This is a genomic window from Bacteroides sp. RTP31139st1_H2_RTP31139_211217 (assembly GCF_040227615.1).
GTDB classification, from domain to species: domain Bacteria; phylum Bacteroidota; class Bacteroidia; order Bacteroidales; family Bacteroidaceae; genus Bacteroides; species Bacteroides uniformis.
This window is the reverse complement of record NZ_JBCNZM010000015.1, coordinates 1-54,040: the sequence shown is the minus strand read 5'-3', so window position 1 is coordinate 54,040 and position 54,040 is coordinate 1. Positions and strand designations below refer to the sequence as shown.

Sequence of the window (54,040 nt, the reverse complement as noted above, 5' to 3'; positions counted from 1 at the left end):
GGCAAGCCGTGAAAATCGTGAGATTCCGTTCGATGGCGGCAAGGTGGTCTACAACTTCGAAGAAGACCGCCTGCAAATCCTCTTCGACAAAATACCCGATACCGATATGCGTACGACCTTGAAGCGTAACGCTTTCAAGTGGGCGCCACGCAACCAGGCATGGCAGCGCCAGCTCACCCGCAATGCCGAATATGCCGCCGGTCAGGTGTTGAAAATAACCATTTAATCCAGTGCCCATGAGATACATCATCGATTCACGTTATTTCGACGGGACATGCCTCACGTCGATGTCGGATGACATGCACAGCGACTACGGCGGCGAGACGCTGGAAGCACTGCGCGAAAGGGAGAAGAACCCGTACCTGGTCGCTGTATCACCGGTACGCATGACACTGCTTGTGAAGCGTTATACCCGGGCACTTTGCAAGCCCTTCCATGAAATTACGGAGGAACGTTATTACGAACTGCTGGAATGCCTGCCTCCGGCCCGCATGCAGAGCGACTGGTTCTTTGTCGGGGAACCGTATTACCGAAACCTGTACGCGCTCTGTTTCGAGTCGGACGGCAGGTATTTCCGGGCGGAACGTCCCGTACGTCTTTCCAATGTGGAAATCTACCGCCAGATTCGGGAACACATGGAGAAAGTAAACCTGCATCCCGCCATCGTCAAGAAGGCTTCCTTTGTCAAATATGTCAATTGGTACAAAAAGACGGTCACCTACATACCGTACTATTTCGAGTATGGAGGTAAAATATATTTCCTGAAGAACCTCGCCACTCGGACGGGATCCGAATTTGGCGACCGCCGGGAACGGAACGAGATGGCGGCATTGCTGAGGAACCTGCGCGGAAACCGCTACGAATACTGTACTTTCTACTCCCAAAAGAAGGACATCTTCGAGTTTTTTGACTGGCTACGGAAGAACAAATACACGCTGGAAATCCAGGGCGACTTGTTCGACTTTGCGGATGACCGCTCCCACGTGGACTTTCACGGCAATGTATGCGAGTATTCGGCTGTGTTCCATTACCGCATCTATTCACGCAAGCTTTTTGGCCATATCATTAACCAGCTACGCACCGTGAAACGGTATCACGCGTGGCATAAAAGGAGGGAAATACGATGAAAATCTCAAATGAACCTACCCCATACCTCCTGCTCAAGGCAGGAACTGACAGTGCATGGGATTGCTGCGACTTTGCAATCGTGTACCTGTCAAAAGAGTGGAGACAGACACAGTCCGGCAGGCTGGAAGCCGTCAAGCCATTCAAGGATGACATCAGTTTCCAGTCTTTGAACTTTTATGACATATCGGTTGGTTTTTACCAGCCGGACGAGGACGGGATACTGGGCAGCGAGGACTTGCCGGAAGACAATAACTGGTGCTTCGTGGAACTGACCGAAACGGAACTGGAAAGGTTGGTTCCGCCGGACAATGTGCTGGTCAGCCATATCTTGGCGGTATTTGCAAACGGGGAAGCCAGATACCGGGCGTACGGCAAACATACCGACGAGCGATTCTGGACTGAAAAATTCCCTTTGCAACAGATTTTGGATATACTGGCGAGTCATGAATCTTAAAATTTCAAAGCAACTATGACAGAAATCATCAAAACGGACGGAACACGCCAACCCGTGCAGCCAGCCAATGGCTCAGACTTCACGCTGGAGGAGATGCAGGCGATTGTCGGCGGCTACATCGAACTGGTGGAACTGGACGGGAACACGACAATGGTCGTCAACGAGGAAGGCAAATTTATCCCTCTGTCCCTCAATCTTGAAGCGAGCAGGATATTCCGTGCTCATCACCCGGCGTCGAAAGACTTCATCGTTGGGGACGTACTTGTGTGCAATAACAATCAAATCAGATAAAATTATGGATAAAGAGAAAGCAAAAGCGCTCAGCAAGACCCTCGCATGCTACAAAGAATTACAAGAGAATAACAGTGTAAACCTGATCGAGTTCCATACCGCTGACGGGCAGAAACACGGTATCGGCAACCCGGAAGCCATCAAGCTGTTGCTTTCGGTGGCCGTCATCGAACTGGAACGCCAGCTCCGGACCGCACAGTTCGGTGATATTCCGGAAAGCCTGGAGAACAGCCGCGAGTACAAGGCGGCCAAACAGCTGGAATACGCCATGAACGATTTGGGATTCAAGTCCGAACGTTTCGCCCAGGCTCTTCCTTATTTCCACAAGACACTGGAACAGACATTCTTCAGAACGGTAAAGGCTTCCATTACCGCTATGGCAGGGCGTGATTCACGCTGCATTGACGACCGCAACCGTGCTTCATACGAGATGTGTCAAATGCTGGCCTCCATGCTGGAAGATACCCGTCTGCCCTTTATCTAAATGCCATGTTCATAGACGAGAGGACACAAAACCGCCTCCATGCCGTGCCGGGAGAGAGTATCTCCCACGGCACGATGCGCACGCAGGACCTGATTCCGGCGTTCTTGGACGTTATCCGTGACACACCGGAGTACGTGCAGGTGATGAATGCCATCCCCGCCCATGCCATGGAGGACAAAGAAGCAGACTGGTGGAACAGCGATGACGCGGCGGGATTGCTGGAATCGCTGTTCGACACGCTCGATAGTTACTCACCGGAGGGGTACTATTTCGGTGCTCATCTCGGTGACGGGTCCGATTACGGATTTTGGAAAATGGACAAGTGAATGTCGGAACATGGTACGGATTACAAAAGACAAGCGGCATGACATTCTCAAAGACGGGATTCGTATCGGGCAAATCTATCTTGCCCGTGCCGAAAGCAGGAAATTAAGATACTGGGCAATCTCTTGCATGAGTGGAATCGGCTTCAACACTTTCAATGAAGCCCGCAGTTATGCCAAGGATTTCCTTTAATAAAAGAATCGCATGAAAAATTGGATACAACAGATGCTTTTGTGGCGTAAAAAGACGGACAAGGGCAGAATGACACTCGGAAAGGTGCAGAAAGAGTATCGCGAGAATGACGTATGCATGGGAGAACTCCTTGATGCCCTTCCCGCCGACGGCCTTTCCATAGAGGAAGCTTTCGAGCTGGCTATCACCGCCAAGAAGTGGGCGGACGGAGACCGTTTCTACCGGAGTATCAACGATGGAGAACCGGAAGAATTGTAAGGTAAATAACAATAAACAATAATGACAAATGAGCAGATATGATTTTATAAGATTCGGCGGCTTTGTCAACTGGGCGGACGAGGACACGGACACGTTCCGGAAAATGAAAGTCTGCCTGCCGGTAAAGGAGCCTGTCGAAGATGACACGAAAATAGGACTGATTTCCACGGACGAGGACAATCCGGAAGAAATCGCGGTTTCCTATTCCGTCAGGGCAGCCGAACTCATCCCTTGGACGGACTCATTCCAGGAAGGATACTGGAAAGCCCTGATAGTGGCAGAGGCAAACGGAGCAGGCACGGACGTATTGCTGCCCATGCTCAAAGATGCCGGACTATGCCTGATGGAATGTGTCTTCCTGATGCTCCGGAGCGATGCCTGCAAACTGTTTCCGGTCCTGTGCCGGCTGTTCCCGGAAGTGGAGGAAATGTTTGAGATTATCACATGGAATGACAGGGAATATTTTGTCAGGGAACTGACGCTGTTCCGTGGAACGGGCGGGGAATACAAAACCCTGGTCTCTGTAACGGGTCTGCAAGACGTGCTGGTCGGCAAAGACGGCGCACCCATATCGGACGAGGCGGAGGCCGTGGACCGGAAAATCTGCTATTACTTCACGGACGAGGAGTTCCTGCTGCCGGAAGAGCGGCTTGTGGCCCTTGCGGAGGATGCGTGAGAAATCATAATGTATGTACAAAGACCAGAAAATGAATAAAAGAATGAACAAACAGCAAACCACTCCCGTTACCGACACTTTTAAGGGGATGCTACTTATGTCAATGGGTGTCCCTGTAGGAAACATCCGTCCCTACCGTTTGAAGTCGGCACCTTCCTGCCTCGGCGGTTTCGAGCGCATGAGCGTAGCGGCAGCACGAGCCTCGGGAATGGATATCCCGGAGACGGAGAAAGAGAACGATGAAGTTTACATATGCCGCTTGGGACCCGCCGTCTTCCATAAATGGATGCCTGTCTGGATGTTCGAAACCGCTTTCGAACCGGTTCCCGAGCAGAGACGCGGTGACCGCATCCGAACACTTACGGAAGAGATGAACAACCATCACGTGGCGGAGAAAGCCCTGAATGAAAAATGTTACGCCCTGTCCGTGAAGCTGCTTTCCGAGTGTGGCGGCAGCCTTGATGACAACGGTGAACAATCCTCGACCTATCTCCATGTTGTGGACCGTGACCCCGTGGAACTGGTCATCACGAACGCGTCGCTCCGGAAAGACGGGAAAATCTTCATCATGGGTTACAGTTACTACACGGGCGAGGAGTACGAGCAGGAATGTGACGTAGAATCCGGCATGGACATACTGAATTTTATCCTTTCCCAAAAAAGTTTTGAGTGCCATGAATGAAGACAAGATATTGCAAATGTTCTTCGACATAGGCCGGTGGACGAAGGCCATTGAGAAAGGCGTGCTGAAAGACATTAGGAAAGACCAACTTATTCGGCTGACCGACGAGCATACCCGTATGGCGATGGCCTATGCCATGCGCCGGGGAAAGTACGAGATTTCCCCTCCCCACACGGCGCAGATACCCAAGGACAACGGTGAGTTCCGCACAGTGTACGTAAACGAGCCGATGGACCGCGTAGTACTGGGTATCGCCAACGACCTGCTCTTCGAGTTGATGCCGGAGATGCTGCACTCTTCGTGCAAGTCCTACCAGACCGGTATAGGGTGCGGCAAGGTAGTTACGGAAGTCAGCCACCGGATGACAGAAACCGGCAATAGCGGCTGTCTGGGCTGGAAGTCCGACCTTTCCAAATACTTCGACAGTGTTCCGATACGGTTCATCGACGAGGCGTTCGACAAGGTGGAGGCCAAACACGGCCAGTCTGCCCTGATAGACGTACTTAGGAAATATTACCACTCGGACCTCTATTTCGATGAAGATAACCGGTTGCAAAGCAAGTATCAATCCTTGAAACAGGGTTGTGCTGTGGCTAGCTGGCTGGCGGATGTACTGCTCTACGACCTAGACAGGGAACTGTCACAAATGAACGGCTACTACGTCCGGTATTCCGACGATATGCTTTTTATCGGCAAGGATTATGAAAAAGCGATGGACACACTCCAAAAACGCCTGGAAGATAAATCCATGAAGCTAAATCCCAAGAAAGTGGAATACCTGGCAGCCGATGTCTGGTTCAAGTTCTTAGGATTCAGTATCAAGGGCGGCATGGTCTCGCTCTCGTCATCACGCATCAAGACCTTCCAGCACGAGATCGAGCGGCGGACAATCCGCTGCCGGGACACGACACTGGCAAAAGCCGTGGACGCCGTGAACCGTTACCTGTACAAGGGCGAGTTCAGCTGGGCGATACAGGTATTGCCGGTCTGTAATGTGAAGAGTGACCTCAACGAGCTGAACAAGTTCGTGATGGACTGCTTTAGAGCCGTTCAGACGGGCAGGTGCAAGATCGGCGGTCTGGGATATGTCCGAACCAAACCGGATGGCTGCATCGTCCGGGGACGGGGACGCAACGTGAAGGCCAACCGCGATAAAACAGACCGGGACATACCGGGTTACCTGACTGTCGGCTGCATGCGTAACGCCCTTCTGACCAGCCGGGCGGTGTACAACACGCTGGTGGCATCGCTATAAGTTACGCCGGGCACACGGCAGAACGGGTGGACGGGCAGGCTATTCAACGTTACAGGCTTATAACCAGAATCCATATCGAGATTAACCGGTCTAACACCCGGTTAATCCCATCTCGATTCTGGCTGCGCCTGTAATGTATCGGGAAATTAAAGTCATGTGCCGTCTGTCCCGTACCCGTTACCGGAGCACACCGGGAAAGTTCAAGGAATAGGTTTGGGCATCCCGCGTACCAACGTCTTCTTTCCGAGTCTGAAGGCGGCTGACCGTCGCCTTCGGACTCCGCAGAAGACCCATACGCGGGATACATCGGAAGCATAAAGCCATGTGCCGGTATTATGAGAACTTTCAGTCTTTTCCAGCACGGGAACGTGCGGTTCGGGGGAATGGATTCAGCCTGCTGTCCCCGATAAGCCCGTCTCGCGCCGTCGTATCCCTAACGTTATACGACGGCGCCATTCCGGCTTCCGCCACAGCAGACATCGGACCTGTAAAGGAACGTGCCGGCATTCCGGGAACCGCAAAAAGAACAGCACAGGGCAAAGGGGGCAAGGCCGGGATTTCAACAGAGCCGCAATTCACACGGCTGGAGCCTGTGTTATCTCCTGCTAACACGACAGATGACACAGGTTCCAGCTGTACTCGCGGCCCGTATCAGGTTTTTAAAGGGATGTGCCGTCCGGATGAGTCCCCTGAACAGAAGGTAGCGCGACCGCATATGCACGAGGGACCCAAATTCAAGATACAGTATTCAAGCTTGGTCCTGAGCCAGGCAACTACCTGGTTCAGGACCGAAGTCCTACTGTATTTATCAGGACTATAAAGATACGCGCCAGGGGTTTGAGTGCCATTAATTGTAAACAGGTGAGAAAATGGAAGATATTTACCGAGAAACCGTCACCGCCATAGAGAACGGCGCAAATTTCCGGATTGATTTCCAGTCCAGAAGTTTAAAAGTAAACGGGAGACACATGATACGGAACGGCAGGTATGATGGCGCTCCGTGGTTGCCGGAGTACGGCTGCGGGGATTTTTTCACGGATGTGGAGGAGCTGTACCGCCGCTATAAACATTCGATACCATCGGAGCGCAGCCAGAGCAAGTCCCGCCGGTATTTCATGGCATTGCCCGAAAGTGACCTCGAGGACGGGGACATGCTGTACGGGCAACACCGGGATACCGCGCAATTCGAGCTGGAATTCTATATCCTCTGCCGGATTATAGGCGGGTTCACATGGAATCCCGAAACGATGGGCAAATGGTTCTGGCAAAGCGAAAAAGACAAGGACCTGGTGATACTCAGAAAATGGGTGGAACCCGGAAGTAATCAATTATTAACAAATTCACAATGAGTAGAAAGAAACAAGAAACAAAAGTCCTGTGCCCCGGATGCGGCACGGAATTCGCCATCGCGGACAAGGAATTTGCCGCCACGGGCACCGTTATCGGCAAGAATTCGGATTTGGGCACCGTCTATCCGGTGGTGGCCGGCCATAATTCTCCTGCCGGACTTCCCAAAGGGGCGCGGGAGCGTATCGAGGCACTCCGCGGTGCCGGTGTGGACGTGAGCTGCCTGTTCGCCATGCAGGGAGCCGAGGGCGGCGAGTATATCGCCTCCAACAAAGACGGGAAACTTACCATCCTGGATGACAACGACCCGATATTCGGCAGCATCATGGCACAGGGTACCGTTCCCAACAACCGACTCTTCCGCCGGTGGGTCATGGCACAAATGTTCCATATGATGTCATACACGCATTACCGTGAAAAAGAGCCGGCAGGGGTGACCGAGATGATTCACCGGAAAGGCTATGATTACCAGTGGAAAATGCTCTTGAACGAGCTGCACGCCCAGATGAAGATGGAACACAAGGACATCACGGGTTTTGCCGAGAGAAACCGCTGGTTCAACCGTGATGTGGTTTTGGCCATCGCGAGCGACTATGTCAACGCGCTGAAAAAACACGTGGGCAACCTGGAAACAAGAAAATGCAAGGGAGTTCCCTACAAGCGTATACACGGCCGTAATATTTTCGTGGAGGACCTGCAATCCAAACTGTACTACCCGCTTTCCATCGCGATAACCCACATCAGGCACGCGTTGGACGCCACACAGCTTTACAACGCGGTCAGACAGTTCAATGACCGTCGTATCCGGCTGCCATGGGGCACTCCTCAAAGCAAGGCATGGATGGATGCCTATAAGGGAGCCGGGGCGTTCTTTACCATGCAGAACCTGATTCGTTTCCACGGTTGCACGGCTGTCAATGACCGGGGTCGGCGTCTGGACAAGTACCAGTCACTGACGTTCCTGTCAGCCAAGGCGGAAGAGTATAAAAACGGAGAAGGCTGGCGGTTGCTGGCAGTCCTGAAAAAAATGCTGGCGGACAACAATATCAACATCAAAAAGAAGATGGCGGCATGGCGTAAGAAATAGGCCGTCATCACCATCCGCCCGGTAGGCGGCGCGGTGTGGCGGGTCAGAATAAATTAGTACTCCCTCCATTGAAATGATGCTCATCCCTGTTAACACAAGATGAGCATCTTTCAATGGAGGCATTACATCGAAAACGTAAAGAGATGCCCCTGTTTGACGACCACACCGCTATTCTAATCAAAACGACATAATCCTTTATACGATGAGCAAGAAACAACTACGACGCAGGGCCTACCTGCTGTACCGGTTACGAAAACAGGGTATCCGATGCCTGACACGTTGCCGGACCATCTTCTACCTTTACGGGGAGGATCCTAAATCAGTACCGCAGATTTGCAGCCTGATAAGCGAATTCCATTTCCATGTCCAGTTTGAAATACCCGCCTGACATGAAACCGGGAGACATTGCAACGCTGAAAGTGCCCTACAAGGGCTATCGCCGTATAGAACTGTTGGAACGGCTCCAATACACCTGGCTGGTACGCATCTGCGAGAGCAGGAAGGAGATCGAGGTCTATGAAGACGAGTTCGAAACGGATTAAAGGCACGGAACAATGAAAGGAGAACAACAGGAAGAACGCGTACCGAACTTCATCGGCAATGCCGTCATTATCCTCACGGCCAGCCATCTGGGCTGCGAGGTGGAGATGCTCGCCACCGCACAGGAGGTGTGGCGGACGAAACGCCTGCCCGAGGCGGTACTGCTGGGCATGTACGAAAAGGCCGCACGCGATGCCGTGTCGGCTGTCCGGAAGAGAGGTCTGGCGGAACAGGCTGACCGTCTCGGAGAGATATTTTACAGGACGGGGGAATTTCCCCCGCCGGAAGAAGACAATACATAAAAAGGAGTAACAAATGAAAACAAGGACTTTTCAGGAAATATATGATTTCTGCCGTACGGACGATACCTACCGGAGCTATTTCGAGGCATCGGACGAGTCCCGCATTACCGGAGCAAGGGCAAGAAAGTACTATTACGGCGACATCCGCCGAGGCCAGTGCCGCGTGGGGACATTCATCTACCGCCAGTCGATGCGGCAGCTTGAAAGGTTCCTCGGGGGCGCAAGGCAGGACCACTACATCCATGTTGACCCGCCGGCCTGCCGGGGAGTGAGCCTCAAGGACGATATGTTCCCCGGCCAGACCGCCTATATCGTGGTACATGTCAGGAGGCAGGGTGTGCAGATTGAAATCGAACACCCGTTGCATGGTGGATGGGTGCATTTCACGGCACGCTCCCACCGTCCCTTCACCAGGGAGGGAATCATAGCCGAGGCGAAGTCCTACATTGACAGCCACATCCTGCTGGCACCGGGAAGATACCGGGACTTGCAGCTGGAAAATATGGTTTCCAAGGAACAGTTCCCCGCATGGTACAGGCTGTATAAAATGAGGCTGCACGACCGGGCGGAAGCCGAACATCGGGACATGGTGGACAGATACAGGCACAGGAACGACCTTACCTACGGGGAAGCCCGTGACATGCTCGCGGCTTCGGGTATATTCTTCGACCTGAACTGCGACGAGTTCGAGCGGGACGAGATTACGGAACAATTTGTAAGACTTTGTAACAAGACATAATACCCAGGCAAATGAATCTATATAATCAAATCAAATATAACGGGTACCGCATCAACATCTATTATGATGATGACGCCCGAAGCCCGCGTGAAGCATATGACAATCTCGGTACGCTTTATACGGCACATCGTCGCTACCGCCCGGAGAAGGAGTTTGATGACCACTTCGATATCGACAAGGTTTTTGAAGGGCATATCGGAAATTTCCGGGAATCGTTCCTGAAGGAATATATCGCCCTGCCGGTCTACCTCTACGACCATGGCGGCATTACAATATCCACCTCGCCGTTCAGCTGCCCGTGGGATTCCGGATTTTTCGGAATCATCGCGGTACCGTTGGACAAGGTGCGCCGGGAATACGGGTGGAAGAACATCACCGCGAAACGCAGGAAGCGGATCGAGGGATACCTGCAAGACGAAATCAGTACCCTTGACAACTACTATACCGGGGAAGTTTTCGGGTATCGCATCATGCCGGAAAGTGACGATGACAATGAACTGGACAGTTGTTGGGGATTCTATGGTACGGAATGTATGAAAGAACTGGAAGCCGAATGCAGGCATATTATCGACGGGCAGAACAAAGCGGTAGCATAAAATAGAAAAATACGCATAATAACTGGAAATACAATGAAGACATCATACGGACTTGAATTTGACACGGTAACAGAAATCAATCCTGAATGGAGCGGCTATGACAAGACGATAGCAGGATGTCACCTGGCCAATGCCAGGGTGGTCATCGTGGATACGGAATACGGGCAACCGATAGACAATGAGCATGACCTTGAAGAAATCTACCGGATTCTCGAAAAGAAAAAGACAGGCCATACTAAAAATGAACGACATGGAAGAAAAACGAGATAACAAGGAAATCAGGGTACGCCTGCACCATATCGACCGTGGAAACTGCACGGAAGTGTGGGAGGTGCAGACAGAGAAGGGTAAGCCCAAACGCTATCTGGGACGTGACGACGGTTATGGACCGAAGGAGTGGTACACGCTCTGCGATGCTCCCTACGGCTATTGCGAACGCGACTGCCATGTGAGGGAGGACCTCACCCTCATTGTCTGCGACAAAGATTGGAACGAGGTGTTGCGAGACGGAACGGACAGGGAACGCTTTCCTGAAAGTTTCCCTTCACTGGATGAAGCCTGCAACGAGGCATGGAGCAAGGTCGTGAAAGTGCTTCCGCATGTCACGCACAAAGGTTTCGGGCAGTGGATCACCAAACAGTCATTCCTCCCGCTCAGCCAGACCGAAGAATTGAATTGGCGGGATAGCTACTATGAGGAAGAAGCGAGTGAGATACTCTCACGTTTTACATGGATCGGTGAAGAGTATGCCATATTCAAGGTTACCCAGAGGCACACCAAGTGCGACGCCCAATGGTACGAGTATTACGCGGGGAAGACAAACCGGCAGGAACACGAGTGGTATACCCGTTTCTTCGGTTACGAGTACCATGACCGGCATATCAGCGACGTACTCCGGACACTCGGAAGGCGGTGCGACGACATCATCCGTACTGCGGTGGAAACCCGCACGGACCACTATTACGGGCGTACGGTTTCCTGTTTCATGGACGAGTTCATCGGTTACGACCTGTCCCATGAACAGGTCCGTGACGCCAAGGAATGCAGATTGCGCAAGGCACGGGAAGACTACGACGAAGCGAACGCCTACTATTACAAACTGAAAGAGAATGAGGAAAGCATCCGTGGTATCGAATTGATGCTGCACTGCATAAGACAACAAATCCGAAAAATGAAAAGATAATGGCCAGAAACTACATGTAGCCAGAGTTTGGCAAATCGAATACAAATATCCGGGTATGTATGGCGGGGGCGGTCAGGATATCTTTTATGATATCCTGACAATGTTCGAAGTTGATAACTCCGCAGAAGACGCCTATACCGATGACTTCGAAATAGCCCGTTCGGGTCTGCAGCAGCTAAGAAAACATATCTCAGAACAGGATGAAACCTTCCGGCAGAATGCCGAAGAATTTTATTCCTGCCTGGCAAAGGCCGGGATGGACCGGGAAAAGTTTATCGAAGTACTTGATTGTCTAATCAACGGCAGTGACCAAAGCGATGCCTATGTGCATGTCTCATGGTTTTAATGATATGCCATGAAGGCGTTTCGAGCAAACCTGCCGTAACATCAAACCTGTATGAAACCTAAAGATAACGGGCTGGCCAACCTTCATGACCGGAAACGTGAGGAACGCGGTTTCTGCTGCATGCAACTGATCATATTCCTTACAGACAATGGAGTGAAGAGCTGGGATGAATGGCACCGGGCGCATACCGACGCGGCCCGGGGCGAATGCAGATACCGCAAGCGGTGCCCGGTTTATGGACGTAGCAAACATTTAATGAACAATAAATAATATGGTACTTAATATTGTAAAAAACGACCTGCCTGCCTCATGCATTGCAGAATATGTAAGATGCGTGTTTGACAATGCCAAAGTAAACATCAAAGATGAAAATGCAGTATCCGTCGACATCGAAGTGACCGGAAAGAACGAGCTGCACTCTTTGGAAGGATTAAAAGAGTTGGAATACTATTTTAAAGATTATGACATAAGAATATGGTGACCGCCATGCAACGGGCGGCAAACCGGAAATTGTTCAACTACAGATAAAAAACAAGCAACATGGAACAGGAAAAACCTACAAAGCCGGAAACAGACAGAACCTTTCCGGAAGACGATGACACACTTTACCGTGAAATGACAGTGCACATGCCCCGCTGCTATTTTCCGACTTCGCTAGGCGAGAACAGTATCCTCAAATTTGCCGGAGAGGAATTCCGCCGCGTCAAGAATATTGTCTGCCGGCGCTACAACTTTAACGAGGACAAATATATCCGGGAGAACGCCGGCGTATCCCCTTTCGACTCTGTTCGAGGCAACTTCGAGCAGGAAGTGTACAGACGTCTCCGTAAGGATTATGCGCACCTCAGTATCATCTCCATCAGAAGATCACTTATGGAGAAAATCCGCGACGCCGTGAAGAAGGAGAACAACATCATCGGCACGTTCTACCGCAACTGCGGCGTACATTACCGGGAGGCGGAATCAGCGGAGTATGAAACCTCCCCGATAGTGGTGGTCCACAATTCCGCTTTTTACGGATACGGCGGTTATGAAAGTGCGACCGTTTATGAACTTTTCATCGACGGGAACGGCAAACTGCTCTGCACGCTCAACGGCGAAGCCGGCGAGGATTTCGATGAGCCCATCGGACAGGTACAGACCGAGGGATTGCTTGAGATTGCCCACTGGCTGGAAGAACACGGGTTCATCTCCGCTGATGTCAATGACGACGAGATTGTCGTATGCGAGGGGTGCGGTTCAGACAATATACAGACCCAGGCATGGGTGGATCCGAATGCCCGTACATTCATCGGTACCACGGGTATAGACCGCTATGATAACTGGTGCGACGAATGCGAGGACCATCAGCCATTCTGTACTTTAAAAGAGTTCAAAGAACGCATGGAGGAATGGTGGAACTCGTTGGACGCAAATCAAATGGAACAGATCACGGGTTGCCGTCAGGACAAGTGTCCGGCCGGAGACAACCATCAGGGGTTTGCCGAAACCTGCAATGAATGGTGGGAAAACAAGGGCTATGACGAGAAACGTAAAATCTGGAAAGAACATAATGACTGCTGATTATGATTTACAATCTTCTTAAACGCATACAGAACCTGTTGGCTTCCAAGCCGTCCGGGACAAAGGAGGAACAGGAAATCCTGAGTCTGGTCAGCCAGGCGCTTCCTGCAATGCTCAATGGGCATGATACGGAAACACTTGCCGCCAATGAGCTGCTGGTACGGATATGCCCCGACACCAAACGGCCGGTCCTCGTATGCCATAACGGCAACGGGCAGTGCCTGTGCCTGCACAATGGGACGACGGAAGAGGATGCCGTCGACGTGGACTTATGGCTGCGTTCCAACGGTAGAGAGTGTAACGGCTACAACAAGTTGCAGGAGGCTGTCGTGGACCTTGCCTACAATGCCGGGGCGGACAACCTGTGGGAGGACAGGGACTCCCGTGCCGTCAATGCCGAGATCGTCCAGTGGGCGGAAGAATTCGAGACTGAGCATGCGGGCACTGATTGGGATGCGGAGGACTACTTCCTTGCCATCGACAGGTTTTACAAGGAAAAGACAAAACAAATGAATCCGGTTACAATACCGGCGAACTGAAAAAATGGCAACCGAATGGACAAGGAAATTGCAGAAGAAATCATCCGGGAAAACCGTTATCCGTCCGGATATGACATACAAGACTATCTGTTTGACAATGAGGATACTGTGCTTTCTCTGGAGGACGGAACGGAGCTGCTTGATGACTTCGACCTCTGGAAAGAACGTTCCGACCTCGAACTTGAAAAAATCATGGACCGGAACTACTGGTCCTCGACTGGTGGATATTAGATTAAAAACAGGAATATAATTATGGTAAGAGAACTTTATCAACGGCTCAGGGAATATTTCAACAACTTACCCGAACCGACAGAAGAGGAAAGACAATTTATCCGGGAGCTGAACGCCGGGTATTTCCCTATCACGTCCGTCCACCGCGATGACCTGGAAGGACAAGGTTTCGATGTGGAAAAGATCAGCGATGACGACATGCAGAATCTGGCGGAAAAGATGGCCGACGATTACTGCGAACAGTTGTTCTGGCCCAGCATGGAAATCATTGCCGGAGAAATCCTGAGTTTCCCGAAAGTAAAAACAAAAGACATTATCTGTCCGAAATGCAATTCGGAAAATATCCGTTATGATATTCACGAAAGTCGGTTCCACTGCGGCGAGTGTTCCCTGGCATGGGATGACAAGTTATATGCACTCGTGGAATTTCCCGAGGAAAGTGCTCCTTTCGAGGAAGAAGGAACCGGTTATCCGGCATGGGGAAGCGGGGAGAACGGAGCGCTTTACGTGCCCGAGGAAGACTATATACGCCATACCGGCAAATCTCCCGAACGGGACAAGTGTTACCGTGCCGTGTGTTGGCCGGACTCCCAGAAATACATGGGAACGAAAGGTTGTGAACCCATACAGGATGAAAACGGGATACGGGATTTCGGCACATCGGCATACTGGGTGCCGCTGCTTCTGACGGAAGAAGCGGCAGAGCGACGAATGGACAAGAAAAAGGTACCGGTATGCCCCGAATGTGGGGGCACAGATATTGACATTCTGAGTGACGAGGGCGTGGCCGTATGCAATGACTGCTGCCTTGAATGGCCTTACGCGGAGGATTGAGAATGGAAACGGTAGATGTTTATACGGAACGAGGCGACCTGGTCACCTGTTCCGATTGCGGCAAGGTGATGCTCCTGCCGTATGGAGCGGATAAATGTCCCGCCTGCAAGAAAGAAGGTTGCCTGGTATGGACGGACGAAAGCTTGCGGGAAGCCGACATCGACTCCCTGCTCGAGAGGCACTGTAACCTGCACCAGAAGAGCGAACTGCAACCGGAGGAGTATCTTTCACTTTCCATACTGGTGACCGAGTATATTCCATATCTGGCCGATAAACCGCAGACAGCGCGTGAAACCCTGTTCCTACTCCTTGAAACCGGCTCTCTTTTCGAGAAATACTGGCGGGATACAAGATGCTTCCAATCCGAAAATATCTACACGCCCGCCATCAAGACACTGCTTGACAAACTGGACGTGAAACTGCGAGAGGGCGACACGATTCCGGTAGAATACCAGGATTGCCGCTCCCTGGAGGACTTCTTCAGGGTCGTTGCCGGCGAGCGTCCGGCAAAGGAAGAGGTATCGTTTTCTTCAGATAAGGAGGGAAACTATTATTTCAACGGACGCAAGGTCAAGGTGGAAAATTCTGACGAGTACGCCTACCGCCTGCTGAAAACCAAAATACAGACGAGCTACCGGCGTCCGGTAGATTTTTACTTCCGCTTCCTTGCCCGTTTCGGACCATACGGAACTTATGGCAACGTGTATTACCCGAGTATCACGGACCTGATATGCAGGCGTTACCTGCCTGAAACCGCAAAATGAATTCCGGAAAGGCGATGGACAACGGTTCACCGCCTTTCTTATTGTATAACTTTTTTAATATCAATCATTATGGCAACAGCATTAGCAACAACGGCCGCCCCCGTGCAGTTCGATTTCCAGAACAACAACGTCGAGGTGATGACGCTCGACACGCTCCGGCGCACACACAAGGAAAATGACATCTATGGCAACCCGCTCAAGGGAATCTACCATTACGAGGTGATAGAGCGCATGGCGGACATCTGCCAGAAACACAACCTGAATTACGAGGTGGAGGAAATCTTCGCCGCCCAGAACAAGAACAAGGCACAGCCCGGCGTGGTCGTCCTGCCCCAGGTGGAACAAAAGTACGGGGCGATGGCCGTCGAGGCGCATATCCTGCGCCGCGTTTATACGACCATCCGCATTAAGGAATGGGAAACGGACGAGCTGACCACGACGCTTGTCATCGCCTTCCATCAGGACGGCATCCAGGCGGCCATCGGCCCGTGCGTCAGGGTGTGCCACAACCAGTGCATCCTCTCCCCCGAACGCAGTGTGTCGAACTACGGGAAAGACAAAGTCACCACCGAAGAGCTTTTCGGTCGTGTAGACGAGTGGCTCTCGAACTTCGAGGTACAGATGAACGAGGACAGGGAACGCATCCGCCGCCTGAAAGCGAAAGTAATTACCCCGGTGGAGATGTACGCCTACATCGGATTGCTGACAGCATTGCGCGTATCGCATGACAGTTCCGACAAGCGTCTTTCGTCCAAGGTGGAGACCTATCCCCTGAACCAGTCCCAGATTTCCATCTTCACCGAGGACCTGCTCAAACTCACCGAAGAGAAGAAGACGCTCACGGCGTGGGATATCTATAACGTGGCAACCGAAATCTACAAGCCCGGACGTACGGACATTCCGGCCATGATTCCCCAGAACGGGGCGCTGGCCGAGCTGATGCTCTCGGAAGGGTTGCCGGAATCTTAAAAGGCTGCCACGTGACAAGAATCAAGGGACAACTGACGACAGCCGACTACCTGCCCATAGCGGAATATAACAGGCTGGTCCGCGGGCTTGAGAAGGACGGCGAGTACCTGTGGGAGACCTACTGCTGGCTGTCGTTCTGCACGGCATGCAGGGCCTCCGACGTGAGGACCCTGCGCTGGAAAGACATCTTAGGAAAAAGCACCATGACCCGCATCGAGCAGAAAACAAAGAAAAACCGCCTGATCAAGTTCAACAGGGACGTGCAGGAGAAGAACCGTTTCCTGTACGAGATGCTCGGACAACCCGCCCCCGAACAGTACATCTTTCTCAGCCCGCGTACCGGGAAACCTTACTCGCTGGAATACATCAACAGGCTGCTCAAGGTATTCAAGGTAAGGTACAGGCTGCCGATCAGGGCATTCTCCACACATACCTTCCGCAAGACTTTCGGGCGCTATGTCTACGAGCTGATGGGACGCTCGGCCGAGGGCCTGATCCTGCTCAACCAGATATTCCGCCATTCCAACCTGGAAACCACCCGGCGCTACATCGGGCTGGCGCAGGAGGACATCGACAAAGTGTTCGATTCCATACGTCTATGAGAATATTTTCAACGATGCCCGGAACCCGAGCGGGAGGTTCCGGGCTATGCTTTATATAACATATCAAAATCAGAACTGTAAATGGACACACCGATATATATCGACACATACTTCCGCGTCGAGTCCGGCTATGACGGCGGTCGCATGCCGGAAGAGAAAGCCGGACGCTTCTTCGACGAGGTAAAGCGCCTTTTCACGGAAACAGGGTTCAGCATCAAGGAAAACAAATACAAAGACGGTTGTCCCGAGGTGTATCTCGGAAAGACATGCCTGTACTGTCATCCCCAATCGTTATCGGGCCCTGTTCTTAAAGAGCACATGGAGCTTATCGAGAAGATTCTGGCACAAGGAACGACCTTCCGGTACCTACGTACTGACACTTACGGCGAGATTCTCGACCTGACGGAGGAGGAAGAACTCGCGTATTACCACAAGACTCATGACATGACTATCGGGGGTGTCTTTCTCGACGCCTTCCGCACCAAGCGCCGGAACCTGTACAAGAGCCGGGAGCAGGTGCTGGAAATACTCGTCGAAAAGCTGCGTGTCAAGACACTCCGTGGGAAGTCCGTTTATTCGAACACCTCCCCGGCATACCGTTATATCAGGGAAATGTACGGGAAAATGGTGTCTGAAGGACGGCTCGTCGAGGGATGCAAGCAAACCGCTTCCGGGAAACTGCCGCTCTGCCGCACGGCAACCGGCAGGGAACTGAAAATGAAAAGACGGGAAGACGACAGGACGGAATGACACGCGGTTCCGTACCGGACATGGCCGGATACCAGTCCGAAGACTTCTGTAAATCATAATTTTCAAGCCGGACTGTCAATCGAAAGAAGGACGACCCGGCTATACTTCAACAACAAGAGATAGCACTATTATGAGCATACAAATCGGAAAACTGTTGCCGGACGGCAGTGTCCGGCACATCAAGGCGCTCCATGAGACGCTTTCAAAAGACCTTGTGAGGAAACTCCGGGTGTTCTATCCCAATGACAGACGGGTAGATGCCCTGCTGTCGCTGGGCGACATACAAAAACTGGGACCGTCACCCTATGGAAAATGGACAGGAACCGGCGATACCGTCCACTGTTTTTCAAAGATCCGTGACGGACGGGAAACACCGCGGCAATCCGCATCACGCATCGCGGACAACGCAGACATTTTCGGCCGCATGGAGGACACGTGCCTCCTGTTCGATAACGGCAGATGGCATGTCATGGACAAGGGAGAATACTGTGAACAGCCGCTCTTCGTCGAAGATACGCCCTCCCATGACAGCATGAAACCGATCACGGTATATGTGAACAACCATGTCCGACTCGAAAAGATAAATACACCGCAGCACTGGCAGGGACTTGAGGAACTCGCCGAACGGGAATCCAGGATACTCTATGTCTACCGGGGGTGCCGCCTTGTGAGAATCGTCCGTTCGTCCAACCTTAAAAAGAAACTGTATGCGGCACAATAACATCGTATCGGCCATAGAATGGCTGCCGGAACACCTGTTCACGGAAGAGATCGTGGAAGCAGCCGTCGAAAGCAAGGAAATAGAGGTGCTGAGCCATATTCCGGGACGTTTCCTCACACCCGGACGTATAGAACGAATCATCGCGGGCAGCACGGAGAGCTGGCACAGCTTCGAGCTGCGCAATATTCCGGAGGCGTACCGTTCGGGAGCAGTCTGTGACTACGCCATGCGCAAAAAACCGAAGAATATCACGGCCGTTCCCGAAGCAATGGTTACCCGAGAAATGGCAGAAGCGGTCATCCGAAACGGACGCGGGGATTTCGACATTCTCGCCTTCATACCTGAACGCCTTTGGGATGCGCAACTGGCATACCTGGCCTTGCGCAGCTATATTTACGACCCGTATTACACGGACAGCAGGACAGACGCCGTCATGAAAACGGGGCTTATCCTCGGATATGTCCCCGTTGAGGTAAAGACTCAAGAGTTCTATTACGGGATGCTCGACGGGATGAAAATATTGAGCACGGTTACCGATGCCGTCGTGCCGTCCCGTTTCAAGACTGCGGCATACTACCGCAAGATGGCGGAACATGACCTCTCGCTTGTTCCCGCCCGGTTCTATTCCTATGAGATTCTCCATGCGGCTGTCTGTTCGACCGAAGGAAAAAACTTCATCACAGACCCCCAGTTTTTCAAGCCGTTGTCGGTATATCTGGACGACATGCTGGCGGACCGGCTGATGGAGAAACACCCTTACATGTTCGGGGAGTTGCCGAAGCGGTTCAAGACACCGGAAAGACTGGTCATTGCCATCGATAACAGCAAACGGGAGACGAACTGCTATATCGACGAGGAAACTGAACAATCCCTGCTCACGGTGGAAGTGTGCAAGGCATTCATCCGAAGAAACGGCAACTGTCCCGAATTTCCTGAAAATGTATGGACGCGGGAATTTGTCGACTACTGCATGGAGCACGGGACGAGTTTCCGCTGGTTCCGCCAGATGCCCAAAAAGTTCCAGAGCTCCGCGAACACGCAGGCGGCGTATGATTACGGTCATTACCATATCTGTGACTTTGCCAAACGGTTCATCACTCCGCAAATGGCGAAGGAGTGCTACCAGGAGCGCAGTTATGCACATGCCATCCCCGGACATTTCCTCACGGAGTTCTGCCGACAGACCGGACTGCCCGAGAAGTTCTACGGCGGGGAAACCACGATGCTGTCGCTGAAAAACAGCCGTGACGACTATACTTACTGCAAAGTCGGCAATACCTGTCTGGCCTTTTACCTGAAAGAACAATACGAGCCGTCCTCGGCACATCTGATGATGACGCGGTCGGATTCAAAATACTGCACGCCGGAGAAGGTGTTCGACGTGCCTGTCGGAACCTTCCACCGCACGTGGCTGGAAAAGATCGTGGCGGAAAACGACCCCCGCTTTGTCAAACCCCGTGTGGACAAAGCGTTGAAAGCCGTACAGGCGGTCTGCTATTACGGTGTCGAGAAGTTGAAGGACCTGAACCGTACGGAAATCTTCCGCAACACCTTCATGGGTGAGACCATCGGTTACTGCGCCCGCCGCAGGGACCTGACCTACCACAGCGACAACTGCGGGACCCTTATCGAGGGCTTGAAGTTCAAGATCCGGGGAATGGCTGTCCCCGTAACCTTGGCGGAAGACATGACTCCTTATACGGCCGACATGCTGCACCGGAAGTTCGGCTTCTGCTATATCGGAATGACGGCATTCGCCACGGACTACGGCCTGGACATGGAGAAGGCATACACCTTTGCACAGATGCGCCAGATCGTAAGGGAGAAAGGGCACAAGCCGTCATTGAGAAACTACAAACGTGAACTGAAACAAATAAACATCATACAATGAAAAAATACCGGATAGCTATCGAAGAGACGCTCCGTAAGGTCGTGGAGATCGAGGCAGAAACGCCCGGTCTGGCCGTCTGCAGGGCGGAAGACGAATACAATGAAGAGAAACACGTGCTGTCAGCCGACAATTTCGCAGGAGCTGACATCGCGCTCTCGACTGATGACAGCACGGTCATGGAGACTCTGGAAGACGTGGATTTCATCGGATACGTGCAACGCCGTTTCGAGGAATGCCGGGAGTCCATATCCGTCGAAGACAAAGTCCGGCTGGCATTCGGAAGTTTCGACAACGCCCTGTATGAGTTCGGCGAATACCGTAAGGAGGCGGCCCGGAACCGCCCGCAGGTCTACCTGCTGTACCGGAGCGATGCCTGGCACAACCGTTCTTCCATGGAGCTCATAGCCCCGTTCTCCTCCCTCGAAAACATGATGGAGTACCTGCGGCGTAAGAAGAAGGAATTCCGCCTGACGGAAAGTGATCTGGAAGAGTTCAAGAACAACCGGCAGACGAAGGGGCGCGACGAAAACTACCTGTACGAGTCGGATTATTTGGATGTGCTGCCGGAACAGGAACCCGAACTGCCGCCGAAAGATGACGCTTTCTATGACAAGGTTTTCACCTGCGGGCAATCCGAGCTGTCACGCAGGGAGTTGGAATCTCTGCCGGAGCCGTTCGATACCTACCATGTTACGGACGAAGAAATGGAACAGATTGTGTACGAAACGGAAATGGAGACACGGGACCGGCTGCGGCTCGGTAAAAGAAAGCCCATAGATTTTGACAATGACCGCCATAGTGAAATCTGGTGGGAAGAAATGGAAAAAGCAGTGGTAAGGCACGGCGTACCGTACTACGAGGCCGAATAACGAAAATAGAACCTGTTCATCACATGCCATAATGATGACGGGCCGTCGCGGCTACGGCTGCGGCGGTCTTTTTTTTCAAAACGAGGTGAGTATTCCACCCCTTATACAAAACGATTACCTACTCTTAAAAAAACGGATTTATGAAACAGACAAGACAGGATTTCTTCACGGCGAACGGGGAAGGAATCAAAATCATGACATTTACGGAGTTCGCCCGGCATATCCTGCGTATGGAATGCGGGGAAAGTCTGGAACTGTATGCCGTTGTGAACCGGCAGACACGGGAATGCTCCCGGCCGCTCTCTGTCAGAAAGGAACAATGGAACGGTACGCCCTTTTACCTGCTCGGCGGGCACGGGCAGGAAGTCCGTACCATCAATTTTGCGGGTCGTCCGAAAGAGGAGTTTGAAACGACCTGCCATGATGTCTTGGACAGCTACGATGCCGTGGAAAGTATCGGGGCGGTCGTGTCAAGACTGCGTGAATTATCTCCTGAAGAACTGCATAAGCGGATTGCGGAAGAGATGAAGACCGGCTGTAAATACCTGTTGGTCTACCGCAGCGAGGAGGAGATGACGGCCGCACTCGACGGCAAGATATACGCCATCAGCGATACGGACGGCAAATTCCTTTGCGACCTGTATCAGCCGGATTATCTCCATCTGGAAAACGGGGGCGATATTGTGGACACCGCATCCATTCCGGACATGCATTTCCATTCCGATTGGGCAATCGCCAACCCCACGGTACGCGACAAGGTGCTCTCCTCCCGGATGGTGATTATATATACCCACGAAACGGTAACGCTATGATAGAGATTGGCAACAGGATAGAAACGCCGGAAGGTGTGTTCTATGAACTGGAATACGGAGGGGAAGGAAACATCTACAAGAACGAGGATGCCTTTCTCAACCGCCCCGATGAAGTGTGCTATGTACCTGAATACGCGGCAGAAGACCGTGAGGACTGGCGTGTGTCGGAGAGCAGTGACGGCTGTTTCACGCATAACTCACTGCTCGCCCTGTGCAAGGGTAATGAAGAGGTGTGCCAGGATCTGTTTTACAGCCTTGAATGGACGTACCCGACCACCTTGCTGGAAGAATGGGACTCGAACGGCTATTTCGATGAGATCGAGGGCTGGTATGACAGTAACGATTAAATGGAACGGCATATCATGGACAGGAAATACAAAATCACATACTCGGGAAAAATCACGGGCAAGACCCCGAACTACATATTGAGCCTGCGGGCGCATCTGAAAGGCATCTTCCCTGAAATGGAACGGTATGGTAAGGAAGAATTCGACCACGTGCTTCATTGCATCAGCTCGTTCATTGATGATTTTACCTTCAAGGTACGCAATTCCCGATACCGGGGAGACATCCTGAAAAGGACTATCAGTAACGACTGCCTGAAAGTGTTCAACCTGGGTGACGAGAAAGTGATACTGACCGTCTCCTTCACCCCGCTGGAAACATGAAACCAACAATATGACAGATATGGATAAAATACAGAAAGACAATGCGGAGCCGGGCAAAGCCCCGGACAAAATGAGCGCCGACAAGCTGCATCTGTTCGCCACCCAGTACGCCTTTATCGACGGACGGCTGCACGAGGCCGAGCAAGCCATGCTGAAATTCATGCTGGAGTTCCTGGCACAATATGGCCGCGTATCACTCGGCCTTACAGAAGAGGAGGAACTCGATGACAACAACTTCCCCGTCACGACAACCTTGTACGGGAAGCACGACACGCCCCGTATCAAGCTTACCGATGTCTACCTGACGGATGACGGGGAATATCTCCTTGCTGACGGAATAGATGCGGAGACCGGGGAAAAACGGGACGGATTCTATATCTACAGCGAACAATACGCCGATATCTTCCAGTTCGTCGGCCACGCTTCGGAGATGAACTGACGAATGAGGAACAACCATAAAACGAAATATCAATGGACTGTATCAAAGATTTACAAGACGCCATCCGCAACATTCTCGTGAACAACGGCCTTACGGAACTCTGTCTGGGAGAGCCTGACGAACTGGACGATCCCACCTATATCATCTGGTATGACAGGCACTGTGAGCCTCACGAAGACCCGGTATTGAAGGTTTACCTTGAAAATGAGGGCATTGCCGTTGAGGTCGAAGCCCGCAGTTTCGGGAACACGATAACCGTCTACGATTATGACATAGACCGTATTGAATGGTGGAAAGGCATTCATGCCAATATTCTGGAAGTGCTGGAGCGTGACGGCAAGCGCCGGTGTCCGGCCTGTGGCAGGACGGTCAAGGGGAAGCAGCGGTATTGCGGTGCCGGATGCCGTGATTTCATGACTCCCGGACCGACAGTGGAGCAGGTCGCGGAAAAAGCCAACCGGAATATCCGCAAACTGGCAAGCCTTGCCGCCGGAAAAGACAAGGCGTACCGGAAGCGGCTGATAGAGAAATATACCGTCGGTCCGTCATAAGCCGGCTTTGTTACACTAAAAAATGTATGATATTATGGCAACAAGAACCATTTACCTGACCGTACGGCTCGATATCGACAACCCGAAGGCTGATGAAATAACGGACGAAGAGGTTGACGAAATTATCAGCGAAGTGGACTATGAATTCAAAAATTACGGGGACTATGAAATCGACACGGAAATCTGCGGGAAAAATGACGAAGGTGGTCTTTAGACGCTATCCCGACGGACAGGTCATCGCCCTGTTCCCGGACATACCGTGGAGCGGACGGCGGGGTGAAATAACCTCCTACATGCATGTCGGCCAGCATGGCGCAGCCGACTATGCGGGCGTGATCGCCATGACACGGCCAGCCCATGAAAAGGAGTACCGCAACCCGCTTTCCGAACTGAGAGCCATCGGTTACGATGACCTACACATCATGCGGCGTGCAAGACCGAAATTCATAAACAGCTAAAAACAAATCTTATGTCTCATAAACCGAATGCCGTTCCTGTCTTGCAGGAGGGAACGGTCTATACAATTATACTTGACAACGGACGAAAGGTCCACGACGTAATCTATCATGCCTGTGTCGCCTCCGGCAAGTCGTATTTCGCCAAAGGCGATAAGACCTATCCCGCCGAAAAGGTGCGGAACCATTCAATCACCGGACATGCCGCATCGGACGGCTCTAGAAGGAACGGCACACCCAATCCCGACCGCTTCGCCATCACGGATGAAGTGTGCGAGGTCGTTGATGTAGTTACCACGCCGGAAACCAATCCGGAAATGTTCCGGTGTCGTGTCAAATGCCTGATGTATTCAGGCCTGTCACAAGCCGAGGCTGAGAAAGTCATCGCTTCAACGCCACTAAAGCTGGAACTCTTCTACGACGTAGGCCGTGGCAGTTTCGCTATTGACGCCGAGGCAGTTGGCAACACACCGCTGTATAATCCTTACACGGGAAAGGAAATCCCGGATGAAACCTAAGCCGAACTACATCGAATATGAGAGAACTATATATCAAGAATCTCTGCATCGAGATTACCCGACGTTGCAACATGCGCTGTACCCATTGCATGCGGGGAGATGCCGAATCCGTGGATATCCCTTTGAAACATATAAGCAACCTGCTGCGGCATGTCAGGCATATTCACCATTTCAACATCACGGGCGGCGAGCCGTCGCTTAACGTCCGGGCCATCCGCCATATCCTCGAACGGGTACGCGCCTACGGTATTACTGTCAATGACTTTTATATCGTAACCAACGGCTCTGCCACATCCCGTTCGGAGGAATTCATAGAAGCCTGCGCCGCACTGTACGAGTACCAGGAGGAAAAGGAACAGGACTCCGGCCACATGCTCGAAATGAGCGACGACCGCTTCCATGATCCGGCAGAGCATGCCGCCACGCTCGCGGCACTTTCCCCGTATCCCTTTTTCGGAGTCCGGGGACAGGCCGAGCGTATCTTCCTTTTCCGGGAAGGCCGCAGCACGGAGGGGTTTCCGAACCCTGTTCATGGGATTTATCTTACGGAGGAGAACTACGTTTACGGCGACCTCTGTCTCAATGCTGAAGGCATGGTTCTCTCCAACGGGGACCTGAGTTATGCCCGCCAACGGGAACATGCCCTGTGTCCCTGCGGGAAACTGATGCAATATCTCCGGATGACCTTGAAAAAGCGTCAAAAAGAAAGATTGTACGAATAAATACACAAATCAAAAAACTTATGTCAATCGTATGCAGTATCTGCGGCGGCACTGGAGTGAAATGTACCGCCGTCATCGACCCGAACACCAGACAGTTCCTCGAATTTACCCGCAACGCCTTGTCGGACGGCCGGTGCAGCCAGTGCGGCAACGTTGCCCTGACCGACCCTGACGAAGTAAAAGCCGGGCTGGACAAGCTTTGGACGGAATATACGGCGCGGCATCGTGCCGCCCCCAACTACACCTGCTGCGACATTGTCCGGCATGGTGATTACGACGGGTGTGAAAAGGCGTATATCCGCATCGGAGGCCCGTCAGACGTGGTCGAGAAGTATCCGGTCGTGGCCGTGTGCCGCGACCTCGAAGAGCTCAAATCACTTGCGCTCCCTGACCCGACGCGAGAATTTACCCTCATGGGAATTCAAGGGTTCGAGTTCCACGACGTGTTGGAAAACAAGACCTACGAGATCGGGGTGGACGACCTGAAAATTCCCGTCACGACGAAAGAGGTGCTGGACTTTTACCCGGCGGAACATCGGCTGAAAGAAACGGACATCGAACAATATGCCGCGGCTTACACGGCCCGTATCAAGGCGTACAGGGAGTATACCCGTCAGCTCGACGCCACACTCGTGCGGCGGCTTCTCGACAAAGAGCGGCTGATGAAAGTCGGCGAGAGCGACGGTTTCCGCTTGAAACTCCATTTCGACTGGTTTGTCATTTTAAAGCGGGAGAACGAAAGGATGTACGCGCCTTTCAAATACGCTGTAAATGCTTATTGTCTGGATAATATCCAAACTTTCGACCGTCGTTATGTCACGCTCGAAGATGCCTTGCTCCACTGCCTGAACGGTTTCAACGAGAACGCGAACATTCCTAACCGTTACAAGTCCATCGGGCATTACCTGTCGGGGAAATCCTGACGACGGGCAGTGTATCGACGGGTTACCGGAGGCCACGGGTGCTTTCCCCTTGACCGGAATACCGTCGGAACAAGTAACAATGTAACCAAAGAATAAAAAATATGATGAATGATTATAAAATCAAGAACATTCTCGAATCCCTGAAAGAGGAGGTCGAGAACGGGAAGGTATCCCTGCGGGAAGCTGCTGTCGAACTTCATAAAGCCGGCTGGACGAATTTCATCGACATCGACGCCACGAGGAACCTACTGAAGACCCGGAATGTAACGGGGAACGGAAATGTCCCGGGAGTTTCCGACATGATGGGAAAATACCGCGAGATGAAAGCGGCGCACCCGGATGCCCTGTACATTTTCCGAAACGGGGAATCTTGTGAATTGTATGAGGATGATGCCATCGCCGCTTCCGGCATTTTGGGCATTGCCACCGCCGAACGCGTCGACGGGCAAGGGAAAGGCGTCAAGGAACTGCGGTTTTCTTTTCGTGACCTGGACGTGTATCTCCCCAAACTGATACGCGCCGGAAACCGGGTGGCTGTCTGCGAACCGAATCAAACCGGTTCGGGCAAACGAGTTTGATAACCATTAAATAACAAATATTCAAAACCCAAAGACACATGATAAAGATAACAACGATTTTCGGCGAGGACGCCGTACGGGAATATGAAGAGAACAATGAACTGCCTTCTGAAGAATGGCTGGCGGATAACGGGGGCGTCGTGGACGAGAAAGAGTTCGAGACTGAGGCGGAGTACAATGCCTACATCGCCGGGGTAAACGATGCCGACGGATGGAGTGATTATCATATCATACGCCACCGGTCGGAAGAGGCGGACACCTCGAGAGAGGAAAATCTCTGGCTACGTCTCGGAATTAGCGTCCGGGGCAGCCGGGAGGACATCGAAAGGATTCTAAACGGGGACACCGAAACCCTTCGGAAACTGCTCGATGCCGGACGTTATGGGATTGGCGGAGAGACCTATGTCCCTGGTTCGACCGTCGAGGGGTACAACGAGGACCACGACACGGAGTTCGAGGAGGAAGACGTGGAGTTCCATTTATAATAAAACCACACCATCTGCAATAATGATAACAGTAAAAGTTCTACTCGGTAAGGATACTGTAAGCATATACAGGAAAACCGGGGATATCTCGTCGGTGGAGAGCACGGCCGAATCCGGGGGATATGTGATAACCCGACATTTCGAGACCGAAGCTGAATACAAAGCCTACGCAATGGCTGTGGAAGACCTGGACGGACATGAAGACTGGCAGATGCTGGCTCCTGCCGTTACGCCGGAAGCTCCGTTCCGCAAAGGGGAATTTGTCCGGCTGACAGACGATGCAATTAAGCGGATACGTGAAAGTTTCGGGGACGGACCGGCTGACTACAGAAAGGAAATGATTTTGGAGGTGATTGCCTGGTGCCGCTATGAAGGCACATGGATCATTGAAGTCCGAGATATCCGTGAAGACGATACTCAGGAGTTCGATGCCGTTTTTCTGCGCCCCTTGACGGCACGGGATCTCGTGGCTATTTCCGCACCCCGACACCCGCTATCCACTGCGATATATCCTATTCACATCCGATAACTTAAATGATGCATGATGGAAAATATATTCATACTGCCCGGAAACGAACAGGAACTGTTTAACCGGTATTTAGATAACAACGAATACGGCCCTCTGAAAGAACGGCTGGAACTGGTCAGGAAAGCCTTGAGCAACAAGCTTTCCCCGGATGAACGCAATAAGCACGGGCTGAACGTGGGTGTGCATGAACTGTCCATGGAACGTAAGGAACTGGAAAGAAAGATATTCCAAATGGCACTCAAATCCTTTGCAGAACGGGTTTGTGACGAGCAACGCGCTCTTTGCGAACAGGGGTTCTGGCAGGCACCGTGCGGCAAAGAGGCGGAATATATCTCCTCCGCTCCGGTTCCGGACCTTGTAACGGACGTGAAGCAGTACAAGACCATTTGCCGCTGGTGGGAGAAGCTGTCCGATACCAGGAGGCTGAAGGTAGCGGCGATGTTTGCAAACGAACTGGGACCGATATACGGGCACGACACCGAAACGCTGGAACGGATTTATAGCCGCTGGTTTCTACTCTCCTTAGATGGCAAACAACGCATCTACCATTCATGGACCACAAACGAAAAACAGACTTCACTATGCCATACAAAAGCTCGGGAATAATCATCAGCGGGACACAATATGACCGCAGGCAGAAGCTCACTCCTTTTCAGAAGGCTGAAATTTTCCACCGTTACATGACAGAAGCTGTCAGCCAGCGCCAGCTTGCCCGGGAATACGGTGTCAGCCGCAGGCTGATAACCTTCATTGTGAACCCAGAAAGCGAAGAGCGGAACAAGGAACTGCTGAGAGAGAACAAGGCAAAAGGCTTGTATAAATATGACCGGAAGAAACATACCGAAAATATACGCAACCACCGTCGTTACAAACAGAGATTATTTCAAGAAGGTAAAATCATACTAAAAGATGGATAGACAATGAGAATACAGGAGAAACAAAAAGCGTTGGAACAGGAAGTTATAGCCAACCTGTGTGCGATACCGAAAATGCCGGAAAATATGTTGCCCCATACGGTATATGTCGAGGAGGAAGGGGAAGACGGGTATGGGCACGGGATACCGGTATACACCATGTACCGGTTGGAGGAGATACGCACGGACGGAAGCTGCACGCTTTACAACGCGGAAAGCCGGGAGCGTTTCACCTGCCGCCACCTGCATGAGATTAACATGGACTGGCTGGTGACAGTCTGGGAACGTTATCTGGAACTCTGTGTCGAGCAGGATATCTGGAAAGGGAATGCCGTTGCATTCCTGAAAGACCGTACCGGCAAACCGGAAGAGGAAATCATTTCATTCGTGGAAACCTCGTGGGACAAATGCCAGGCTTATACAGACAACCTCAAGGCGTTTCTTGGGGAAGATAAAGACCGGGAAATATGGATATTCTCTTTCCCGCTGGACGAATTTGAACGTGACGTTCCGGCCGGGAAAATCATCGTTGATTACGAAAATAACCCCGCAACGCGGGTTGAGAAGATGATACCGCTGGAATTTACGGCCAACATCAATGATGAATGTTTTGATGACCGGAACAATTGGGTAAGAGCCATTGAACTTCCCAAGCAGGAATAATAAACTATTTGAATCAATAAATATGATTACAAAAGAAAACATTGGCAACGAGACCTTTGAGTCTATGACCATCAATGACACGCCTGCATTGTTTACGGATATGCGGATTGACCGGAATGCCGTTCCGGAGGGACTGTACGCATACGATATCCGGGAGTCGGATGACGGGGACCGTCTGGCGACCATCGAACCGACGGTGATGGTAAATCATGGCGGAACCATCCTGACCAGGAAAGAGTTTATCACGGAAAAGGACGGCTATGTACAGATTGACGAATACGGTTTCGAGGACTCCATGACACTGGAAGAGTGGCTTGAGGAAAACAATTAAATGTATAAAGGATATGGATATTAAGGAACTGACAGAAAGGTATCGGGATCGTTTCGATGCCCATTACCTGCAAGACGATAACGGAACCGGCAGAAAAGGTCGGAAACGGAAAAAGGAAGTTGAGACCCCGAATTTTCTCAAGGATGTCATCCGGCCGATCCTGGACACTTTGCCGGACTTGTTGCCGGAGTACGGGTTCACCAAAACTACGGATGATTACGCCATGTACGGCGAGTATTACCGTATCAAGGCGGGTATCGTCCTCGTGGGAGGTTTTTCCATCGATGAGGATTTTAACCTGTACTTCACGCCATTGTTCCATGGCAAAGCCTGCGGTAAGAGTCAAAAAATCGACAGCATCGGACAACTCGTTGAAATCATCCGCGAACAATTTGAAAGAAGGGAGGTGAAGATGAAAGGATAGTTTCATGCAATAGACATGGGTCGTTCCGTAATTTATTGTATATTTGTCAGATGAAGAAAGTCTGTATATGTATTTCGGACGAAAGCCCGGCAGTTGAACGGATTACAGGCACTTTCATGTTTGGCTGACATCAAACCTAATATATCTATTTGATATGAAAAAGGAAGAGATTATTCGCCGCTGTTACGGCGGCATGAAGGAAAGGCATGGCGTGGAAACCATCATCCTTTTCCATGTCGGAGATTCATTCGAGGCGTATTTTGATGATGCCGAAACGATTACCCGGATCACGGAAGTGCCCCGGTTCAAGATGACGGCGGCGGGTATACCTGCCATCAGGATTTCCGACGCCGCCTTGGAAGAATGTAGAAACCGGTTGCTGGATGCAGGATGCAAGGTATGCGTGTCCGAGGTCCGGGGGGTATCCGGCCGCCACATTCTCAAAATCAATGAAACAAATACGGAAACGGGCCGATGAATTGATATTGATAGCGGCAGCAATAGGTCCTTGGACACTGTTGGTGGTAGCGGTATTAATCATCGGAACGCTGAAATGCTGTCTGACCACGGACTCGGACAGCATTGACGAAAGTATCAACAAATCACCGGGGATAGTCGCGCATGTCATGGTACTGGACAGTACGGATAATGGTTTTCGGGTGGTTTATGCGACGGCTGCGCCGGTAACGGATGAAAGGTTTGCCGAGATATGCGACAGGCCGGGTATTTTGGAGGGGTTCGAGAACCTGAAACGGAAAGCTCCCGAACACTTTGGCGGCAACCTGCTGGAAACCGACATCTGTGACTTCGCGTTGTACGCCTACCGGTTTCCTATCGATAAGGACGTACGGATACACAATATCTTTGTCGCCGGTAAAGAGAAAATGGACTTCTATGTCCGGAACAACCCGGACCTGCCCGGGTGCGCTACATGGATGCACCACGGTACGGAACAAGGGAACCAATATCTGAATGCTGACGATATAAATCACTGTATACCCAACGGAAGGCGGATTTACCGTTATTGGAAATGCCGTTATCTACTGCAAACTTCTGATACTGACGAGCGTTTCAGTCATTTTACAGAGGAGGAAAGGCTGTACTGAATGCAGCCTTTTCTCTATATATATTACACATAACCATCTGAAAATTAATAACTAAAACGTTTTGTTGGCGTGAAAAATTGGCATATATTTGTATGGAAAAGTGACCCATTGAAAACAGATTGTCAATTGAAAGCAATAGATTGAATATGAAAGAACAGTAATATGACATCGGAAAAATCGCAACTGAAGTTTGCGAGATCGGAAGAGACGGGCGAACTGATAGGGTTCGTTTCGCGCCATTCCAAGACACGTAAATTGATGGGAGTCCGTGAAGACTCAAGATTCGGCAAGCAGATTTGTGTCCTTTCGGAAGACCTGAAAGGAACTCTCGAGCCAAACATACTATACTCGGTAGAGTTGAAACCCATGCACAAAGCCAACGGGTATGTAGTCGTTGCCGCTACCCCCGTGTTATTTCAGGCGCATGTGGAAACAGTGATCGTCCCGAAGACATTGTATCAAGTAACTGTGACGTTCGGCAACAAAAAGATTTTCTTCGACCCGAAAGACGGCAAGAGCGTAATGAGCCGCACAATAGACGGTGTGCTGGAAATCCTCAAGGGACGCAAGGATATCAAGTACAAGGAAGGTGTCATCACCGACTATCTGAATCAGGCGCGTGCTCTGGTACGACGTATGGAATCCGACGGGTTCATCTATACGGGAGACAGACATCAGGGAGGAATTCAATGAAAGAAAAACCGGTCGTGGGTATTGCGACCGACGGTGCCCATTCTGCAAAAGAGAGGTTGACACGCTTCCGGGCTGTCGACCTCTCTTCAGGAAAAGAACTCTTTTCCAAAGCTATCGGTAACTGGACGAACAATATCGGGGAGTTTCTCGGCATTGTCGAGGCGGTCAGATATGTCATGGAACATCCGGAAAGTCCGCGAACAATCTACTCGGACAGCATTACAGCCATCACGTGGTATTGTAACAAACAGACAGCCTCTTCACGCAGATGCCCGGCATTGCAGAAAGCGGAGATATTCCTCAAAGTGATGGAGGCAAGAATCAAGGACATCGAAGTGCTGCACTGGGACAACCGCCTGTGGGGTGAGATTCCTGCCGACTTCGGAAACAAATAACAACATCAATATGGCAAAATTAAAATCACAGTCACAGAAATATGTTGAGCTGAAGGAGGAAGACTACCTGCTGCTCATCGAGAATACCATCAAGATGGAAGCCCTGAAGATTGCCGGTATCGAAAAGATGCCCATATACAAGGCTATGGAACATATCCTTGAACACGAGCACATCGACCTGCTCGTCAAACCCGTTTCAAGGAGATATTCTTGATTTTTTTAGGTGGACAATAATACACCCCACAAGCAAAATCAATGCTTATCAGTACCAAATGATAGTATATAATAACAATTAATGTAAATCAATGCAAATCAGATGATTAAGAAAGTGGCGCATGTACGGAATTATCTATACCATACATGCGCCACTTTGCTCTATACACTTTTTGATTTCCTTGATTGATAAAAGAAGGTTCTTTTCCAGTGTTTTACAATCCGACTTTTTTATATACTTTTGTCTTCAGTATCAGTTGGTTATTGAAACCCTCTATGTATGCTTATAAGTAGAGATTAGCTTTTTTAAGCGAAACTAACTACTGGTTATCAATCAATTATCAAACAAAAAAAGTTTGCCGTAAGGTACTTCCTCCATTAATATTTTACTGTAAAACAGTCATTTAAAATTTATAAGGAAATCAGTCAAACTTTCTTCCGGAAGCAAATTGAATTTCTTACGTAACCGGTATCTCGCAGCATCAACCCCACGTGTAGAAATGTTGAGCAACTTCGCTATCTCCTTTGTCGGCATATTCAAGCGGAGCAATGCACAAAAGCGTAAATCTCCTGAAGTCAAATCAGTATATTGAAGTTTCAGATTCCGGAAGAAATTTTCATGTATACGGTCAAAATTAGCTTGAAACATTATCCAGCTCTCTTCATCAGACACTATATTATTGTTAACCAAAGCGAGAAGCTTATCCAAATTCTTACGACTATGCTGTCCCGACAACTTTTGCTTCTGTATCTCCTCTTTCAATGAATTCAAAAACTCCTGATGAGCGATATTCATCATTACCACGCTGGACAATTCTTTGCTTTTAAAACGCAAATCGGCCTCAAGCTGTTCCTTTTCCAACTCGATAATCTTCTTCTCTTGCCGTTCAAGCTCTGCCTGATGGGCTACACGCTGCTGCTCAATCACACGATCCTTCTTTTTCTTCACAAAACGATAAACAATATATTGCAGCAAGGCCAGCAGGCACAACCCTATCAGAATGTAGCTTCCCACAGCCCAATAAGACAAATACCACGGAGACAAAATCTCAAAGGGAAACTCTACCGATGCCAAAACTCTACCAGTATCATATATCTCCGCCCGAAAAACATAACTTCCATAAGGAAGACGGGCATACTTTTTCTGCAAATTGCGTCCATCGGGTATCCACTGATCAGAATACCCTTCCAACCGGTATCTTACTTTATAAGTATAATCGTTATAAACCGGATAGCACAATGTAAAACTCACTGTATTAAACTCATGTTCGACCTTGACTCCCGACTGCACGACCAATGTTTTCCGTTTATCACTGAATTCCTCAGTAACCTGCATCTCTGAAATCCATAAAGAACGCCTAGTCTGAGATTTATATAACGAGGAACTATCTGTTTCAATACGGGCAATAGCATTATTCAAGCAAAGATAGGAATGATTATTTCTCTTGTCATAAACCACGCTTCCTCGTTCTTCCACAGCCAGACCGTCAAACAAAGAATATGGAATCCGAAGTTCGATATTGAAAGTATTTATCGCACACTTCACCAAATACACAGTCCTGTCGCCCACAAACCAATAGTAATCTCCGTTCGCATGACTCACAGTCTTGATTCCCTTCAATTCCATCAATTGTTCATTCATTGTTTCATAGGGAACAATCGAATCAGTCATATCTTCGTAAGTATAGAAATATTCCCCATTAGAAAAAACTACCCGACCATTGATTTTGAACAAAGTAAAACTCCCACCTTTCACTTCTCCCAAACTCTCATACTTCCGCACATCCTTTACCTGCTTCATATCCGAATCAATCCGAAAGCGATACAAACCATTCCTTAAATGTTTCGCCCAAATATTCCCTTGATGGTCCACTTCTATATGACGAATCATGTGACTGAACCCACGTAAGGACCGAGTAAAGCAATACTCTCCCGAAGCAGTCTCCGTATATAAATTCAGAAGCGCATAAGCTCCCTCCAACAAAAAAGATTGTTCCTTCAATTCAATTTTTTCCATACACATCCCTCCTTTTACATCAGATGCCAGCTTTGATTTCAGTCCTGATATAAGGAAAGTTCCCTTGTTGTGCCCGCAGAAAATCTGTTTTCCCCATTCATCGACGAACCACGCTTGTTCTTCCAAACCCGGAACTAATTCAGTCTTTCCATCCCTAAGCCAATAAAGTCCTTGATTAGAAGCAATATAAGCTTCATTTTCCCTTACCAAAACATCATATACCATGCCTATTTTACGAAATGGAGGTTCATAATAATAGATTAAAGAATTGTTGTGTATATAGGCAATACCTTCATCCAAAGCTGTCCATATATTGTTGTCATCATCACAATACAATCTCAAAACAGTATTGTTCTGTAGTTTATTATCCGTATTGACCTTCCAAATCAGCTTTCCCTTTTTATCCAACGCATATATGCCATCGGATATTGTGCCAACAACGTAGCAACTATCTTTGGTCATCACCGCACGATTAATGGTATGCTTCTTGAATATATCATCACATTCAGTTTCCCATTTTTCTACCCTCCCATCTCGATACAGGAAACCTCCCTGATTACGGGTAAACATTAAAACCGCATCATCATAAGGGAGCCCGGCCAGGACATCACTATCTCCAAATGCTTTTCTGGGAATAAGTTCTTTCATTTCCCTACCGGCAAAGACATAAAGTCCACCGTTTATTCTTTGAGAATAAAAAGTATTTCCAACCTGGAACAAATTCAGTGGAAGGTTCTTCATTCGAATACCTTCTACCGAATTTCCATTATAAAAAAAGAGAGAACCGAATGATTGAAATACAATTTCTCCTTGAACGCAAGCAATATCCCAGATTTCGTCATTATGAAACGCAAAATCTTTCACCTTATTTTTCAATGAATGATATTCAAGAGTGTCATAAGGAGTACGGACAAAATAACCGAATTCTTCGTAAGAGCCTACATAAATTCTTCCATCTTCACTGATATATATAGCACGCACAATTCCTTTTGTCGGTAATTCATACAGCCGCCAAGCACTTCCATCAAATTCCAACAGCCCACTGTTATTACCGAAATACATCACTCCTCTTTCGTCTTGAGCAATGGCCCAATTCTGAATACCGGCATTATAATCCGACACCGAATAGTTCCTCACTATAGGAGAAAAAGGTATGGGTGAAGCTTGCAGCAAACTACTGAAAACCAAAAACAAGAGAAACGTTATTGCAATTCTCATGAGTACTGTTTATAGGTATTTACCAGCAAAGATAAAGCTTTTTGCGTTTTCGTAAAAACAAAATCGCAGATTATCCTCTTTTATAGAAAGATAACCCGCGACAACTGATAACTCACTTTATTAATTTTCAGCCGTTTTCTGTTTTCCCAAAGGAATAGAAACCCCCAAGTAAGCATTGACATTCTTCGTATTCTTGCCAAAGAACATATAATCTGTTCCTGCAAAGAAGGAACCCAGCTTCAATGCCAGACCGAAGGTTTTACCAGCTCCTTGAAGTACGGAATAGCTGGCAGCTACATTGAAAGCATTCGTCGGACGGATGCAGGCAGAGAAAGTCAACTCATTCAAAGTTTTCGGTTTGGCAAAACGACCGGTATACAAGGCACCCACTACCAGCCAATCATTCAATAAGGCATATTCAGCGCCAAGAACCATTGTAGAAGTCAATCCACGGGTACGGCTCTTCTCAGAAGCCTCCTCCGTCTTGAGCTTCAACATGTCATAGTTAAGAATCTCGCCGCTGTTCACAATATTCATGAACTCCTGCTGCGAGGCCGGGTCAAGAAGATCATAAGTCTGCTCTGCATTGGCTCGCGCTATACTGGTATTCGATTTAGACCATTTGATAAAGCCCAAATCAAGAACTGAAGCAGAAAGTGTCAATTTATCCAGTAACTTGTAAGATACTCCCAAATCAATAGCCCCACCATATCCGGCAAAACCGAAACTGCCAAAATCGATTTCATCGATATAATCGCCACTCTCATTCTCGGGAAGCTCCAACAGCTTTGACGAGTTCTCCAAAGTTGCATCCACTTGAATGGAAGCTTTACTCGTCACTCCTGAAGAGCCGACAGAAGGAGTTTCCACATGAATCTGGTTGATGTTCAGCTTTAAGTTACCGATACCCAGCAGCATCTTCACCTTACCACCTACAGCCAGTCGGTCTGTGATATTCCTTGCAAAGCCAAGGCCGACTTCCGCATAGGAATTTATCTCAAGCTTCTGTCCATTAATGGTTTCGTTAATACCCAAATAGTCAGAAATATTGTCACCAAACTCCCGGCTGCTCATGTTATTCATAAACTGGAACATGGTTTTCGGTATGGCGGCACCGATATCATTACGCAACCCCACATTGACTGACCAGAAGTTCTTTCCTTTATACCACCCGGCAGACAGAATGTCGGTACTCAAATTCACATTCAAGTTATTGGTAGCATCCAGTCGGTTCATAAAGTCATTGCTCATGAAATAGTCGCTGTCATCACTGTTCTCAATAATGTCCATAATATCCCTATACCCCAGGGAACTGGAGTTGACGGTAGCATTCAACGAACCTATCACGGGAATATTCAGATAACCGCGTCCCGGCATCAAGGCCGGATTGAGCTGCATACGCTGGTTACTTCCTTCCATAAAGTAGGAAGTGCGCAGGAACTGGGCTTGTCCGGAAAGAGAGAAGCAAAGCAACAATACCACAGACAGCCATACTTTCAGAGAATTCAATCGTTTCATAACCTTGTCAATATTTTCATTATCACCTGCAAAAATATAAAACAAGTTAATACCCTACAAACAACTTAACCGGATAGCCGTGCATAAAAGGCTTATACAGAGACTATCCGGTATAAATTAAGGAGCAAATAAAAGAACCCTCTTAAGAATGCCCTTATACTATTTCATCATAAACATGCTCATTTGCTCTCGTAGCGGTACTCAGAAAAACCGGGGCTGCCTCCTTTCTTTGTTGCAGAGACATTGACGTCACTGTCGGAGCACTCAACATTTCCTTGTATTTTGCCGGAGCAGTCAGTATCTTTACAGCCTCTTTCAAGTCATCATCATCTTTCAACTGCTGGATAATGCTTCCACGCTGGAAATAATAACGCTTGATGATTTCTACCGCAATCATGCCCTTGATGTCCTTGGAGAAATGGTCAAGGTCACGGTCCAGATTATGCGACAATTTTTTCTCCAGCGCTTCAAACTCTTTCGAAGCATCAGTCAGATAGCCCTCAAATTCGGCCATCTCCTTCAGGTTCTTCAGCATCTTCTCTGTCTGTTGGTCGTATTTGAAGTCCGCCTTCTTCACCATCGCCTTGAAGTCCGCATAATCGGCATCTGTAATTTCAAACTTCTCTGCTGAAGGGATGGTAGGATGTTTCAGGCAATAGTCCGTTGCATAATTGAAAATAAGATTGTCATTGACAAGATAGAACAGAATGTTGGGCAGCTTCTCCTGCTTCACCGCAATGTCCGGAGTCACGCCTCCGCCATCACGCACTTCACGTCCGGCAGCCGTATGGAACACGGTAGTAAGGCTGTCCGGAATACGTCCCACACTGCCGTCCTCATTCCGGTGCTTGTAGTCGATAGCCTGCACACAACGGCCGCTGGGAATATAATATTTGGAAGTCGTCAGCTTCATGGTACCACCGTATGGTAACGGACGGGTGGTCTGCACCAATCCCTTACCGAAAGTACGGTTACCGATAATGACCGCACGGTCAAGGTCCTGCAAAGAGCCCGCAAGGATTTCTGACGAAGAAGCCGTTCCGCCATTGACCAGAACAGCCAAAGGAATTTCCAAATCCAACGGTTCACGCAATGTCTTGTAGGTATTGCTGGCTTGCTTAATCTTACCCTTTGTCGTCACAAGTGTTTTTCCGCGAGGCAGAAAGAAGTTGGCTATCTCTATAGACTCATCCAGCAAGCCACCCCCATTGTTCCGCAAGTCAATCACCAACGAAGTCATCCCCCGCTTCTTCAAGTCCAGAAAAGCCTGCTTGAACTCCTTGGAAGGATTCCCCGAGAAGGTGCTGAGATTGATATAACCTATATTATTATCCAGCACCGTATAATAAGGTATGAACGGCAATTGGATGGAACGGCGCACAATGTCGAAATCCAACGGTTTCTCTGTACCGGGACGTTGCACTTTCAGCTTGAAGCTGGTACCCACTTGTCCGCGAAGCATCTCGCTGACTTCCTGGTTGTTCTTTCCGGCAAGGTCTTTTCCGTCAATTTCCATCAAAATATCTCCGGCTTTCAGGCCTACATCGGCAGCAGGCATATTCTCGTATGGCTCAGATATCATGGAACGTTTCAGTTTCGGATTCCAAGTAATCACAGAACCTATACCACCATAGGAATTCTTCAGCATCTGCTCCAATTCGCTTTGGTCATCTTCCGGATAATACTCCGTGTAGGGGTCCAGCGAGTAGAGCATGGCATCAATGCCTTCACGGATAGTCTTGTTCGGATCAATCGTATCCACGTAGAACATATCCAACTCTTTCACAATGGAATTGAATATATCCAGATTCTTTGCTATTTGGAAACTACGGCTATCACCACTCTTAAACCCCCAAAAACAAACGGCTCCCGCTACAATCAGCAAGGCAACCATCCAGCGTATCTTTAAAATTCTTCTCATAATTATGATAATGTGCTAATATGCCAATGTGCCAATGTGCTAATAACCTGCAGCGTAATAGCGAAACAAATATTGCGCAGCCAATTAACACATTGGCACATCAGCACATTAATTAATTAATAAAATTTCTTCCTTGATTTTTTCCCATTGTGCTGCCTGAAGCTCCGTACCCACCACTTGTATCACATCTTTGGAGAGAAGGGAGCCTATCTTGCCACATTTCTCCAGCGAGTAGCCACACGTCAGTCCATACAAGAAACCTGCCGCAAAATAGTCGCCAGCTCCTGTAGTGTCCACCACTTTCTCTACCGGAGCCGCTTGTACCTGCACCATCTCTGTACCTTTGCGAATCAGAGAACCACGGGCACCCACCTTTACAATGGCTATGCTACACATTTTGGCAATGATGTCCAATGCTTCCTCCGGTTCCTTACCCGTAAAGGCCTTTGCCTCTTCCTCATTGGCAAAAACAATATCCACATATTTGTTGACCAACAGAGAGAAAAATTCAAGGTCTCCTTCTACTATATTGTAGCTCGCCATGTCCAAACATACTTGTAAGCCGGCCTCTTTAGCCAGCTCAATGGCACGGAGAATCATATCATGGTCTTGCACCAGATACCCCTCTATAAATAGGTAAGCATATCCTTTGAACATATCCAGCGAAAGATCTTCCGCCTTCAATGTAGAAGCCGCCCCCAAATAAGTGCCGAAAGTACGCTCCCCATCAGGAGAAATGAAAGTAGAGGCTACACCGGACGGAAGGGTAGTGGAAAGCAATAAATTCGCCTCTGTCCCACGTTCCAGCAGGCTATCCCGGAAAAAGTTACCGTAAAAGTCATTGCTTACTTTTCCGATGAATCCCGTACCCGCACCAAGGCATGCCATTGCCCGAATTGCGTTTCCGGCAGAACCTCCGTTAGCCAAGTGCGTCTTCATCCGGCTGAAATACTCACTAATTTTCAAGAACTTATCTTCATCAATCAGCGTCATGCTTCCTTTCGGAAGCTGCATCTCCGTCAAAATATTATCATCTTCAATGATTGCCAGCGCATCGACCAAAGCATTGCCCAACCCAATTATTTTATCCATCTTCGATATTTTTTTTGCAAAGATATTGCATATTTCAAAATATCCTATTACTTTTGCAGCGCATTTGAGAAAAAACAACATTCTTCCTTAGCTCAGTCGGTTAGAGCATCTGACTGTTAATCAGAGGGTCCTTGGTTCAAGTCCAAGAGGAAGAGCAAAAAGGTTCGTCAATTAGGCGAACCTTTTTTGTTTTCCCACATTATCCCACACAAAAGACAAACATTTCTATTTCATATTCAAAGATTTAACATACATTTGCCAAATGTAAAGTAAGGAGTTTCATAAAAGCACCTGTCTTTATTTATTAGAAAAACATATTTTAATCCAAACACCAAACTACAATGAAAACTCTTTTATTCTTTTTAGTCATAGGATTCAGCCTATGTACCGCTGGTAAAGCACAAACCTCTCTTGTTTCTACGCGAGAAAAATTCCGCCACCATGAAATATCCGTCAGTTACGGCTTCCTCCCCATTACCGACGCCAATAGTATAGCCGAAGAGTTTATTGCTCCGACAGCAAGTTTTGGAATCTATACACGCGAGAAGACCAGCTATTACGGCGCTCTGAATATCAGTTATATTTATAGAATCAACCGTAAAATCAGCCTAGGCGTAACCGGAGGAATAACCGGTAATAGAGGGACGGCCAGTAGCCTTTATGAAGTTTTGGATGAGAATAAGAACGATGACCGGCGCTATCTGTATATCCTCCCCACCTTCCGGTGGCATTGGTTCACCCGCCCCCAATTCTCCCTATATTCCTCTGCAGGGCTCGGCGCCTATTTCCTCCGGAACAGCTTTGGAGGAGACACTTATCACAAAAAGGAATTTGCCTATCAGTTCAGTTTTCTGGGTATCGAATATGGAAATCAGTTTGCCTTCTTCACCGAATTCGGCGTAGGATATACGGGAACAATCGTGGCAGGCGGACGTTTCCGCTTCTGATTCACGAACCCGCCACTGCCAGCGTCAGGATACTAACATGTACGCCTCCCACATCTTTAAGCGCATCGGCACATGCAGTTGTAGTGGCTCCGGTGGTCAGTACATCATCCACAATAAGGATATGTTTCCCCACAAAGCGTTCCGGATAGCGGAGAAGGAAAATACCGTCTACATTTTCCCAACGCTCGTAAGCAGACTTTCGGGTCTGCGTTTCCGTATGTCTTCTGCGCAGCACGGAGGACACATCAATAGGAATACCCGTTACGGCAGAAACGCCGCGCGCTATACATTCACTCTGATTGTATCCGCGCAACTTTTGTTTGCGGGGATGTAGAGGAACGGGGATAATTACGTCTATACCACGGAAAAAACCGGTAGCCGCCAGCTCCGCTGCCATAAAACGCCCCATTATTTCTCCCAAATCTTTCCGGCCTCCATACTTCAGTTGATGCAGGATGTGGCGGAAATCACTTCCTTTGTGATAATAAAAGAAGGAAGTGCCGCGTTCCAGAGGTATCTTCCCCCAAAACATACGCTCCACGGAGTTGTCTTCGCGAAGATGATAGTTTGTCCGTGGCATATTCATATTACACCTGATGCAAATGCCCTCTTCTCCCTCTTGCAAAGAGCTCCCGCATACAGCACACTGACGCGGGAAGAAGAGATGGACAAAGGACAAGAACCAGGCTTTAAATGTGTTTTCCATAAAAAAGTGTAATAAGGCAATAAGAACCGTATCAGAATGGCAGCGCCTCCCGTACCAACCGCAAAAACAACGGATGCAGCGGCCCGTTGGTGGCTATGATATGATGCCCTTCTATAAAGTTCTCGTTTCCCAAAAAGTCTGTTACCTTACCGCCGGCTTCCAACACCATGAGTGCAGCCGCAGAGAAATCCCACTTACCGATAAAAGCTTCCAGCCAAGCGTCAAAACGTCCGGCAGCCACATAGCAGAGGGCAAGCGCCGCCGAACCATTCATGCGAATGCCTGCAACCTTACCGTAAAGTTCGTGTATCAAATGTTCGCCCGTACGGGCATACTGCTCGAAATTGTAGGGTAACTCTGTCACCACAAAAGCGTCTTTCGGTTCACTGACAAGCGAAACACGCAACCGTTCTCCGTTCACATAGGCTCCTCCTCCTTTCCAAGCATAAAAACACTCGTCTCGGCAGGGTTCATAAACCACACCCAGCAAAAGCGACTGCTTGTCACGCAAGGCAATACTTACACAATAGGGAGCATTGTCGTGAATATAGTTCGTTGTCCCATCCAAAGGATCCACTACCCAGCAATACGTTTCGTCACTATAGGCAGCAGACCCTTCTTCGGCAATGAATCCGGCTTCGGGAAGCAATTTCCTAAGGGCAGATACAACCTTTTTCTCGGAAGCCTTGTCCACATAAGATACATAATCGTGCGCATGTTTTTCCTGCACCACCTCCCGACGGAAACTTTTCCGCTCTTCCTTCAAAAAATGCCCGGCTTCACGGGCTACACAGCAGACAGCCTCTGTCAACGCCTTCAAATTTTCCATATTCTTATATTATTTACCATTCGCATCTTCCTGATAAATGAGCCTCCCCCGTTGGCTGACCGTCCACTCACCGTCTTCCAGACGTACGTTTTTCGTATCATCATCTTCCACATTCCAGGCATATCCACCGGCAGGCAGACCTCGACGGTCCAGAATTTCGTTCGAAACACCTTCCTCCGAGAAAAACAACTCCACTTGCGTAGAGTCCGGACTGAACACCAAGAACAAAGTCTTCCCGGCATCATCCACTGCATTCATGCGGACACCTTTCTCCCACAAACGGATGCAATCTTTCTGCACCTCGCTCCACGTATATCCGGCAGAAGCAATACAACCATGTTCGTCTTTATCACTACCAACCACGGCCTCTTTTTCCTTTCTCTCCGAAGTTTCCGCTTCCTTTTTACCGTCGTTTCCACAACCGGTCAACAAAGCTCCGGCACATATCAGGCACATAGATACAACCTTCATATTCATACGCTTGTTTTTATTAGTTTTCAATTGACAAAGTTAAAAACAAATCGGCAGTACTAAAAGTTTCTTCCCTTTTTATACGCACGGCTCTTTCGTTTAAAGGAGTTATCGGGAGTCAGAAGGAGTCATCAGCCGGCAAGTCGGCTTAGGAGTTAAAGCCGATAGTTCTGTGAATACATACACAAGAGTATCGGCTGTAACTCCTAGCGGAGCAAAGTGATAACTCCTCTAACTCTCTTGCTTGTCATGGCTTGAGATATACCACTGTTTTTCCACTACCATATTTGCGAATAATACCTTCTTCCAGAAATAGGTTCAAATCGGCCACCGCCTGATGTTTCGCCTTTCCGGTCAGCTGTTCATAATCAGTACGCGTAATGCAGCCATACTTATTCAAATGCTGCAACAGTTTTTTTCTCCGCTCCTCCAGTGTCAATTTGGAATGAGAGATATAGGGAGATGCTTTCCGTTCCAGCTCCATCGTCTGAAAGCGGTTGCGGAATTTACTGCCGATACGCAAGTTTACATTCTGAAAATGCACGGACGGAGAGCGAATATCCTTTTTATTCGCCACGGCCTTGTCGCACTTCAATGATAACGAAAAGAATCCCAATTCGCCCACTTCAACTATCCATCCGTCTGCCAGCCAGCTGTGCAACTCATCCGTTATAGCCTGCAACGTGCCATCGAGAATGGCAGGGCTGAAACCGGTAGCCTTGTGAACCAGTTCGCGGAATTTATCGGCAGGAATGGTTCCTTTGGGAAGAATACGGGCGTGAAGCAGCTTTTCTTCACCGTCCTCCGGAGAAGGATTGGGGGTCTGGTATAAATCGTAATAAGCACTCATATAATTTAGAATATCAGTTGGGCAATATTATTCATTCAATGCTGCAAGAACAAGTCCTGATGCACCGAGTTTAATTCGTTAGACAGTTGTTGCTGTTTCGTTAAACGTCCATCTTACGAAAGAACAACAATTGTCTAACGGAAAGAAGACATCTGTCTAACGAATTAAAAACAACGCCCAAAGGTATTAATAAAAAGGGAAGTAGGGATTAAAAAAGGGGAAAAATCGCTCTAATAATAGGTTCATTGGCGTAATAAAAGCTTTTATTCAGTTGGTTTTTAAACAGACTCTTAAATGAGCAAAGTTGAGAATAAAAAGTTGCCGTTCCAAACAAAGAAAGAATATTTATTTTGCTCCTGCTGGGCAACTCCATAACATCGCCATAGAACACCTTCCAAGCAGCGACTCTACTTTTATAGCGGAACAAATAAATTTCTATCGGTTGTCGTCTACGCGACAATTGGTTATGATAAAAGACAAAAGCCATATTAAAGAAGCTGTTCTCTATGGAGGTCTTAAATATGATGCTGATACAACAGCTTTAGTAGTCGAAAACAAAAAATATACTGATATTCCTCGAGACTTGAATATTCAACATACCTTCTATCCGGATTCCCTAAACCTGCGTGACGGAGCCAAATACCTTCCCGCCACTAAGATAGAAGCTGAACAAATTAAACAAGCACTAGAGAATACGAGACTTCAGCCAGCCTTATATATGGATTTACGAGGTACAGAAGAATCTTTTAAAGCTTTATCAGGTAAGAATATCAGTATGCTACATATCGCCACTCATGGTTTCTATTGGACAGAAACAGAAGCCAGACAGACAAAGGATCTTGATTTCTTGATGATGGGAGACAATAACCAATCACGCTACGTAGAAGACAAAGCATTGACTCGATCAGGACTGCTATTGTCAGGAGCAAATATTGCACTGAAAGGAAATCCTTTGCCGGAAGGATTAGAAGACGGCATACTCACCGCCAAAGAGCTTGCCGGTTTAGATTTACGAGGGTTAGACCTGGTAGTACTTTCTGCCTGCCAAACCGGACTGGGAGAAATAACCGGTGACGGAGTATTCGGCTTGCAACGCGGTTTCAAAAAAGCGGGAGCCAACACATTATTAATGAGTCTCTGGAAAGTGGACGATAATGCTACTCAACTCTTGATGACACAGTTTTACAAGAATCTGCTCGCAGGAAAGAGCAAATTTGAATCTTTGCGCGAGGCCCAGAAGTATGTACGTGACTACGAAGTTGAAATTGAAACAACTCCCGACAAGCGCTGGCAGTCAGAAGCCAGGCAAAAAGAAAAACAGAGCAAAAAGCCTATGCCCAAAGAGTTCAAGAAAATAAAAAAATATAAGGATCCCTTTTACTGGGCTGCATTCATTTTATTGGATGCAATTGATTAACTCTTAATTTATGAAAAACATGAAAAATTACTTATTGTGCATATTCCTTGCAGTATTTACCATCAGTATTTATGGGCAAAACCACAAGAATGCTGCGGACTATAGGACAGATGCAATAAATGGAAACGCGATTGCACAATTCTATCTCGGACAGAGCTACTTTAGGGGATGGGGTATAAAACCTGATACCATACAAGCCGTTTATTGGTGGCGAAAGTCGGCTGAGCAAGGAAATCCTGCTGCACAAAACAATATGGGTGCAGCCTATAGTAATGGCTGGGGGAATTTAACTCAAAATAAAGAAACGGCCATCTATTGGTATAAAAAAGCAGCTGAAAAAAATGGGGCTTTTCCACAAAAGAACCTTGGACGCATATATGAAGACAAAGAAAACTATGAAGAGGCTTTTATCTGGTATAAAAAAGCCGCCGAACACAATAATAGCCCGGAATCTTATTATGCACAAAGCCGCTTAGCCTATTTACTGAAAAACGGGTTAGGAGTCACAAAGAATTACCCCGCCGGAATGGCATGGACAAAACGAGCAGCTAAAAACGGGAATGCAAGCGGACAGATTTCGCTTGCAATCTCTTATGAATACGGCATAGACAACATCTTGAGAAAAGATGGGAATTCAGCGTTATATTGGTACAAAAAGGCTGCTCTCAACAAAGACATTGGAGAACTCCAGAAGTCTATAGCAGAAGCTGCCATAGAAAGATTGGAAGAAGCGGGATTCAACGGACAGAATACTCTCCTCAAAATGATACCGGACTATAAACCATTCTACACTGCACCTTCGGAAAGTGAACAGAAAAGCATGCATGAATCTGTTCGCAATAGCACGGTAGAGTGGGGAAAAACAATAGAAGGAGAGGCTTCTCTAGGACAAACCCAAAATGATGAAATAAATGGATTCAGGGTAGAATTCAAAGAAGATAATATTAAAATTGGCTTTACTAAAAACTCAGAATTCACTTTATTCATCCATATTCAAGAAGATGACATAATAGTTAAAAATGGCTCTGAAAATGGTGTAGAATACAACCGAAACACCGGAAAACCGTATATGCTGCTCCGCCCCTACAGTTATGAAATAGAAGCCAAAGAATATCCCGGACAAATATTTGAACGGACAAACTACACAAACGGGAATAAATATTGGGGAGAAACCTATAATGGACAACGCCACGGATACGGCATTCATATCTGGGAAAATGGGAATATGTGGTTCGGCCCTTGGAAGGATGGTGAAAGAAATGGATACGGCGCTTACTTTGATATTACGGCACACACCATTCAGTCAGGAAAATGGATTGGAAATGAATTGATAGCCGGTACTTCTTATATCTGTAAAGAAAAAGCGGAACCGGTTCTTCCAGCCAGAACCAGAACCGTTTCAAAACCATTTTCCTATAGCGGTACTGTTCGCTATATAAATTTACCGACCAGCTCATACATGTCATACATCACAGAAGCCATCAACAAATGGGGGAAATGCCGTACCGGAGCAATCACTATGTATGGAGCAGGAGTAGGAGTGTATGGGAATAGTGGATATGCCTACACCGGCAGTACTCCCAGCAAGCTTAAGAAACGTATAGAAGAAGCCAACAGCAGCAATGCTGAAATAACAGACATCAACATCACTGAAAATGGCAACTATGTAATTATCTTAGGCGGTTCAGGGTATTGGACTCTTGGTTATCCGGATGCATTCCTCAAAAAACTGGAACAATATCGTACAGGAGATTTAAGAGACGACAATATTCTTTCGGCCTGCTTCAATGATAGAGGAGAATGGGTAGTTATCACGGACAAGCATTACAGCTATTCAAATGAAACCATCAAAAATTTCATACTGAAAGCCGAAGAACTATACGAAGAGGTTTACTATGCCTATATTACCAATTACGGGATGATAGCTTGCTGCAAAAACGGAGTATATTACAAAAACATTCCATCCAATTTGGCAGAGGCATTGAAGAAACTCACATTCAAACCCAAAGTCATCAAGTTTACAGACAATGGATTGTACTTGATTACAGATGGAGAATCACAAAATTATTATTTTAGATTTTCATCGGTTAGACTTAACCGATTGAGGAATAAACTTTTAGCGAATTATTTGAAAAGTGGCGGTAACGAGTTAGCAACCGTGCGAATTTCAGCGTTTTGCGTTGCTATGCTGTCAAATAACTCTTTCATTTGCAAATATAGCATCTTTTTTCGAAAGTACGAACTATCGGCGGCAGTTTTATAAAATCGACTGGCGAAAAAACAAATAGAATTTTCCAAAATAGCTTGGGATAAGCCATTAACGAAATACTTTCTTTTAAGAGCACAGTGGTTTACCCAATAAAATTATATACCTTTGTAACAAGTTAAAGAAGATGTCGCAATGAATCGGATAAAAGAAGCATTGATTGAGGCGGGGATTAGTCAAACTGAATTGGCTAAACGACTTGGCAAAGGTTTTAATATGGTCAATCTATACGCCACGAACAAAGTGCAACCTCCTATACCCGTACTATACAGGATAGCGGAAATACTGAATGTGGATGTGCGTACACTTCTTGTACCTAACGAAATAAAAAAATAGACATATGGCAAATACTAATCTAAAAGAAGCTAAGGCGGCTAAGAATGATGAGTTCTATACGCAATTTCATGACATAGAGATTGAAATGAATGCCTATCTTGAATATGACCCGGACGTGTTTAGGGGAAAGACTGTATTGCTTCCTTGTGATGACCCCGAATGGAGTAACTTTACCCGATACTTTGCTGCCAAGTTCGATGAGTTAGGCTTGAAAAAACTGATTTCTACGAGTTATGCTCCGGATAGCAAAAAATACAAAACACCTTATCAGCCCTCTTTGTTTGAGCAAGAAGCGCCTCAATTCGACCCGTCCAAGGCACAGGTAAAAGGTAAGATATTCATCTTGGAACGAGACAAAAGCGGGGACGGGCGTATCAATATTGATGACCTCGAATGGAAGTATATGGATGGTGACGGGGATTTCCGAAGCAAAGAAGTTACCGAACTTCGTAATGAAGCGGATTTTATTATCACCAATCCGCCGTTCTCCCTCTTTCGTGAGTTCTTGGCTTGGATTGTGGAAGCTGGGAAGAAGTTTGCTGTAATAGGTAACATGAACGCAATCACTTATAAAGAGGTCTTTCCCTTGATAAAAGATAACAAAGTTTGGTTAGGTGCTACAGGAAATGGAAATGATATGGTTTTTGGCGTTCCTGACGGAGCTAAAGTAGATGAGAAAGACAAGGCTAAAGCTGCAAGATTGGGATATGTCGGTAATTATACCCGATTAGGTAATTCATGTTGGTTTACCAGCATAGAGCATGGCCGTCGTCATGAACCATTGCCACTGATGAGCATGGCAGACAACCTCCGCTTTTCCAAACATAAGGAACTGAAAGGCAAAGCTGCCTATGACCGCTACGATAATTATGATGCCATTGAAGTACCTTTTACGGATGCCATTCCTTCAGATTATGATGGAGTGATGGGAGTTCCTATATCCTTTTTGATTAAGTATTGTCCGGAGCAATTTGAAATCTTAGGGATAACCGATAGGGGCAATCAATGGGGATTAAAAACCAAGGAATACACCATTTCCGACACACCTAACTTTGCGGATTTGAACCGTAGGGGAGCTATTGGGAGCAATGGCTCTTTGGTTTCAACATATGCCCGATTACTCATACGCAAATTATGATCTGATATGTTTAATAAGAACTCTTGCATAAACTTGGGTATAATATTTCCCGTCAACCATATAATATGTTTCATTCTGAGGAACTTCGGAATGAAGCAAGACTGCCCCGTCATTGAGTTTCGTCACTTTCGTCTCTTTGCCATGACGGTCTACTTGAATCTGTTCTGGATAGACCTTGGAAGCACTACCATACCAAGTTTTAGTTATCCCTAAGATTTCAAAGTACTTCATCACTCGCAATTTTTCTAATTAGTACTCGTGCATATGGTTTTTGAGGTATTCCGTTCTCTAAATAGTAAAGCTGACCATCTCGTAAACTGGGATTTAGTTTCTTTAATTCACGGGGGTATGGACGCAAACCAAGTTCTTTTCCTGAATCACCTTGTGTCTGACCTAAGATTTCAACTTAAAAACAAAAACAATAAATTATGACACAACATAATACCATCAAGCTTTTTGAAGCTAAAAAAGTCCGTACTATTTGGGACGACAAAGATGAAAAATGGTACTTTTCCATAGTGGATGTGGTGGCTGTCCTAACCGATAGCCCTAATCCTCGTAAGTATTGGAGTGTCTTGAAAACACGTTTAAAAAAAGAAGGGAGTGAGTTGACTACAAATTGTAGTCAACTGAAAATGAAATCGGCTGATGGAAAGATGTATTTAACCGATGTGGCAGATACTCAGCAGCTTCTCCGTTTGATTCAGTCTATTCCATCGCCCAAAGCAGAACCGTTCAAGCAATGGATGGCACAAGTGGCGACTGAACGTCTTAACCAAATGCAAGACCCCGAACTCTCTATCAATCAAGCACTGGTGGACTATAAGCGGTTGGGGTATTCGGATAATTGGATTAATCAGCGTCTCAAATCCATAGAGATTCGTAAAGACCTCACGGATGAATGGAAGCGGCACGGATTGCAAGAGGGAGTGCAGTTTGCTACGCTGACCGATATTATTTATCAGACTTGGAGTGACATGACCGCCAAGGAATATAAGCAGTTCAAAGGTCTGAAAAAAGAGAACTTACGTGACAATATGACCAATAAGGAATTGGTGCTAAATATGTTGGCGGAACTTTCCACCAAAGAAATATCTGAAAGTAAAAATCCGGAAACATTTCGGGAACACATGGATGTGGCGGAAGCCGGTGGTGAGATTGCCCGCAATGCCCGTATGGAGTTGGAAGCCAAGACGGGTAAGGCAGTCATCAGTCCGCTGAACGCCAAGACAGGCATTGCGCTCAATTCATCTCCGGAAGAAGAAGACACAAAAGAATAATCCTAAAAAGTGAATCAATATCATGAAGACAACATTGCATACAGAATGGACTGTCGAAGACATCTGTAAAGGATTTACCTACAACGAATTGGAAGGTAAAGGTCTGTTTGGATTGGACGGGCGGCTCACTATCCAACCCGAGTATCAACGCCATTACATCTACAACGATGGGAAACGTGATGTAGCGGTGATAGAATCCCTGCTGAAAGGTTATCCCATCGGACTAATCTATTTCAACCGGACTGTGGACGGACGATTTGAAGTACTTGACGGGCAGCAACGCATCACTTCTATCGGTCGGTTCGTTACAGGAAAATTCGCCATCAAGGATGAAGCGGATAACGTACAGTATTTCTCGGGATTGCCCGAAGAGCAGCAACAAAAGATTATGCAATCCTCTCTGCTGGTATATGAATGCGAGGGTGAAGAAAAGGAAATAAAGGAGTGGTTCAAGACCATCAATATTGTAGGCATTCCGCTCAAGGAGCAGGAATTGCTCAATGCCATCTATTCGGGCGAGTTCGTAAATGCAGCCAAGCGGGTGTTCAGTAATTCCCAAAATGCGGAAATACAGAAATGGAGTCATTATATCAAGGGAGATGTGAAACGGCAGGATTATCTGGCGGAAGCCCTCCGGTGGATTTGCGACAGTAAGGGGATGAGCATTGATGCCTATATGAGCATACACCGTCACGAGCCTTCCACGGGAGAATTGGAAAGTTATTTCCGTTCTGTGATTGACTGGGTATCGGCTACCTTTACTATGGTAGAGCGTGACATGTGCGGCTTGGAATGGGGACGGCTGTATGAAACGTACCATGCCACCCCTTATAGCACCGTCCATGTCGCGGAACGGGTAAAAGCCTTGCAAGCGGATGAAAGTGTGCGGTGTCCCCGAAATATTTACGAATATGTACTGGGTGGAGAAGAGGATAAGAAACTGCTTGACATCCGTATCTTTGAAGAATCAACCAAGCGGGCTGCTTACAAGCGTCAGACCGAAGCGGCTGAGAAACAAGGAATTTCCAATTGTCCGCTCTGTGCGTTGGGGAATAATGCCAACAAGACCCGCATTTACAAACTTTCGGAAATGGATGCCGACCATGTGACTGCATGGAGCAAGGGAGGGGCAACCAGCATGGAAAATTGCGAGATGCTTTGTAAAACCCATAATCGTTCAAAGGGAAATCGGTGAAAGTGTGTTATTTTGAGAGAGTTAAATCAATTAATTCTCTCAAAATATGAACAATAAAAAAACATTTCACGAAGTTTCCGAGATTTGGTGTGATGCAAAGCGTCCGATAGTGAAGCATTCCACCCTATGTGCTTATCAGCTTACGTTACAAACACACCTATTGCCACGATTTGGCGCTGCGGAAAATATAACAGAGAAGGATGTCCAGCAGTTTGTGATAGACAAATGTACTTCCGGATTAGCAAGAAAAACAGTCCGGGATATAGTGGCAGTGCTCAAATCTGTTATCAAATACGGGAATAAGCACGGGATTTTCCATTTTGAAGAATGGGAAATCGAATATCCTACCCAAACAGAAAACAAACTGCCGCCCACATTGTCATTAAATCATCAGCGTATATTGATGCGTCACTTGCTGGAACAGCCCACTCCACAAAATATAGGTGTACTGTTGGCTCTCTGTACCGGAATGAGAATCGGTGAGGTTTGTGCTTTGAAATGGGAAGATGTGGATTTTGCACAAAAGACAGTCATCGTGAAGCATACTGTAGGCAGAATATATAACTGTGAGTTGAAATCTACAGAAAGGGTTCACTCTTCCCCAAAAACCAAGAATTCCTATCGTGAGATTCCTATATCCAAACAGCTTCTCCAAGCGTTGAAAATGGTAAGGAAACAATCTCAATCCCCATACGTGGTAGGCACTTCCACACAATCTAAAGAGCCCCGTTCTTATCGTGATTATTTTGGCAGGTTGCTAAAACGATTGGATATTCCCCACTTGGTCTTTCATGGACTTAGGCATACATTTGCGACCCGATGTATTGAAAGCCAGTGTGATTATAAAACTGTCAGTGTCATACTCGGTCACTCAAATGTGGCAACGACACTTAATCTGTACGTTCATCCTAATCTCAATCAAAAGAAACGGTGTATTGACCGTATGAGTAATTTCTTGGGAATAACATGAGTTAGTCTTGGACTCTATATATACATGGGGGACAAAAAATGTCCTCCATGTATGTGATGCGCATGATTGACTATAGCTTGAAGCCTTTATTCTTTTTCTGAATAGGCTTCAAGCCGACATTCTGTTGTAATCGTTCAAATTGTTTCTTGAACCATTCCCCGATATGCAGTCCGTCAATGGCAAGTATCAGCTTTCCATTGTTTGTACCAACTTTGGCAGTAACATCATTCGTCTTGAACTTACGCCTATGCTCATCGGAATAGAGTTCGCCGTTGTACGGCAATGGCTTGCCTGTCATTAAATGGGCGGTCTGTTCATGGGTAAAACCGACAGCAAGGCACAATTTCTCAATACGGAGCATAGCACGAAACCAAGGAAACCATTCTGTGGCTTTTATCAACAAGGCGTTAAGCCTTGATACTTCCGTTTGATGTTTTGTTACCGTCTCGTTCTTTTCCAGCAAGTGCCGTTGCTGCATTTCCAGCACTTGGCGGCTGTGGTCTGCCCGTATGGTCTGTATCTCGGCTTGCAGGGCTTCGATGGTCTCCTCGTGTGTGGCTACCTTCCTATGCAGGGCGGTGTTCTCCCTCTCCAGTGTCTTGACCTTGTTGCTCCCGAAAAGAGAACCGACACTCTCGGCGATGTTGGCGGCTGCGGTCGTGGCTGCCCCTTTCAGCCGTTCGGTCTGTATCTCTTTTTTCGCCCGTTCAAGCTCTTCCCGTGCCGTTTCTTTCCGTTCCTGCAATTCCACCACTTCCGTTTTCAGTTCCTCTGTTTGTCGCTTTATGTCACGGTAATATTGCTGCGTGGAAACGTGCCTCGCTTCCGAACCG

74 protein-coding genes, 1 tRNA gene and 1 pseudogene are annotated in these 54,040 nt (G+C 48.1%); 67 read left to right on the top strand and 9 right to left on the bottom strand.

What is annotated here, in order from left to right; all coding sequences use genetic code 11:
• The 57 genes and pseudogenes from ABUA47_RS04090 to ABUA47_RS03810 all read left to right on the top strand — a co-directional run.
• Positions 1 to 226 (top strand): annotated as a pseudogene (locus ABUA47_RS04090) (hypothetical protein); the annotation flags it as partial.
• Positions 227 to 236: 10 nt separating this feature from the next.
• Positions 237 to 1,127 carry a hypothetical protein gene (locus ABUA47_RS04085; protein WP_004293632.1) on the top strand — a complete coding sequence of 297 codons (891 nt, stop codon included), beginning with the start codon at positions 237 to 239 and terminating at the stop codon, positions 1,125 to 1,127.
• The gene (locus ABUA47_RS04080) at positions 1,124 to 1,582 is read left to right on the top strand and encodes a hypothetical protein (RefSeq protein WP_004293633.1); all 459 of its coding nucleotides are present in this window, start codon (positions 1,124 to 1,126) and stop codon (positions 1,580 to 1,582) included. The genes ABUA47_RS04085 and ABUA47_RS04080 overlap by 4 nt, the downstream gene beginning before the upstream one ends.
• A gap of 15 nt (positions 1,583 to 1,597) precedes the next feature.
• Positions 1,598 to 1,873 (top strand): DUF3846 domain-containing protein, encoded by a 276-nt coding sequence (locus ABUA47_RS04075; protein ID WP_004293634.1) that lies wholly within the window; start codon positions 1,598 to 1,600, stop codon positions 1,871 to 1,873.
• Between the two features lie 4 nt (positions 1,874 to 1,877).
• Positions 1,878 to 2,357, top strand: a complete 480-nt coding sequence (locus tag ABUA47_RS04070) for a hypothetical protein (RefSeq protein WP_004293635.1) — start codon at positions 1,878 to 1,880, stop codon at positions 2,355 to 2,357.
• A gap of 5 nt (positions 2,358 to 2,362) precedes the next feature.
• Entirely contained in the window at positions 2,363 to 2,683 is a 321-nt protein-coding gene (locus tag ABUA47_RS04065; RefSeq protein WP_004303957.1) for a hypothetical protein, read from the top strand.
• Between the two features lie 10 nt (positions 2,684 to 2,693).
• Entirely contained in the window at positions 2,694 to 2,873 is a 180-nt protein-coding gene (locus ABUA47_RS04060) for a hypothetical protein (protein ID WP_004293637.1), read from the top strand.
• 12 nt (positions 2,874 to 2,885) lie between these two features.
• On the top strand, positions 2,886 to 3,131 hold the full coding sequence (locus ABUA47_RS04055; protein WP_004293638.1) for a hypothetical protein: 246 nt from the start codon (positions 2,886 to 2,888) through the stop codon (positions 3,129 to 3,131).
• Positions 3,132 to 3,159: 28 nt separating this feature from the next.
• Positions 3,160 to 3,807 carry a hypothetical protein gene (locus ABUA47_RS04050; RefSeq protein ID WP_004293639.1) on the top strand — a complete coding sequence of 216 codons (648 nt, stop codon included), beginning with the start codon at positions 3,160 to 3,162 and terminating at the stop codon, positions 3,805 to 3,807.
• A 43-nt stretch (positions 3,808 to 3,850) separates the two neighbouring features.
• Positions 3,851 to 4,489: a hypothetical protein gene (locus ABUA47_RS04045; protein WP_004303954.1), complete on the top strand. Its 639-nt coding sequence runs from the start codon at positions 3,851 to 3,853 to the stop codon at positions 4,487 to 4,489.
• Positions 4,482 to 5,744, top strand: a complete 1,263-nt coding sequence (locus tag ABUA47_RS04040; protein ID WP_004303952.1) for an RNA-directed DNA polymerase — start codon at positions 4,482 to 4,484, stop codon at positions 5,742 to 5,744. Before ABUA47_RS04045 ends, ABUA47_RS04040 begins: the two co-directional genes overlap by 8 nt.
• Positions 5,745 to 6,613: 869 nt before the next feature.
• Positions 6,614 to 7,093 (top strand): hypothetical protein, encoded by a 480-nt coding sequence (locus tag ABUA47_RS04035; protein ID WP_004293642.1) that lies wholly within the window; start codon positions 6,614 to 6,616, stop codon positions 7,091 to 7,093.
• Complete coding sequence (locus ABUA47_RS04030) at positions 7,090 to 8,178, top strand: hypothetical protein (protein WP_004293643.1); 1,089 nt, start codon at positions 7,090 to 7,092, stop codon at positions 8,176 to 8,178. Before ABUA47_RS04035 ends, ABUA47_RS04030 begins: the two co-directional genes overlap by 4 nt.
• A gap of 202 nt (positions 8,179 to 8,380) precedes the next feature.
• Positions 8,381 to 8,566, top strand: a complete 186-nt coding sequence (locus ABUA47_RS04025; protein WP_074042456.1) for a hypothetical protein — start codon at positions 8,381 to 8,383, stop codon at positions 8,564 to 8,566.
• Positions 8,541 to 8,720 carry a hypothetical protein gene (locus ABUA47_RS04020; RefSeq protein WP_004293644.1) on the top strand — a complete coding sequence of 60 codons (180 nt, stop codon included), beginning with the start codon at positions 8,541 to 8,543 and terminating at the stop codon, positions 8,718 to 8,720. Before ABUA47_RS04025 ends, ABUA47_RS04020 begins: the two co-directional genes overlap by 26 nt.
• Before the next feature lie 12 nt (positions 8,721 to 8,732).
• Complete coding sequence (locus ABUA47_RS04015) at positions 8,733 to 9,020, top strand: hypothetical protein (RefSeq protein WP_004293645.1); 288 nt, start codon at positions 8,733 to 8,735, stop codon at positions 9,018 to 9,020.
• A 13-nt stretch (positions 9,021 to 9,033) separates the two neighbouring features.
• Entirely contained in the window at positions 9,034 to 9,759 is a 726-nt protein-coding gene (locus tag ABUA47_RS04010) for a hypothetical protein (RefSeq protein ID WP_004293646.1), read from the top strand.
• Positions 9,760 to 9,770: 11 nt separating this feature from the next.
• A complete protein-coding gene (locus ABUA47_RS04005) occupies positions 9,771 to 10,355 on the top strand; it encodes a hypothetical protein (RefSeq protein ID WP_004303947.1) in 585 nt (194 codons plus the stop codon).
• Positions 10,356 to 10,388: 33 nt separating this feature from the next.
• Positions 10,389 to 10,625, top strand: coding sequence for a hypothetical protein (locus ABUA47_RS04000; protein ID WP_004293648.1), 237 nt, complete (start codon positions 10,389 to 10,391; stop codon positions 10,623 to 10,625).
• Positions 10,606 to 11,538: a hypothetical protein gene (locus ABUA47_RS03995; protein ID WP_004293649.1), complete on the top strand. Its 933-nt coding sequence runs from the start codon at positions 10,606 to 10,608 to the stop codon at positions 11,536 to 11,538. The genes ABUA47_RS04000 and ABUA47_RS03995 overlap by 20 nt, the downstream gene beginning before the upstream one ends.
• A 100-nt stretch (positions 11,539 to 11,638) precedes the next feature.
• Positions 11,639 to 11,884 (top strand): hypothetical protein, encoded by a 246-nt coding sequence (locus tag ABUA47_RS03990; RefSeq protein ID WP_225982485.1) that lies wholly within the window; start codon positions 11,639 to 11,641, stop codon positions 11,882 to 11,884.
• Between the two features lie 51 nt (positions 11,885 to 11,935).
• Entirely contained in the window at positions 11,936 to 12,154 is a 219-nt protein-coding gene (locus tag ABUA47_RS03985) for a hypothetical protein (protein WP_004293651.1), read from the top strand.
• A 1-nt stretch (position 12,155) separates the two neighbouring features.
• On the top strand, positions 12,156 to 12,365 hold the full coding sequence (locus tag ABUA47_RS03980) for a hypothetical protein (RefSeq protein ID WP_004293652.1): 210 nt from the start codon (positions 12,156 to 12,158) through the stop codon (positions 12,363 to 12,365).
• Between the two features lie 59 nt (positions 12,366 to 12,424).
• Positions 12,425 to 13,447 (top strand): hypothetical protein, encoded by a 1,023-nt coding sequence (locus ABUA47_RS03975; RefSeq protein WP_004293653.1) that lies wholly within the window; start codon positions 12,425 to 12,427, stop codon positions 13,445 to 13,447.
• A gap of 2 nt (positions 13,448 to 13,449) precedes the next feature.
• Positions 13,450 to 13,986 carry a hypothetical protein gene (locus tag ABUA47_RS03970; protein ID WP_004293654.1) on the top strand — a complete coding sequence of 179 codons (537 nt, stop codon included), beginning with the start codon at positions 13,450 to 13,452 and terminating at the stop codon, positions 13,984 to 13,986.
• Between the two features lie 15 nt (positions 13,987 to 14,001).
• Positions 14,002 to 14,217, top strand: coding sequence for a hypothetical protein (locus ABUA47_RS03965; protein WP_004303944.1), 216 nt, complete (start codon positions 14,002 to 14,004; stop codon positions 14,215 to 14,217).
• Positions 14,218 to 14,238: 21 nt separating this feature from the next.
• A complete protein-coding gene (locus tag ABUA47_RS03960; RefSeq protein WP_004293656.1) occupies positions 14,239 to 15,051 on the top strand; it encodes a hypothetical protein in 813 nt (270 codons plus the stop codon).
• Complete coding sequence (locus ABUA47_RS03955) at positions 15,030 to 15,815, top strand: hypothetical protein (protein ID WP_004293657.1); 786 nt, start codon at positions 15,030 to 15,032, stop codon at positions 15,813 to 15,815. The genes ABUA47_RS03960 and ABUA47_RS03955 overlap by 22 nt, the downstream gene beginning before the upstream one ends.
• Positions 15,816 to 15,884: 69 nt before the next feature.
• Positions 15,885 to 16,784, top strand: a complete 900-nt coding sequence (locus ABUA47_RS03950) for a DUF932 domain-containing protein (protein WP_004293658.1) — start codon at positions 15,885 to 15,887, stop codon at positions 16,782 to 16,784.
• A gap of 11 nt (positions 16,785 to 16,795) precedes the next feature.
• Positions 16,796 to 17,386: a tyrosine-type recombinase/integrase gene (locus ABUA47_RS03945; RefSeq protein ID WP_004293659.1), complete on the top strand. Its 591-nt coding sequence runs from the start codon at positions 16,796 to 16,798 to the stop codon at positions 17,384 to 17,386.
• An 81-nt stretch (positions 17,387 to 17,467) separates the two neighbouring features.
• A complete protein-coding gene (locus ABUA47_RS03940) occupies positions 17,468 to 18,136 on the top strand; it encodes a hypothetical protein (protein WP_004293660.1) in 669 nt (222 codons plus the stop codon).
• A 130-nt stretch (positions 18,137 to 18,266) separates the two neighbouring features.
• Positions 18,267 to 18,857 carry a hypothetical protein gene (locus tag ABUA47_RS03935; protein WP_004293661.1) on the top strand — a complete coding sequence of 197 codons (591 nt, stop codon included), beginning with the start codon at positions 18,267 to 18,269 and terminating at the stop codon, positions 18,855 to 18,857.
• Positions 18,844 to 20,748 carry a hypothetical protein gene (locus tag ABUA47_RS03930; RefSeq protein ID WP_004293662.1) on the top strand — a complete coding sequence of 635 codons (1,905 nt, stop codon included), beginning with the start codon at positions 18,844 to 18,846 and terminating at the stop codon, positions 20,746 to 20,748. The genes ABUA47_RS03935 and ABUA47_RS03930 overlap by 14 nt, the downstream gene beginning before the upstream one ends.
• On the top strand, positions 20,745 to 21,617 hold the full coding sequence (locus ABUA47_RS03925) for a DpnD/PcfM family protein (protein ID WP_004293663.1): 873 nt from the start codon (positions 20,745 to 20,747) through the stop codon (positions 21,615 to 21,617). The genes ABUA47_RS03930 and ABUA47_RS03925 overlap by 4 nt, the downstream gene beginning before the upstream one ends.
• A gap of 140 nt (positions 21,618 to 21,757) precedes the next feature.
• Positions 21,758 to 22,429: a hypothetical protein gene (locus tag ABUA47_RS03920; protein WP_004293664.1), complete on the top strand. Its 672-nt coding sequence runs from the start codon at positions 21,758 to 21,760 to the stop codon at positions 22,427 to 22,429.
• Complete coding sequence (locus ABUA47_RS03915) at positions 22,426 to 22,776, top strand: hypothetical protein (RefSeq protein WP_004293665.1); 351 nt, start codon at positions 22,426 to 22,428, stop codon at positions 22,774 to 22,776. The genes ABUA47_RS03920 and ABUA47_RS03915 overlap by 4 nt, the downstream gene beginning before the upstream one ends.
• Positions 22,777 to 22,791: 15 nt before the next feature.
• Entirely contained in the window at positions 22,792 to 23,097 is a 306-nt protein-coding gene (locus tag ABUA47_RS03910; RefSeq protein ID WP_004303937.1) for a hypothetical protein, read from the top strand.
• A gap of 19 nt (positions 23,098 to 23,116) precedes the next feature.
• The gene (locus tag ABUA47_RS03905; RefSeq protein WP_004303935.1) at positions 23,117 to 23,536 is read left to right on the top strand and encodes a hypothetical protein; all 420 of its coding nucleotides are present in this window, start codon (positions 23,117 to 23,119) and stop codon (positions 23,534 to 23,536) included.
• Positions 23,537 to 23,568: 32 nt separating this feature from the next.
• Positions 23,569 to 24,087 (top strand): hypothetical protein, encoded by a 519-nt coding sequence (locus ABUA47_RS03900; RefSeq protein ID WP_004293668.1) that lies wholly within the window; start codon positions 23,569 to 23,571, stop codon positions 24,085 to 24,087.
• Positions 24,088 to 24,121: 34 nt separating this feature from the next.
• Entirely contained in the window at positions 24,122 to 24,301 is a 180-nt protein-coding gene (locus tag ABUA47_RS03895) for a hypothetical protein (RefSeq protein WP_004293669.1), read from the top strand.
• On the top strand, positions 24,282 to 24,545 hold the full coding sequence (locus tag ABUA47_RS03890; protein WP_004293670.1) for a hypothetical protein: 264 nt from the start codon (positions 24,282 to 24,284) through the stop codon (positions 24,543 to 24,545). The genes ABUA47_RS03895 and ABUA47_RS03890 overlap by 20 nt, the downstream gene beginning before the upstream one ends.
• An 11-nt stretch (positions 24,546 to 24,556) precedes the next feature.
• Entirely contained in the window at positions 24,557 to 25,060 is a 504-nt protein-coding gene (locus ABUA47_RS03885; protein ID WP_004293671.1) for a hypothetical protein, read from the top strand.
• A 17-nt stretch (positions 25,061 to 25,077) separates the two neighbouring features.
• Entirely contained in the window at positions 25,078 to 25,782 is a 705-nt protein-coding gene (locus ABUA47_RS03880; protein ID WP_008672671.1) for a radical SAM protein, read from the top strand.
• A gap of 20 nt (positions 25,783 to 25,802) precedes the next feature.
• The gene (locus ABUA47_RS03875) at positions 25,803 to 26,705 is read left to right on the top strand and encodes a hypothetical protein (protein WP_004293673.1); all 903 of its coding nucleotides are present in this window, start codon (positions 25,803 to 25,805) and stop codon (positions 26,703 to 26,705) included.
• Positions 26,706 to 26,806: 101 nt separating this feature from the next.
• On the top strand, positions 26,807 to 27,283 hold the full coding sequence (locus tag ABUA47_RS03870) for a hypothetical protein (RefSeq protein ID WP_008143055.1): 477 nt from the start codon (positions 26,807 to 26,809) through the stop codon (positions 27,281 to 27,283).
• A gap of 38 nt (positions 27,284 to 27,321) precedes the next feature.
• Entirely contained in the window at positions 27,322 to 27,768 is a 447-nt protein-coding gene (locus tag ABUA47_RS03865; RefSeq protein ID WP_004293675.1) for a hypothetical protein, read from the top strand.
• 22 nt (positions 27,769 to 27,790) lie between these two features.
• Positions 27,791 to 28,297 (top strand): hypothetical protein, encoded by a 507-nt coding sequence (locus ABUA47_RS03860; protein ID WP_008143058.1) that lies wholly within the window; start codon positions 27,791 to 27,793, stop codon positions 28,295 to 28,297.
• Positions 28,298 to 28,309: 12 nt separating this feature from the next.
• Positions 28,310 to 28,903, top strand: coding sequence for a hypothetical protein (locus ABUA47_RS03855; RefSeq protein ID WP_008143060.1), 594 nt, complete (start codon positions 28,310 to 28,312; stop codon positions 28,901 to 28,903).
• Entirely contained in the window at positions 28,879 to 29,214 is a 336-nt protein-coding gene (locus ABUA47_RS03850) for a hypothetical protein (RefSeq protein WP_004293678.1), read from the top strand. The genes ABUA47_RS03855 and ABUA47_RS03850 overlap by 25 nt, the downstream gene beginning before the upstream one ends.
• 3 nt (positions 29,215 to 29,217) lie before the next feature.
• Positions 29,218 to 29,874, top strand: a complete 657-nt coding sequence (locus ABUA47_RS03845) for a hypothetical protein (RefSeq protein ID WP_008143063.1) — start codon at positions 29,218 to 29,220, stop codon at positions 29,872 to 29,874.
• Between the two features lie 22 nt (positions 29,875 to 29,896).
• Positions 29,897 to 30,205, top strand: a complete 309-nt coding sequence (locus tag ABUA47_RS03840) for an LPD28 domain-containing protein (RefSeq protein ID WP_008143065.1) — start codon at positions 29,897 to 29,899, stop codon at positions 30,203 to 30,205.
• 13 nt (positions 30,206 to 30,218) lie between these two features.
• A complete protein-coding gene (locus tag ABUA47_RS03835) occupies positions 30,219 to 30,629 on the top strand; it encodes a hypothetical protein (protein WP_008143066.1) in 411 nt (136 codons plus the stop codon).
• Positions 30,630 to 30,783: 154 nt separating this feature from the next.
• Positions 30,784 to 31,107, top strand: coding sequence for a hypothetical protein (locus ABUA47_RS03830; RefSeq protein ID WP_004293682.1), 324 nt, complete (start codon positions 30,784 to 30,786; stop codon positions 31,105 to 31,107).
• Positions 31,079 to 31,735: a hypothetical protein gene (locus tag ABUA47_RS03825; RefSeq protein ID WP_004303923.1), complete on the top strand. Its 657-nt coding sequence runs from the start codon at positions 31,079 to 31,081 to the stop codon at positions 31,733 to 31,735. Before ABUA47_RS03830 ends, ABUA47_RS03825 begins: the two co-directional genes overlap by 29 nt.
• A gap of 162 nt (positions 31,736 to 31,897) precedes the next feature.
• On the top strand, positions 31,898 to 32,428 hold the full coding sequence (locus tag ABUA47_RS03820) for a hypothetical protein (protein WP_004293684.1): 531 nt from the start codon (positions 31,898 to 31,900) through the stop codon (positions 32,426 to 32,428).
• Entirely contained in the window at positions 32,425 to 32,823 is a 399-nt protein-coding gene (locus ABUA47_RS03815) for a hypothetical protein (RefSeq protein ID WP_008143073.1), read from the top strand. Before ABUA47_RS03820 ends, ABUA47_RS03815 begins: the two co-directional genes overlap by 4 nt.
• Positions 32,824 to 32,833: 10 nt before the next feature.
• On the top strand, positions 32,834 to 33,037 hold the full coding sequence (locus tag ABUA47_RS03810; protein WP_004303920.1) for a hypothetical protein: 204 nt from the start codon (positions 32,834 to 32,836) through the stop codon (positions 33,035 to 33,037).
• A gap of 399 nt (positions 33,038 to 33,436) precedes the next feature.
• On the opposite strand, the gene ABUA47_RS03805 is transcribed toward ABUA47_RS03810, so the two are convergent.
• The 4 genes from ABUA47_RS03805 to ABUA47_RS03790 all read right to left on the bottom strand — a co-directional run bounded on the left by ABUA47_RS03805 (position 33,437) and on the right by ABUA47_RS03790 (position 40,802).
• Positions 33,437 to 36,271, bottom strand: coding sequence for a hypothetical protein (locus ABUA47_RS03805; protein WP_005834465.1), 2,835 nt, complete (start codon positions 36,269 to 36,271; stop codon positions 33,437 to 33,439).
• A 120-nt stretch (positions 36,272 to 36,391) separates the two neighbouring features.
• Positions 36,392 to 37,789 (bottom strand): DUF5723 family protein, encoded by a 1,398-nt coding sequence (locus ABUA47_RS03800; protein ID WP_022402170.1) that lies wholly within the window; start codon positions 37,787 to 37,789, stop codon positions 36,392 to 36,394.
• 154 nt (positions 37,790 to 37,943) lie between these two features.
• Positions 37,944 to 39,710 (bottom strand): S41 family peptidase, encoded by a 1,767-nt coding sequence (locus tag ABUA47_RS03795; protein ID WP_035447150.1) that lies wholly within the window; start codon positions 39,708 to 39,710, stop codon positions 37,944 to 37,946.
• Positions 39,711 to 39,818: 108 nt separating this feature from the next.
• A complete protein-coding gene (locus ABUA47_RS03790) occupies positions 39,819 to 40,802 on the bottom strand; it encodes an adenosine kinase (RefSeq protein ID WP_022402172.1) in 984 nt (327 codons plus the stop codon).
• Positions 40,803 to 40,883: 81 nt separating this feature from the next.
• Here ABUA47_RS03790 and ABUA47_RS03785 point away from each other — a divergent pair.
• A tRNA-Asn gene (locus ABUA47_RS03785) sits at positions 40,884 to 40,957 on the top strand.
• Positions 40,958 to 41,143: 186 nt separating this feature from the next.
• Positions 41,144 to 41,749 carry an outer membrane beta-barrel protein gene (locus tag ABUA47_RS03780; RefSeq protein WP_005830614.1) on the top strand — a complete coding sequence of 202 codons (606 nt, stop codon included), beginning with the start codon at positions 41,144 to 41,146 and terminating at the stop codon, positions 41,747 to 41,749.
• 1 nt (position 41,750) lies between these two features.
• Here the strand turns inward: ABUA47_RS03780 and ABUA47_RS03775 are convergent, their stop codons facing one another.
• The 4 genes from ABUA47_RS03775 to ABUA47_RS03760 all read right to left on the bottom strand — a co-directional run bounded on the left by ABUA47_RS03775 (position 41,751) and on the right by ABUA47_RS03760 (position 44,605).
• Positions 41,751 to 42,455: a ComF family protein gene (locus ABUA47_RS03775; protein WP_005830616.1), complete on the bottom strand. Its 705-nt coding sequence runs from the start codon at positions 42,453 to 42,455 to the stop codon at positions 41,751 to 41,753.
• A 31-nt stretch (positions 42,456 to 42,486) separates the two neighbouring features.
• The gene (locus ABUA47_RS03770; RefSeq protein ID WP_016272410.1) at positions 42,487 to 43,284 is read right to left on the bottom strand and encodes an inositol monophosphatase family protein; all 798 of its coding nucleotides are present in this window, start codon (positions 43,282 to 43,284) and stop codon (positions 42,487 to 42,489) included.
• Positions 43,285 to 43,293: 9 nt separating this feature from the next.
• Complete coding sequence (locus tag ABUA47_RS03765; RefSeq protein WP_035447154.1) at positions 43,294 to 43,761, bottom strand: hypothetical protein; 468 nt, start codon at positions 43,759 to 43,761, stop codon at positions 43,294 to 43,296.
• Positions 43,762 to 44,002: 241 nt separating this feature from the next.
• Positions 44,003 to 44,605 (bottom strand): DsbA family protein, encoded by a 603-nt coding sequence (locus ABUA47_RS03760; protein WP_016272408.1) that lies wholly within the window; start codon positions 44,603 to 44,605, stop codon positions 44,003 to 44,005.
• 304 nt (positions 44,606 to 44,909) lie between these two features.
• On the opposite strand from ABUA47_RS03760, the gene ABUA47_RS03755 reads away from it, so the two are divergent.
• The 8 genes from ABUA47_RS03755 (at position 44,910) to ABUA47_RS03720 (ending at position 53,207) form a co-directional block, all read left to right on the top strand.
• Complete coding sequence (locus ABUA47_RS03755) at positions 44,910 to 46,022, top strand: CHAT domain-containing protein (protein WP_080707087.1); 1,113 nt, start codon at positions 44,910 to 44,912, stop codon at positions 46,020 to 46,022.
• A 10-nt stretch (positions 46,023 to 46,032) separates the two neighbouring features.
• Complete coding sequence (locus ABUA47_RS03750) at positions 46,033 to 48,285, top strand: tetratricopeptide repeat protein (RefSeq protein ID WP_225982710.1); 2,253 nt, start codon at positions 46,033 to 46,035, stop codon at positions 48,283 to 48,285.
• A gap of 138 nt (positions 48,286 to 48,423) precedes the next feature.
• Positions 48,424 to 48,624: a helix-turn-helix domain-containing protein gene (locus ABUA47_RS03745; RefSeq protein ID WP_005834452.1), complete on the top strand. Its 201-nt coding sequence runs from the start codon at positions 48,424 to 48,426 to the stop codon at positions 48,622 to 48,624.
• A 4-nt stretch (positions 48,625 to 48,628) separates the two neighbouring features.
• Positions 48,629 to 49,762 (top strand): adenine-specific methyltransferase EcoRI family protein, encoded by a 1,134-nt coding sequence (locus ABUA47_RS03740; protein ID WP_005834451.1) that lies wholly within the window; start codon positions 48,629 to 48,631, stop codon positions 49,760 to 49,762.
• Positions 49,763 to 49,852: 90 nt separating this feature from the next.
• Positions 49,853 to 49,975 carry a hypothetical protein gene (locus ABUA47_RS03735; protein ID WP_259299613.1) on the top strand — a complete coding sequence of 41 codons (123 nt, stop codon included), beginning with the start codon at positions 49,853 to 49,855 and terminating at the stop codon, positions 49,973 to 49,975.
• 215 nt (positions 49,976 to 50,190) lie between these two features.
• Complete coding sequence (locus ABUA47_RS03730) at positions 50,191 to 51,042, top strand: Bro-N domain-containing protein (protein WP_005834447.1); 852 nt, start codon at positions 50,191 to 50,193, stop codon at positions 51,040 to 51,042.
• A gap of 22 nt (positions 51,043 to 51,064) precedes the next feature.
• A complete protein-coding gene (locus ABUA47_RS03725; protein ID WP_057098036.1) occupies positions 51,065 to 52,237 on the top strand; it encodes an HNH endonuclease family protein in 1,173 nt (390 codons plus the stop codon).
• Positions 52,238 to 52,283: 46 nt separating this feature from the next.
• Complete coding sequence (locus tag ABUA47_RS03720; RefSeq protein WP_016272402.1) at positions 52,284 to 53,207, top strand: tyrosine-type recombinase/integrase; 924 nt, start codon at positions 52,284 to 52,286, stop codon at positions 53,205 to 53,207.
• Positions 53,208 to 53,277: 70 nt separating this feature from the next.
• Here ABUA47_RS03720 and ABUA47_RS03715 read toward each other — a convergent pair.
• The coding region (locus ABUA47_RS03715) for a mobilization protein (RefSeq protein ID WP_349831427.1) at positions 53,278 to 54,040 on the bottom strand (763 nt) is incomplete at its 5' end.

What these genes read in the sequence shown, in the direction of transcription:
- ABUA47_RS03980 (WP_004293652.1), top strand. Translation starts at nt 12,156, where the DNA reads ATGGTACTTAATATTGTAAAAAACGACCTGCCTGCCTCATGCATTGCA.
- ABUA47_RS03965 (WP_004303944.1), top strand. Translation starts at nt 14,002, where the DNA reads ATGGACAAGGAAATTGCAGAAGAAATCATCCGGGAAAACCGTTATCCG.
- ABUA47_RS03880 (WP_008672671.1), top strand. Translation starts at nt 25,078, where the DNA reads ATGAGAGAACTATATATCAAGAATCTCTGCATCGAGATTACCCGACGT.
- ABUA47_RS03770 (WP_016272410.1), bottom strand. Translation starts at nt 43,284, where the DNA reads ATGGAAAATTTGAAGGCGTTGACAGAGGCTGTCTGCTGTGTAGCCCGT.
- ABUA47_RS03875 (WP_004293673.1), top strand. Translation starts at nt 25,803, where the DNA reads ATGTCAATCGTATGCAGTATCTGCGGCGGCACTGGAGTGAAATGTACC.
- ABUA47_RS03840 (WP_008143065.1), top strand. Translation starts at nt 29,897, where the DNA reads ATGATTACAAAAGAAAACATTGGCAACGAGACCTTTGAGTCTATGACC.
- ABUA47_RS03930 (WP_004293662.1), top strand. Translation starts at nt 18,844, where the DNA reads ATGCGGCACAATAACATCGTATCGGCCATAGAATGGCTGCCGGAACAC.
- ABUA47_RS03925 (WP_004293663.1), top strand. Translation starts at nt 20,745, where the DNA reads ATGAAAAAATACCGGATAGCTATCGAAGAGACGCTCCGTAAGGTCGTG.
- ABUA47_RS03970 (WP_004293654.1), top strand. Translation starts at nt 13,450, where the DNA reads ATGATTTACAATCTTCTTAAACGCATACAGAACCTGTTGGCTTCCAAG.
- ABUA47_RS03940 (WP_004293660.1), top strand. Translation starts at nt 17,468, where the DNA reads ATGGACACACCGATATATATCGACACATACTTCCGCGTCGAGTCCGGC.
- ABUA47_RS03990 (WP_225982485.1), top strand. Translation starts at nt 11,639, where the DNA reads ATGTTCGAAGTTGATAACTCCGCAGAAGACGCCTATACCGATGACTTC.
- ABUA47_RS03955 (WP_004293657.1), top strand. Translation starts at nt 15,030, where the DNA reads ATGGCCTTACGCGGAGGATTGAGAATGGAAACGGTAGATGTTTATACG.
- ABUA47_RS03900 (WP_004293668.1), top strand. Translation starts at nt 23,569, where the DNA reads ATGGACTGTATCAAAGATTTACAAGACGCCATCCGCAACATTCTCGTG.
- ABUA47_RS04070 (WP_004293635.1), top strand. Translation starts at nt 1,878, where the DNA reads ATGGATAAAGAGAAAGCAAAAGCGCTCAGCAAGACCCTCGCATGCTAC.
- ABUA47_RS04065 (WP_004303957.1), top strand. Translation starts at nt 2,363, where the DNA reads ATGTTCATAGACGAGAGGACACAAAACCGCCTCCATGCCGTGCCGGGA.
- ABUA47_RS04045 (WP_004303954.1), top strand. Translation starts at nt 3,851, where the DNA reads ATGAACAAACAGCAAACCACTCCCGTTACCGACACTTTTAAGGGGATG.
- ABUA47_RS03825 (WP_004303923.1), top strand. Translation starts at nt 31,079, where the DNA reads ATGAAACAAATACGGAAACGGGCCGATGAATTGATATTGATAGCGGCA.
- ABUA47_RS03820 (WP_004293684.1), top strand. Translation starts at nt 31,898, where the DNA reads ATGACATCGGAAAAATCGCAACTGAAGTTTGCGAGATCGGAAGAGACG.
- ABUA47_RS03760 (WP_016272408.1), bottom strand. Translation starts at nt 44,605, where the DNA reads ATGAGTGCTTATTACGATTTATACCAGACCCCCAATCCTTCTCCGGAG.
- ABUA47_RS04005 (WP_004303947.1), top strand. Translation starts at nt 9,771, where the DNA reads ATGAATCTATATAATCAAATCAAATATAACGGGTACCGCATCAACATC.
- ABUA47_RS03725 (WP_057098036.1), top strand. Translation starts at nt 51,065, where the DNA reads ATGAAGACAACATTGCATACAGAATGGACTGTCGAAGACATCTGTAAA.
- ABUA47_RS03915 (WP_004293665.1), top strand. Translation starts at nt 22,426, where the DNA reads ATGATAGAGATTGGCAACAGGATAGAAACGCCGGAAGGTGTGTTCTAT.
- ABUA47_RS03740 (WP_005834451.1), top strand. Translation starts at nt 48,629, where the DNA reads ATGGCAAATACTAATCTAAAAGAAGCTAAGGCGGCTAAGAATGATGAG.
- ABUA47_RS03735 (WP_259299613.1), top strand. Translation starts at nt 49,853, where the DNA reads ATGAAGCAAGACTGCCCCGTCATTGAGTTTCGTCACTTTCGTCTCTTT.
- ABUA47_RS03795 (WP_035447150.1), bottom strand. Translation starts at nt 39,710, where the DNA reads ATGAGAAGAATTTTAAAGATACGCTGGATGGTTGCCTTGCTGATTGTA.
- ABUA47_RS03780 (WP_005830614.1), top strand. Translation starts at nt 41,144, where the DNA reads ATGAAAACTCTTTTATTCTTTTTAGTCATAGGATTCAGCCTATGTACC.
- ABUA47_RS04075 (WP_004293634.1), top strand. Translation starts at nt 1,598, where the DNA reads ATGACAGAAATCATCAAAACGGACGGAACACGCCAACCCGTGCAGCCA.
- ABUA47_RS03810 (WP_004303920.1), top strand. Translation starts at nt 32,834, where the DNA reads ATGGCAAAATTAAAATCACAGTCACAGAAATATGTTGAGCTGAAGGAG.
- ABUA47_RS04035 (WP_004293642.1), top strand. Translation starts at nt 6,614, where the DNA reads ATGGAAGATATTTACCGAGAAACCGTCACCGCCATAGAGAACGGCGCA.
- ABUA47_RS03890 (WP_004293670.1), top strand. Translation starts at nt 24,282, where the DNA reads ATGACGAAGGTGGTCTTTAGACGCTATCCCGACGGACAGGTCATCGCC.
- ABUA47_RS03845 (WP_008143063.1), top strand. Translation starts at nt 29,218, where the DNA reads ATGAGAATACAGGAGAAACAAAAAGCGTTGGAACAGGAAGTTATAGCC.
- ABUA47_RS03730 (WP_005834447.1), top strand. Translation starts at nt 50,191, where the DNA reads ATGACACAACATAATACCATCAAGCTTTTTGAAGCTAAAAAAGTCCGT.
- ABUA47_RS04025 (WP_074042456.1), top strand. Translation starts at nt 8,381, where the DNA reads ATGAGCAAGAAACAACTACGACGCAGGGCCTACCTGCTGTACCGGTTA.
- ABUA47_RS04010 (WP_004293646.1), top strand. Translation starts at nt 9,034, where the DNA reads ATGAAAACAAGGACTTTTCAGGAAATATATGATTTCTGCCGTACGGAC.
- ABUA47_RS03775 (WP_005830616.1), bottom strand. Translation starts at nt 42,455, where the DNA reads ATGGAAAACACATTTAAAGCCTGGTTCTTGTCCTTTGTCCATCTCTTC.
- ABUA47_RS04060 (WP_004293637.1), top strand. Translation starts at nt 2,694, where the DNA reads ATGGTACGGATTACAAAAGACAAGCGGCATGACATTCTCAAAGACGGG.
- ABUA47_RS03910 (WP_004303937.1), top strand. Translation starts at nt 22,792, where the DNA reads ATGGACAGGAAATACAAAATCACATACTCGGGAAAAATCACGGGCAAG.
- ABUA47_RS04030 (WP_004293643.1), top strand. Translation starts at nt 7,090, where the DNA reads ATGAGTAGAAAGAAACAAGAAACAAAAGTCCTGTGCCCCGGATGCGGC.
- ABUA47_RS03920 (WP_004293664.1), top strand. Translation starts at nt 21,758, where the DNA reads ATGAAACAGACAAGACAGGATTTCTTCACGGCGAACGGGGAAGGAATC.
- ABUA47_RS03750 (WP_225982710.1), top strand. Translation starts at nt 46,033, where the DNA reads ATGAAAAACATGAAAAATTACTTATTGTGCATATTCCTTGCAGTATTT.
- ABUA47_RS03885 (WP_004293671.1), top strand. Translation starts at nt 24,557, where the DNA reads ATGTCTCATAAACCGAATGCCGTTCCTGTCTTGCAGGAGGGAACGGTC.
- ABUA47_RS03790 (WP_022402172.1), bottom strand. Translation starts at nt 40,802, where the DNA reads ATGGATAAAATAATTGGGTTGGGCAATGCTTTGGTCGATGCGCTGGCA.
- ABUA47_RS04040 (WP_004303952.1), top strand. Translation starts at nt 4,482, where the DNA reads ATGAATGAAGACAAGATATTGCAAATGTTCTTCGACATAGGCCGGTGG.
- ABUA47_RS03720 (WP_016272402.1), top strand. Translation starts at nt 52,284, where the DNA reads ATGAACAATAAAAAAACATTTCACGAAGTTTCCGAGATTTGGTGTGAT.
- ABUA47_RS04055 (WP_004293638.1), top strand. Translation starts at nt 2,886, where the DNA reads ATGAAAAATTGGATACAACAGATGCTTTTGTGGCGTAAAAAGACGGAC.
- ABUA47_RS03800 (WP_022402170.1), bottom strand. Translation starts at nt 37,789, where the DNA reads ATGAAACGATTGAATTCTCTGAAAGTATGGCTGTCTGTGGTATTGTTG.
- ABUA47_RS03960 (WP_004293656.1), top strand. Translation starts at nt 14,239, where the DNA reads ATGGTAAGAGAACTTTATCAACGGCTCAGGGAATATTTCAACAACTTA.
- ABUA47_RS03995 (WP_004293649.1), top strand. Translation starts at nt 10,606, where the DNA reads ATGGAAGAAAAACGAGATAACAAGGAAATCAGGGTACGCCTGCACCAT.
- ABUA47_RS04085 (WP_004293632.1), top strand. Translation starts at nt 237, where the DNA reads ATGAGATACATCATCGATTCACGTTATTTCGACGGGACATGCCTCACG.
- ABUA47_RS03950 (WP_004293658.1), top strand. Translation starts at nt 15,885, where the DNA reads ATGGCAACAGCATTAGCAACAACGGCCGCCCCCGTGCAGTTCGATTTC.
- ABUA47_RS03860 (WP_008143058.1), top strand. Translation starts at nt 27,791, where the DNA reads ATGATAACAGTAAAAGTTCTACTCGGTAAGGATACTGTAAGCATATAC.
- ABUA47_RS03835 (WP_008143066.1), top strand. Translation starts at nt 30,219, where the DNA reads ATGGATATTAAGGAACTGACAGAAAGGTATCGGGATCGTTTCGATGCC.
- ABUA47_RS03805 (WP_005834465.1), bottom strand. Translation starts at nt 36,271, where the DNA reads ATGAGAATTGCAATAACGTTTCTCTTGTTTTTGGTTTTCAGTAGTTTG.
- ABUA47_RS03815 (WP_008143073.1), top strand. Translation starts at nt 32,425, where the DNA reads ATGAAAGAAAAACCGGTCGTGGGTATTGCGACCGACGGTGCCCATTCT.
- ABUA47_RS03905 (WP_004303935.1), top strand. Translation starts at nt 23,117, where the DNA reads ATGGATAAAATACAGAAAGACAATGCGGAGCCGGGCAAAGCCCCGGAC.
- ABUA47_RS03975 (WP_004293653.1), top strand. Translation starts at nt 12,425, where the DNA reads ATGGAACAGGAAAAACCTACAAAGCCGGAAACAGACAGAACCTTTCCG.
- ABUA47_RS03935 (WP_004293661.1), top strand. Translation starts at nt 18,267, where the DNA reads ATGAGCATACAAATCGGAAAACTGTTGCCGGACGGCAGTGTCCGGCAC.
- ABUA47_RS03745 (WP_005834452.1), top strand. Translation starts at nt 48,424, where the DNA reads ATGAATCGGATAAAAGAAGCATTGATTGAGGCGGGGATTAGTCAAACT.
- ABUA47_RS04050 (WP_004293639.1), top strand. Translation starts at nt 3,160, where the DNA reads ATGAGCAGATATGATTTTATAAGATTCGGCGGCTTTGTCAACTGGGCG.
- ABUA47_RS04000 (WP_004293648.1), top strand. Translation starts at nt 10,389, where the DNA reads ATGAAGACATCATACGGACTTGAATTTGACACGGTAACAGAAATCAAT.
- ABUA47_RS04015 (WP_004293645.1), top strand. Translation starts at nt 8,733, where the DNA reads ATGAAAGGAGAACAACAGGAAGAACGCGTACCGAACTTCATCGGCAAT.
- ABUA47_RS04080 (WP_004293633.1), top strand. Translation starts at nt 1,124, where the DNA reads ATGAAAATCTCAAATGAACCTACCCCATACCTCCTGCTCAAGGCAGGA.
- ABUA47_RS03850 (WP_004293678.1), top strand. Translation starts at nt 28,879, where the DNA reads ATGCCATACAAAAGCTCGGGAATAATCATCAGCGGGACACAATATGAC.
- ABUA47_RS03870 (WP_008143055.1), top strand. Translation starts at nt 26,807, where the DNA reads ATGATGAATGATTATAAAATCAAGAACATTCTCGAATCCCTGAAAGAG.
- ABUA47_RS03855 (WP_008143060.1), top strand. Translation starts at nt 28,310, where the DNA reads ATGATGGAAAATATATTCATACTGCCCGGAAACGAACAGGAACTGTTT.
- ABUA47_RS03985 (WP_004293651.1), top strand. Translation starts at nt 11,936, where the DNA reads ATGAAACCTAAAGATAACGGGCTGGCCAACCTTCATGACCGGAAACGT.
- ABUA47_RS03830 (WP_004293682.1), top strand. Translation starts at nt 30,784, where the DNA reads ATGAAAAAGGAAGAGATTATTCGCCGCTGTTACGGCGGCATGAAGGAA.
- ABUA47_RS03765 (WP_035447154.1), bottom strand. Translation starts at nt 43,761, where the DNA reads ATGAATATGAAGGTTGTATCTATGTGCCTGATATGTGCCGGAGCTTTG.
- ABUA47_RS03865 (WP_004293675.1), top strand. Translation starts at nt 27,322, where the DNA reads ATGATAAAGATAACAACGATTTTCGGCGAGGACGCCGTACGGGAATAT.
- ABUA47_RS03895 (WP_004293669.1), top strand. Translation starts at nt 24,122, where the DNA reads ATGGCAACAAGAACCATTTACCTGACCGTACGGCTCGATATCGACAAC.
- ABUA47_RS04020 (WP_004293644.1), top strand. Translation starts at nt 8,541, where the DNA reads ATGTCCAGTTTGAAATACCCGCCTGACATGAAACCGGGAGACATTGCA.